We start from the raw sequence: 57671 nt of genomic DNA, 5'->3' as shown, positions 1-57671 counted from the left end.
AGCACCGCGCACTCGGCGACCGCGGGGTGGCGCCGCACCGCGGTCTCGACCTCGCCCAGTTCGATCCGGAACCCCCGCACCTTCACCTGGTGGTCGACCCGGCCCAGGATCCGCAGCCGGCCGTCGGCCGACCACAGGCCGCGGTCGCCGGTGCGGTACAGCCGTCCGCCCGGCGCGAACGGGTCGGGCAGGAAGCGCTCCGCGGTCAGCCCCGGCCGACCGTGGTAGCCGAGCGCCACCGCCGGTCCGCCGAGGTAGATCTCGCCCGGCACACCGGGCGGCGCCGGCCGCAGCCCCGAATCCAGTACGTGCGCCCGGTAGTTGGGCACCGGCCGGCCGATCGGGATGGGCGCCCCCGCGGCCTCGGCCGGTCCGCAGCGGTGCGTGGTGGCCCACACCGCGCACTCGGTGGGGCCGTAGTCGTTCAGCAGCACGGCGCCGGGACAGCCGCGCAGGTGCTCGGCGACCACGTCCGGTGCCAGCGGCTCCCCGCCGACGGCCACCAGCACCAGCCGGGACAGGGCCCGTTCGTCCGCGATCTGCAGGAGCACCTGGTAGTGCGAGGGCACGGCGTGCAGGTGGGTGATCCCGGCCCGGTCCAGCAGCGCCCGCAGTGCCAGCGGGTCGTGGGCCTCGGCCTCGGTGGGCAGCACCACGGCACCGCCGCTCGCCAGCGCCCAGTACAGGCCGCCCGCCGCGCCGTCGAAGCACAGCGGCGGCAGCACCAGGTCCCGCCCAGGTGCCGGGCCGGCGGCGTCGCGGGCGGCGGTCGAGACCACGAGGGCCCGGTGGTGCACGGCGATGCCCTTCGGCGTGCCGGTGGAGCCGGAGGTGTAGATGACGTAGGCGGTGTCGTCCGGGGTCACCGGCACCTCGGGGGCGTGCGTGGGCTCCGCCGCGGTCCCGGACGTCAGCAGGACCGGCACCGGCAAGGACAGGTCCGGCGGGCGGTGGGCGAGGAGGGCGCCGGCTCCGGAGTCGGTCACGATGTGGCGGATCCGGTCCGCCGGGTGGGCGGGCTCGATCGGCACGTACGCCGCACCGGACTTGAGGACGCCGAGCATCGCCACCACCGATTCCGCGCTGCGCTCCGCCAGCAGCGCGACCCGGTCGCCCGGGCCGATGCCCGCGGCGCGCAGCCGGTGGGCCAGGCGGTTGGCGGCCAAGTCCAGTGCGCGGTAGGTCAGTTCGGTGGCGCCGCACACCACCGCGACCGCGTCGGGCGTCCGTGCCGCGGAGTGCTCCACGAGGGTGTGCAGGCAGACGTCGGCGACGGGCCGGTCCGGGCCCCGGGACCAGCGGTCCAGGGCGGCCCGTTCGTCGCCGGTGGCCCCGGTGACGTCGTGGACGGGGGCGCCGTCGAGCAGGGCGTCGAGCACGGCGAGCAGCCGGCCGGCGAACGCCTCGACCGCCTCCTCCCCGAAGAGTCCGGTGTCGTAGTCGACGCGCAGCCGGTCGCCTTCCAGCAGGGCCAGCAGGTCGTGCCGGCCGGCGCCGTCGGCCACCCGGACCGGCACCGCGGTGCGGTCACCGAACCGCTCGGGCTCCGGTGGCCGGTCCGCCGCCACCGCGAGCGCCGCCCGGCCGAGCGGATCGACCGGCGTACCGGCCCCGGCCGCCGCCACCGCCCGGCGCAGGAGGTCCGCACCGGTCGCCGCCTCGTCCACCCGAAGGAGGACAGCCGACGGTACCGGGCCGTCCAGGAGCACGCCGGTCTCCGGCCCGCCCCCGTAGCGGACCAGCAGCAGCGCCAGCGCGCCGGCCAGCGCCGCCCCGGCGGGCACGCCGGTGGCCCGGAGCCGGGCCGCCACCGGTCCGGCCGCGCGGTACAGGGTCGCCGCGGTGCCCGAGGGCGTGTCGCCGGTGCGCAGCGCGGACGGCAATTCCGTCCGCGGCGCCGTCGGGGCGTCCGCGTCCCGCGCCGCCCCGGGGAACGGCGTGCCTGCCCCGAGCAGCCACCGCAGCACCGCGTCCGGCGGGAGCGGGCGCGCGGTGACCACGACCACGAGGAACCGGTCCGCGGCGAGCCGGGCCAGCAGCGCCCGGGCGTACCCGGGCTCGGCGCGGGCGGCGGCGGCCTCCTCGCGCACCAGCTGGCCCCGGACCGCCTCGTCCGCCCCGCCGGCCGTCAGGTCCTGCAGGGTGAGCCGCAGCGGCGCCCGGTCCGCGGCGAGGCGGGCCCGCAGCGCCCGGACGTCCACGTCGCCGTCGACCAGCCAGACACCGGCTGCCGGGCAGTTGTCCTCGGACACGGTTCCTCCTGTCGTGAGGGGTAGGGCGCACGGGCGGCGGCAGGGGCGCCCGGCCGCCGGCGGACGGGCCGGCGGGGGCGCCCCGGCCGTCAACGCAGGACGCGCTCCTGCGGCGCTCGGCGATGCGCCCGGGACTTGCGCAGGTCCCGGGTGACGACCGCCTTCTTCAGCCAGCGGTCGGTGCCGTCGAACCGGGCCCGGAAGGCGCTGCGGCCGTGGACCGCCTTGAAGTTGTCGACGACCAGCAGGTCACCGGCGCCCAGCACCACATCGGTCAGGTTCCGTTCCAGCTCCGCCTCCAGCGCGGTGAGCGCCTCGGCGGCCGCCGCGTCGCCCGGCAGCGGCGACATGAACGCCGGGTCGATCCGGAGGTACGGCTGCTCGGGGTGGCCGAACAGCACCGCACAGGGCTCCGGTTCGTCCCGCATCCGCTGGACCGGATGGGTCGCGCCGGAGCTGTCGTCGAGCGTCCGCGCGTTCTTCAGGTGCTCGTTGTCCGGGCGGATGAGGTACCGCGGCTCGGCCAGCACCGCGCGGTGCCGGGGCGCCAGGACCACGTCCTGGACACTGGCCACGACGGTGGGCACGGCCTCGTGGTTGCGCAGCCCGAGCAGCATCAGGTAGTCGCAGCGCAGCGGGTGGAAGCCGTCCTCGGTGTGCCAGGCCAGCTCCACCGTGCCGTGCCCGCTCTGCTCGTCCTCCTGCGCGGGGATCGGCAGCACGTTGTGCACCAGCCGACCGCCCTGCAGCGTCGACCAGCCGAAGACGTCGCCCAGGTGCGCCGAGGCCAGTACGAGGAACACCTCGTGCACCGCCGACTCCTCGCCGGCCGGCTGGTCGCGCCAGTCCAGCGGGGTCGGCCCGATCCGGTCGTCGTCCACGGCCAGGCCGCGGACGACCAGACTCGCCACCGCCTCGTCGGACCGGAACGCCTGGAGCTCCTTGACCAGGCGCGGCGGCAGCTGGTGCGCCAGGGTGGGCAGGTCGGCGAGCAGCGCCGGGGCGGTGCTCGACCCGTGCTCGCGCAGGACGGACCGGGTGAGGGCGTCCAGGGCGTCCCGGTCGGCGTCGTCGAGGTCCAGGTAGCGGATCACGGGTGTTCGCCCCCGGCCCGGTTCGGTGGAAGTGGTGCGGCGTTCACGCGTCCTCCCCTCGGGCCGGCCGGCCGCCGGTGCCCTGCGGGACGACGTCCTCGGGCGCGGGCAGGTAGCCGCCGTCGACGAGGAAGCGGAAGCAGGAGTGCGCCCACTGCTCGTTGACCGGTGGGCAGCTGATCCCCGAGCCCTCCAGGGCGGCGGTCAGCACCTTGCACTCGTCCATCGGGTTGACCCGCTTCTGGAGTTCCGGGTCGAGCGCCGCGTGCCGCATCGAGGCGACCCGCAGCAGCGGCGTCATCGGGAACAGCACGTGGTCCTCGTCGACGCCCAGCGCCTGTCGGCGGGCCTCCTCCTCGTCGACGACGTTGAGGTCGTAGCCGAACGAGCGCAGCCACTGGTAGCACTGCTGCATCGTGGTCGGCGCCGGGTTGGTGATGTTGAAGTTCTTGCCGAAGTTCTCCGCGCGCAGCGAGGTGTAGACGATGGCCTGCGCGGTGTAGTCCACCGGCACCGCGTTGATGACGTCGTTGTAGAGCGGCAGCACGCCCAGGTCGAGGAAGCCCCTGAGGTAGACGTAGAGGTAGTCGGTGTGGTGCGAGGCGCCGGTGTCGGTGTGGCCGGTGATCATCCACGGGCGCTGGACGGTGACCGGGATGCCGCGCTCCCGGGCGATGTACATGATCTTCTCGGCGATCCACTTGCTCCGCGGATAGCCGGTGGGGATCCGGATCGGCCGGTCGTCGAGGTCCTTCTCGGTGAACGGCCGCTCGGCGCCGGTGCCCATGAAGACGTCCACGCTGGAGACGAAGTGGACGGACTTCAGGGTCGTGGTGGTGGCCAGCCGCAGCACCTCCTTGGTGCCCTCGACGTTGGCCGGTCGGGCCGCCTCGTAGGGGTAGGTGAAGTTCACCACCGCGCCGCTGTGGTAGATCGCGTCGAGGTCGGCGGCCAGCGTCGCGAAGTCCTCGTCGTCCAGGCCCAGCCGGGGGCGGGCCAGGTCGCCCACCACCATCCGCAGCCGGGACCGGTAGGACTCGTCCCACGCCGCGTACGTGCGCAGGCTCTCCTCCATCCGCTCCCAGGCCGCGTCCTCGTTCTCGGCGCGCACCAGGCAGTGCACGGTGGCGTTCGTGCGCTGGACCAGTTCCACCGCGAGGAACGCGCCCAGGTAGCCGGTGCCGCCGGTGACCAGGACGTGCCGCGGCTCGAACCAGTGCGCGTGCGGCAGGTCGCCCGGGGCGATCTCTTCGGGCAGTCGCAACTCGTCGTGCAGTTCGGCCAGTTGCTGGGCGTACAGGACCTCGCTGTCGACGTTGTCGCGCTGCCGCCGGTCCTCCTCGATGGCCTGTGCGATACCGGCCACGGTCGGCACCCGGAAGATCTGCTCCACCGGCAGGGCCACGTCGTGCCGGCGGGACAGCTGCGCGGTCAGCCGGGCCACCAGCAGTGAATTGCCGCCCAGGGAGAAGAAGTCGGCGGTGGCGCTGACGTGGTGCACCCCGAGCAGCGAGCTGAAGGTCTCGGCGATTTCGGCTTCCAGCTGGGTGCTCGGCTCGACGTAGTCGCCGGGCGAGGCATCCTCGGGCGCGGGCAGCGCAGCGTTGTCGATCTTGCCGTTCCGGGTGAGCGGCATCCGCTCCAGCGTCACGAACGCGCTCGGCACCATGTAGTCCGGCACCTGACCGAGCACGTGCTTGACCAGCATCTCCTGGGTCAGCACCCGGCCGACGACCGGCACCACGTAGGCCACCAGCCGCGGTACGCCAGGCTGGTCCTCCCGCGCGGTCACCACCGCCTCGGCCACCAGCGGATGGCGCAGCAGGACGTTCTCGATCTCCGACAGCTCGATCCGGAAACCGCGGATCTTGACCTGGGTGTCGGCGCGGCCCAGGAACTCGACGGTGCCGTCCGCGCGGTACCGGGCCAGGTCGCCGGTGCGGTACAGGCGAGCCCCCGGCTCCCCGGAGAACGGGTCGGGCAGGAAGCTCCCGGCCGTCATCCCCGGCCGGTTGACATAGCCGCGCACCACGCCGGCGCCCCCGATGTACAGCTCGCCGGGGACCCCCGGCGGAACCCGGTGGAAGTGCTTGTCCAGCAGGTGGATCCGGGCGTTGGGGATCGGCCGGCCGATCGGCACCCGGCTGCCCTCGCCGTCCGCCGGGGACACCGTGTGCACCGACGCCCACACGGTCGCCTCGGTCGGCCCGTACTCGTTGAACAGCGCCACCCCCGGCGCGCGGCGGAAGTGCTCGGCGACCAGGCCCGGCGGCAGCAGCTCGCCCGCGAGCACGGTCGTCCGCACCGACGCGTACGCCTCCGGCTCCGTCTCCAGCAGCACCGCGTACTGCGACGGCACCCCGTCGACGTGGGTGACGGACTTGGCGCGGATCAGGTCGCCGAGCAGCCGCGGGTCCAGCACCTCGGCCTCGTTGGGCAGCACGACCGTGCCGCCGCGGCGGAGCGTCCAGTACAGGCCGCCGCCGGAGGCGTCGAAGGTGAGCGGGGCCAGGACCAGGTACCGCTCGGGCCGGCCCGGTGCCTCGCAGGCCGACCGGGCCAGGGTGGAGTGCACGATCTGGCGGTGCTCCACGGCCACGCCCTTGGGCCGGCCGGTGGAACCGGAGGTGTAGATGATGTAGGCGAGGTCGTCCGGGGCGACCCGCACCGGGGGCCGGCTGACCGGACGCTCCGGGTCCGCCGTGGGGATGGCGAGCTGCTCCAGGCCGGACAGCTTGCCGGACAGCCCGGCCAGGGGCTCCGGCCCGCCCACGACCAGCGAGACCCCGGCGTCCTCCGCGATGATCGCGATCCGGTCGGCCGGATAGGACGGGTCGAGCGGGACGTAGGCGGCGCCCGCCTTGAGCACGCCCAGCAGACCGACGACGGCGTGCACCGACCGGTCGCTCAGCACCCCGACCCGGCTCTCCGGGCCCGCCCCGCGCGCCGCCAGCTCCGCGGCGAGCGCCTCCGCGCGCAGGTCCAGCGAGGCGTAGCTCAGCTCCGCGGAGCTGGAGGACAGCGCGAGGACCTCCGGGTGGGCGGCCGCGGCCTGTTCGACCAGCGCGTGGAGGGTCGCCGGGCCGTCGTGCCCGGTGCGGGTGTCGTTCCAGGCGGTCAGGCGCGCCCGCTCCTCGTCGCTCAGCAGCGGGAGGTCGGCCAGCGGCCGGTCCGGTTCGGCGGTCGCCGCCTCCAGGAGCAGCAGCACCCGGTGCAGCAGCCGCTCGACGGTGTCGCGGTCGAACAGGCCGGTGTTGTACTGGGCGCGCAGCGCCAGCGCGCCGTCGCGCCGCACCGCGTACAGGTCGATGTCGTGCGGGGTCCAGGTGGTGCGCAGCTCCTGCGGGCGGGCGGTGGCACCGGGCAGTTCGCGCCGGCTCCACTGCTCCTCGAAGCCGAAGAAGACCTGGAACAGCGGGGTGTGGCTGAGGTCACGCAGCGGCTGGGCGGCCTCGACGATCTGCTCGAACGGCAGCCGCGCGTGCCCCAGCCCCTCGGCCAGCACCGTCTCGGCGCGCCGCACCAGCCCCGTCAGCGTTTCGCCGGTGTCGAGTGCGAACCGCAGCGGGAGGGTGTTCTCCAGCGGTCCGACCAGGTCGGCGGCGCCGTCCTGCCACGCCGGGGGCACCGGCACGCCGATCGCGAAGTCCAGCTGCTGGGCATAGCGGGACAGCACCGCCGCGTAACCGCTGAGCAGGACCCCGGACAGGGTGTGGCCGGCCCCGGCGGCGTAGGCGTCCAGCGCGGTGTGCAGGGCCTTGGGCACCGCGACGGTCACCGCGTCGGCGTCGATGGTCTTCACCGGCGGGCGCGGCCGGTCGGTGGGCAGCTCCAGCGTCGTCAGCGCCGCCATCCGGCCGCGCCAGTACGCGATGTCCTTCTCCGCGTCGTCGCCGGCGATCCAGGCGCGCTGGGCGGCCCCCAGCTCCTGGACGTCGGCGGGCCGGGCGGCGACCTCCCCGGGGGCGCCGAGCAGTTGGGCGTACCGGGTCAGGATCTCGTCGGTGAACAGCCGCACCGACGGCCGGTCCGCGACGAGCTGATGCACCGTCAGAACGAGGATGTGGTCCTCCTCGCCCAGCCGCAGCAGGCTCGCCCGCACCAGCGGACCCTGGGCCAGGTCGAACCGGGTGCGGGCCTCGGCCTCGGCGACCCGTGCCAGCTCCGCGTCCAGCCGCTCGGGGTCCAGTTCGACCACCGGCAGCCGCAGCGACGCCACCGGCTTGGTGGTGGCCAGCGGGTGGCCGTCCACCGTGCGGAAGGTGGTGCGCAGGACCTCGTGGTGCTGGACCGTCGCCGCCAGCGCCTGCTGGAGGGCGGCCGGATCGGTCCGGCCGGACAGCCGCACCGCGGTACTGGTCTGCCACGGCCGCTTCTCGTCGAGCTGGACCAGCAGCCACAGTCGGCGCTGCTCCAGGGTGAGGTTGCTGGTGACCGCGTTGGCCGAACCGTCCAGGAGACCGGCCAGGACGGCGCGCTTCTCGTCGGGCGTCAGGGAACTGATCTCGTGCTGCCTGCTCATGTGGTGGACTCCCGTCCTAGGCGTCGATGCGGTCAGGCAGAGCGTTCACGGACCGAACGGGGGCGCATGTCGGTCCAGACCTTCTCGATGTGCTTGAGGCACTCCTGCTTGGTCCCGGTCGGGCCGGCGGCGGACCAGCCCGCGGGCAGCGCCCGGTCCGCGAACCAGATCGAGTACTGGTCCTGCTCGTTGGTGACGACCTGGAAGACCGTGTCGGCGTCGTCGATGCCCATGGCTGGCTCCTCGTGGTTTCGGGTGGTCAGTTCAGATGGCGCAGCAACTGGTCGATCTCGTCGTCGGACATCCCGGCGAGCTCGGCGAGCCGCGCGTCGCCGGCGGTGGTCCGCTGGTCGCGGGCGCGCTCCAGCTTCTCGACGGCCGCCGCCAGCCCGGCCGGGGTCGGCAGCCGGAAGAAGTCGCGCAGCGGCACCTGCACGCCGAATTCGGCGCGGACCCGGCTGAGCAGCTTGGCGGCGAGCAGGGAGTGCCCGCCGAGTCCGAAGAAGTCGGCGTGCACCCCGGCCGTCCGGAGCGGTAGCGCGTCCTGGAAGAGCGTCAGCACCCGCCGCTCCACGCCGTTGCGCGGCGGCACTTCGTGCACCGCGCCCCGCGGCGCGGGCGGCGGCGCCGGCAGCGCCGCCCGGTCCATCCGCCCGGCGGCGTCCACCGGCAGTGCCGGCAGAACACCGCACACCGCGGGCACCTCGGGCCCGGGCAGCTCCGCCCCGGCGCGCCGCCGCACCTCCGCGGCGAAGGCCTCCCGCTCGCGCGCCGAGCCCGCCGGCACCGTACCGTCCGGGACCAACCAGGCGATCAGACGGCCGTCGTCGGCCACCACCGCCGCGTCCCGCACGCCGGGGAAACCGGTCAGCGCCGCCGCCACCGCCCGCGCGTCCACCAGATCGTCGCCGAGGAACAGCCGCCCCTCGGCCGGCCCGACGACCTCCAGCCCACCGTCCCCGGAACGCCGGCACAGCAGCCCGGTCGGTACGGCGGGGTGCGCGTCGCCGGCGACGTGCAGCTCACCCACCGTCCCGGGCGGTACGGGCCCGCCCAGCGCGTCGAGCAGATACCGCGTCGTACCGGCCAGGGGCGGCCCCAGGCGGCGGCCGGCGCCGTCCGCCGGCGGTGCCAGCGCGACCGGCGCGGCCAGCGGCGGGGGAGCGGCGCGCCCGACGAACACCTCGTGCCGGGTGCGCCCCAGCATCTCGACCAGGTCCGGGGCCGGTGCCCCGGCCACGCACACCAGCCGGGTCCCGGCCGGCGGCGCCCAGCCGTCGGTCAGCGCCCGCCGCCAGGTCGGCGCGTCGGCCAGCACGAACGCCGCCGGCGGCCCGCTCGGTGCTGCGTTGAGCCCGGACAGCATCAGACTGCGCGCCCGCACCAGCGGCATCAGCAGCTCCACCGGCGACGGCGGCGCGCTGCCCGCCAGCAGCAGGATGTCGTCCTCCACGGTCACCGCCAGTCGGTCCGCCACGGCCGTCAGCCCCGCCGTGAGCGCACGGTGCGACAGGACGGCGGCACCCTCCGGCCCCGGGCGCTCCAGCCGCCACGCCGGAGAGTCCGGACCGGGCGGGGGCCCCGGCTCCACCGGGTCGAACCGCGGGCCCGTCGTGATCAGCCAGCCGCCGGGCTCGTCCTCCGCCCGCCGGACGAACGCCCCCGCCCGGTCGTGCCGCCGGCCGTACGCCGGCACGGCCCCCACCTCGAACACCGCCAGGACCACCGCGATCAGCGCGGCGGACGCCACCGGCGGCGTGGCCACCACGACCCCCGGCCCGGCGATCCCCTCCGCCCGCAGCCGCCCGGCCAGATCACCCGCCCAGTCCCGCAGCTCACCGAGGGTCAGCACGGCGTCCGCCGCGGACAGCCCCACCTCGTCCCCGCCGCGGGAGGCCAGCAGCTCCAGCACGGTGCGGTCGGCGGACGGTGTGGCCGGACCGCGCTCGACCGCCCGCTCCCCGCCGCCGGCCGGCAGGGCCCCCACCGGCCGCTCCGGCTCCCGCAGGGCCGCCAACAGCACGGACCGGTGCAGCTCCACGATCCGGGCCGCGGTCGCCTCGGCGTAGAGCCCGCGGTCGTAGTCGAGCTGCAGCCGCAGCCCCGCACCGTCGGGCAGCACGGTCAGCCACAGGTCGAACTTGGCCGCCGCGCGGTCCAGTTCGACCTGTGCCATGGTCAGCCCCGGCAGCTCCGCACCGGCCGCGGGCGCCCCGGGCATCGAGAACATCACGTCGAACAGCGGATTGCGGTCCAGTGCGCGGGTCTGCCGCATCTCCTGCACCAGCCGGTCGAACGGCATCCGGTCGTGCGAGAACGCCCCCAGACAGACGTCCCGCACCGCTGCGACCGCCGCCGGGAACCCCTCCCGGAGCGGCAACCTGGCCCGCAGCACCAACGTGTTGGCGAAGAACCCGACCAACTCCTCGGCATCCGGATGGTGCCGCCCGGCCACCGGCGTGCCCACCGCTACGTCGGCCTGACCGGTGACCCTGGCCAGCGCCACCATGAAGCCGGACAGCAGCACCATGAACGGCGTCCCGCCGGTCCGTGCCGCCAGGTCCTCCAGCCCGGCCGCCTCCGCCGGCGTCAGCCGGGCCTCCACCCGGCCCCCGTCGCCACCCCGCCCCTGCTCGCGCGGCCGGTCCACCGGCAGCTCCAGCGGCACCGTGCCGGCCAGCGCGCCCCGCCAGTACGCCAGCAACTCGTCCAACTGCCCCTCGGCCAGCCGGCCCTCCAGCCAGCCGACGTAATCGGCGTACTGCACCGGGAGTTCCGGCAGTCCGGCGTCCCGGCCCCCGCACAGCGCCCCGTAGGCAGTGGCGAGATCGCGGTAGAACACGTCCATCGACCAGCTGTCGCACACCAGGTGATGGACCGTCACGAGCAGGGTGTGCCGCCGCGCCGCCTCCTTCACCAGCACCACCCGCACCAGCGGCGGCGCGTCCAGGGCGAACGGCAGCGCCGCCTGCTCCCGCGCCAGCCGCTGCACCCGCTTCGCCGCTTCCCCGGCGGGCAGCTCCGAGCAGTCCACCACCGGCAGCGGGACCAGGGCCTCCGGTAGGACGAGCTGCCGCGGATCGCCCTCCACCAGGCCCACCCCGGTCCGCAGGCTCTCGTGCCGGGCCACCACCGCGTTCACGGCCCGCTGCAGCAGCACCACGTCCAGCTCCCCGGACAGGCGGACCGCGCTGAGCACGTTGTAGGCGGCATTCGCGCGGGGATCGAGCTGGCAGACGAACCACAGGCTGCGCTGCGCCGGCGCCGCCGGCAGGACGAAGTAGTCGCTGTAGTCGCGGGACCCCCCGCTGCCGACCCCGCCCACATAGGAGGAACTGCTCATCGGGTCCGCGCCCCCTTACTCAGCAACGCCGTCAGCGTCGTCTCGACGAACACCACGACACCGCTCTCGTGGTCCTGTACGAAGAAGTGGCCGCCGGCGAACTCGCGCACCGCGCAGTCCACCGACGTCTGGCCGGCCCAGCCGGCGTCCCCGGCCCGCACCAGCGGATCCCGCGCCCCGCGCAGCACCCGCACGGGCACCGGGAGCGGCGGCCCCGGGCGATACCGGTAGGTCTCCGCCAGCGTCAGATCGGCCCGAGTGGTGGGCAGCATCAGCTCGATGACCTCGGCGTACTCCGGGAGGTCCGCCGGGCCCAGGCCGTCCCAGGCACGCAGCCGGCCCAGGAGCTCGTCCCGCGGCAGGTGGTGCACCTGCTCGCTGTCCCGGAACTGCGGGGCGTCCCGGCCCGCCACGAACAGTGCGACCGGCAGCGGCAGCCCCGACTCCCGCAACGCACGGGTCAGTTCGAACGCCACCAGGGCGCCCATGCTGTGCCCGTAGAACGCGTACGGACGCCCGGTCAGCGGTCCGGCCGCCGCGGCCAGCTCCGCGATCAGCGCGGCCATCTCGCGGTGCGGGCGCTCCCCGAGCCGGTCCTCGCGGCCGGGCAGCTGCACGGCGGTGACCTTCGTCCGTGCGGCGTGCCGGTGCCAGGTCCGGAACGCCGAGGAACCGCCCCCGGCATGCGGGAAACACACCACCTCGCACACCGGATCGGCCACCTCCCCGAATGACCTGAACCACTTCGCATTCATCCGGACCGGGCGCACGCGTACCTCCCTCGGGATGACGCACGGAAAACGCGGAAACGCGCTGGATCAACACCGCCGGGATGGGCTCACCGACCGGGTCGCAGCGCGGCGAACAATGCCTACCAGTTTCACCGGAGGCCGCGTCAAGAACCCCATAACAGCCTGAGAGGCGAGCGGTATGGATGTGAGAGCCGAACGAGAGAACCGCCCTTTAAATTGCTGCTGCGACAGGCCCGGCCGGCTTGCCCCCGCCGTCCTGCGATCCCGCTCCGAGCACCTGCCCCCGGCGCTGAAAAGGCCACGGTAAGGGAGTTAAGCCGATGTCGATCCCCGCTCCCCGCACCCTCGTGCACCTCCTCGTCGAGCACGCCACCACCCACGGTGCGCAGCCCGCCTACGAGTTCCTGCACGAGGACGGCCGCGTCGACACCCTGACCTACCACGAGCTGCTGACCCGGGCCGCCCGGGTCGCCCCGGCGCTCCGCCCCGACCCCGCCCGAGCCGAGCCCGCCCTGCTGCTCTACCCGCCCGGGCTGGACTTCGTGGTGGCCGTCTGGGCCTGCTTCCTCGCCGGTGTCCCCGCGGTCCCCGCCTACCCGCCGCTGTTCGGCTCCTCCGACCGCATCGCGGCCCGCTTCTCCCGCATCCTCGCCGACTCCCGCGCCACCACTCTGCTCGCCGACCCCGCCGTCCTCGGCCTGCTCACGGCTGGCCTCCCCGCCGAGCGCCTGCCCCGGGTGGTCACGCTCGACGACGCCCCCGGCGAGGGCGCGGCCGCCCGCCCCGCACCGCCCGCCGGCGACCCGCTCGACCGCCTCCCGGCCACCGCCCCCGCACCCGGGGACACCGCCCTGATCCAGTACACCTCCGGCAGCACCGGAGCGCCCAAAGGCGTCGTACTGCAACACCGCAATCTGCTCGCCAATATCAAGGCCATTACCGAGGTATTCCAGCTCGACGAATCCGCTCGGGTCGTCTCCTGGCTCCCGCCCTATCACGACATGGGGCTCATCGGATTCATCCTCACACCGGTCCACGGTCGATTCCCGGTCCGCCTCATGTCACCGGTGCATTTCCTCAAGAACCCGCTCGCCTGGCTGCGGCAGATCAGCGAACTGGGCATCACCCATACCGGCGGCCCGAATTTCGCCTACGACCTGTGCCTGCGCCGGGCCGGCACCGCCGACCTCACCGGGCTGGACCTGAGCACCTGGCGGCTGGCGTTCAACGGCGCCGAACCGGTCCGCCCGGCCACCCTCACCCGCTTCGCCGACCGCTTCGCCCCGCACGGCTTTCGCCCCCAGGCGTTCCTGCCCTGCTACGGCCTGGCCGAGGCCACCCTGATCGTCACCGGACGGCACTGGACCGGCCGCCGGGACGACACCGAGGCGGACGGCCGGATCGACTGCGGCCCGGTGATCGCCGGCCACGACCTCGTCGCCGTGGACCCCGCCACCTCGACCCCCGTCCCCGACGGCACCGAAGGCGAGCTGTGGGTCCGCGGCCCCAGCATCAGCAACGGCTACTGGAACAGCACCGGCACCTCCGACGGCGAACTCTTCGGCACCCTCGGTGGCCACCGGTACCTGCGCACCGGCGACCTCGGCCGGCTGCGCGAGGGCCACCTCGTCGTCACCGGCCGGCGCAAGGACGTCCTCATCCAGAACGGCGTCAACCACCACGCCCACGACCTGTGCGCTGCCGCCGTCGCGGACAATCCCGCGATCCGGCCCACCGCGGCGGCCTTCACCGGCCCCGACGAGGAGATCGTGCTGGCCGTCGAACTCGCCGGCCGGGACCGGGACACCGAACAGCTCGCCGCCGACCTCCGCGCCCGCGTGCTGACCGCCACCGGCGCCCGCGTGCACACCGTCGTGCTCTGCCCGCCCCGCACCATCCCGCGCACCACCAGCGGCAAGGTCCAGCACTCCCTGGCCCGCACCCGCTACCTGGCCGGCGAACTACGCGGCGAGCCCGTCGCCGTCGACCCGGCGGCGACCGCCCGGGCGGAGGCCGATCTGTTCGCCGCCTTCCTCTCCTCCGTCTTCGCCGCGGTCTGCCAGGTCCCGCGCTGCGGCCCCGACGACACCCTCGCCGCCCTCGGCGGGGACTCCCTGGGCGCCGCCGAGATCGCCGCCGTGGTCGAGGACGCGCTCACCCTGCCGGTCCCGGTCGAGGACGTCCTCCAGGCCCAGTCACCCCGCGAGCTGACCGCCCGCCTGTCCCAGCGGTGGGCCGAGGACGGCGTCCCGTCCGCCCGCGCCATGGCACGCGTCAAGGCACTGCTCCCCACCACCCGCGCCTGACGCCGCCCACCGCCAGGAACCTGGAGGACCCCGTGCCCGACAGCTCCCCGTTCCCCGCCGATCTCGGCCGAGCCCTGCTCGCGCGCTGGCGCGCCCGGCCGCAGCGGCCGGCGGACCCCGAGGTCACCCCGATCCAGCTCGGACTGCGGCTCTTCGAGGAGATCAACCCCGGCACGGCCGTCAACGTCCTCCGCTTCGACGCCGAGGTCTCCGGACCGCTCGACACCGGCCGGCTGGCGACCGCGCTCACCGCCCTGGCCGGACGCCACGCCCTCCTCCGCACCACCTTCCCCCATCACGAACGCACCGCCTGTGTCACCGCACCGCACGCCGAACCCGCCCTGACCACCACCGACTTGACCCACCTCGGCCCGGCCGCGGGACGCGCCCACGCCCGGGCCCAGGCGGACGCCCGGGCCGCCGAACCCATGGACCTGGCCACCGGCCCCCTCTGGCGGGTCGCGGTCTGGACCCTGGCCGACGGCACCGCGCGCCTGCAACTCCTCGCCCACCACCTCATCGCCGACGGCTGGTCCCTGGGCGTCTTCCTCGCCGAACTCAGCGCGCTCTACGCCGGAAACCCCCTGCCCCCCGCCACCCCCTTCCCCGCCCACACCGCCACTCCCTCCGCCGCGGACCTGGCCGCCTGGCGCCACCGACTGGCCGGCGCACCACCCCTCGCCCTGCCCACCGACCGGCCCCGCCCCGCCGCCCGCCGCTTCCGCTCGGCACAGACCCCCCTGACCCTTGGCCCCGACCTGCTCCAGCGCGTCCACGCCCTGGCCGAGGCGGAGCACCTCACCCCGTTCATGGTCCTGCTGACCGCCTTCCACCTCACCCTCGCCCGCACCGCAGGCCACGCCGACCTCACCATCGGCTCACCCATCGCCACCCGCGCCCGGCACCGCGCCCCCGGCGCGATCGGACCCCTGGCCACCCTGCTCGCCCTGCGCACCGACACCAGCCGGGCCCGCACGGTCCGCGACGCCCTGCACGCGGTCCGCGACACCTGCCTGGACGCCTACGGCCGCACCCACGTCCCCTTCGAGGCCGTGGTCGGGGAGACGGAACAGACCGGCGCCTCCCTCTTCGACGTCCTCCTCGTCCTCCAACCCCAGCCCCCCGAAATCCAGTTGGGCGACCTGCCCGTCCGCTCCCTGTCCATGGCACCCACCGGCATCCGCCACGATTGCGAGCTGTACCTCTGGCAGGGCGACACCGGATACACCGGATTCCTCGGCTACGACACCGACCTGTTCTCCGCCGCCACCGCCGCCCTGCTCGCCGAGCGCTTCACCACGACCTTGGCCGCCCTCACCGAGCACACCGGCCCGGGCCTCGACCGCACCCTGGCCGACCTCGACACCCTGCCCCCCGCGGAACGCGCCCGCCTCCACGAGCTGTCCGCACCCTCGTGGGAGCTGCCAGGCCCGGCGGTTCGGTTGTCGGAGTGGGTGGAGCGGCAGGTGGGTCGTTCGCCGGATGCGGTGGCGGTGCGTGCGGTGGACGGTGTGTTGTCGTATGGGGAGTTGGAGGCGCGTGCGAATGGTGTTGCCTGGCGTTTGCGGGGTGTTGGGGTGGGGCCTGGTGATGTGGTGGGGGTGTGCCTGCCGCGTTCGTTGGATCTGGTCGTTGCGTTGCTGGGCGTACTGAAGGCGGGGGCGGGTTATGTGCCTGTTGATCCGGGCTATCCCGCTGAGCGGGTGGCGTTCATGTTGGAGGATGCCGGCGCTTCGGTGGTGATTCGGGACGCGGCGGAGGTGGCCGCGGGCGGCGAGCGGGTGGATCGTCCGTCGGTGGTGGGTTCCGTTGGTGTTGATGACGTGGCGTATGTGATCTATACGTCGGGTTCGACGGGGCGGCCGAAGGGTGTGGTGATCGAGCATCGTCAGGTGTCGGCGATGTTGTCGTGGGCGGGCAGGGTCTTCTGTGGGGCACTGTCCCGCACGCTGGCGTCGACCTCGGTGTCGTTCGACCTGTCGGTGTTCGAGATTTTCGCGCCGTTGTCGGTGGGTGGGACGGTGGTTCTGGCGCCGGACAGTGCGTTGGATTTGTTGGAGAATCCTGACCGCTACGGTGATGTGACGTTGTTGAACACGGTGCCTTCGGTGGCGCGGGAGTTGTTCCTTGCGGATGCGATTCCGGCGTCTGTGCGGACGGTGAACCTGGCGGGTGAGCCGCTTTCGCCTGCCCTGGTGCGGGACTTGTACGCGCATCCGGCGGTGGAGGTGGTGAACAACCTTTACGGTCCGAGTGAGGACACGACGTACTCGACGCATGCGGTGACGGATCCGGTGGATGAGCGGACGCCGATCGGTGTGCCGGTGGATGGGACGTCGGTGTATGTGCTGGATGAGGGGTTGCGTTCTGTTCCTCTTGGTGCGGTGGGGGAGTTGTACCTCTCCGGGGCGGGGGTGACGCGTGGCTATCACGAGCGTCCGGGGCTGACCGCGGAGCGGTACTTGCCGGACCCGTTCGCCGCCTCCGGGCCGGGTCGGCGGATGTACCGGACGGGTGACCTGGTCCGGTGGCGCAGCGACGGGCAGTTGGACTATCTGGGGCGAGCCGACAGTCAGGTCAAGATCCGCGGCCATCGCATCGAGCTGGGTGAGGTCGAGAACGTGTTGCGGGGCGCGGAGCAGGTGGCGGATGCCGTGGTGGTGGCCCGCCCGGATGCGGCGGACGGGCTGCGCCTGGTGGCATACGTCATCCCAGCTGGCCTGGCCGCTCCGGCCGATCCGGCTGCCCTGACCGGCCCGACTGATCCGGCCGCCGGTATCGACCAGGCTGCGTTGACCGCGCACGCCCGTGCCTGGCTCCCCGGCCACATGGTCCCGAGCCTCTTCGTCGAGCTGCCGGCGTTCCCCCTCCTCCCCAACGGCAAGATCGACCGGGGTGCGCTCCCGGAGCCCGATGCCGGCGACGGTCAGGCTGATCGCCGTGCCCCCGCGACCGCCGCCGAGCAGCTGGTGGCCGATGCCTGGCGCGAGGTCCTGGACGTCACCGACATCGGCGCCGACGACAACTTCTTCCGCCTGGGCGGCCAATCCCTGCTCGCGACCCGGGTCGCCCACCGGCTCAGCGACGCCCTCCGCACTCACGTCCCCCTCCGACTGCTCTTCGAACACCCCACCGTCGCCGAACTCGCCAGGCACCTCCCGCGAGCGGACGCCCCCCAGTGCGACCACCGACCCATCCCCCCGGCGCCACGCGTGCCCAACCCGGACGGCACCGTCACCCTCCCCGCCTCCACCGGGCAGAAGCGACTGTGGCTTGAATGCGCCCTGGACCCGCGCGCCAACCTCGCCTACCACCTCAACGGTGCCGCACGAATCACCGGCCCCCTCGACGCGGGCCTCCTCGCCGAGGCCCTCCGGGAGGCCGCCCGCCGGCACGAGGTGCTGCGCACGACGCTGCAGGAGATGGACGGCGACATCGTCCAAGTCATCCATCCCACCTGGCAGGCGGACCCGGCCCCGGAAACCCTCCCCGTACCGCCGGACCCGGACAGGCACATCCCCGGTGCGGCAACCGAGGCCGAACTCCTCGCTCAGTGGCGGAAGTCGACCACCGATCTGGCCGAGGGCCCCCTGTTCCGCGCCCGCGTGGTCCGCACGGCCGACGACGCTCACCTGCTCCTGCTGTCCCTGCACCACGTCATCGCCGACGGTTGGACGCTCACCCTCCTGCTGGACGAACTCACCCGTCTCTACGCGGCGTTGGTGGCCTGCCGGCCCCTCCCCGAGGCCCCGACCCTCCAATACGCGGACTTCACCAACTGGCAGGACCCCACCCCCACCGACCAGGAGGGACTTGCGTACTGGCGCAGCCGTCTCGCGGACGCCCCCGTTCTGAACCTCCCCACCGACCACCCCCGACCGGCCGGCCGGACCCATAAGGGCGCCGCCGTCCCCCTCTCCCTCCCGACGGAAACCATCAGCCGCCTCGCCCGGAACACCGGCACCACCGAATTCGCCGTGGTCGCCACCGCCGTCACCGTCCTCCTGAGCGCCCTGTCCGGCAGCCACGACGTGACCATCGGCATTCCGACCAGCGGACGCACCCACTCGGACACCGCAGACATCCTGGGCTTCTTCACCAACACCCTGCCGCTCCGCCGCACGACCGCACCGGACACGACCCTCGACACGGCCCTGCGCGACACCCACGACGCTTTGGCCGCGGCCCACCGCCATGCCGAGACCCCCTTCGAGGAGATCGTGCGCCACGCCGCGCCGCCGCACGACCACGCACACATCCCACTGATCCACGTCATGCTCGCCCTGAACGAAGCCCCGCCGCGCACGCTCGAACTCCCCGGGCTCACGGTCTCCCGGCTCGACGTCCCCCCGGCGGAAACCCAGTTCGACCTCTCCCTCCACCTGGAACAGTCCGCCACCGCCCTCACCGGCTACCTCACCTACAGTCGCGACCTCTACGACGAACCGACCGCGCGACTCTTCGCCGAACGCCTCGCCGTCGTCGTCTCCGCCCTGGCCGACGCCCCCTACACGCCCCTCGCCGAGTTGGACGTGGCCGGCGCCCAGGAGCGCGAGCGTCGTGCGGAGTTGTCCATGTCGTCGTTGGCACTGCCTGGTCCGGCGGTTCGGTTGTCGGAGTGGGTGGAGCGGCAGGTGGGTCGTTCGCCGGGTGCGGTGGCGGTGCGTGCGGTGGACGGTGTGTTGTCGTATGGGGAGTTGGAGGCGCGTGCCAATGGTGTTGCCTGGCGCCTGCAAGGTGCCGGGGTGGGGCCTGGTGATGTGGTGGGGGTGTGTCTGCCGCGTTCGTTGGATTTGGTCGTTGCGTTGCTGGGGGTGTTGAAGGCGGGGGCGGGTTATGTGCCTGTTGATCCGGGCTATCCCGCTGAGCGGGTGGCGTTCATGTTGGAGGATGCCGGCGCTTCGGTGGTGATCCGGGACGTGGCGGAGGTGGCCGCGGCCGGCGAGCGGGTGGATCGTCCGCCCGCCGTGGGCTGCGCGGACGATGTGGCGTATGTGATCTATACGTCGGGTTCGACGGGGCGGCCGAAGGGGGTGGTGATCGAGCATCGTCAGGTGTCGGCGATGTTGTCGTGGGCGGGTCGTGCGTTCCCCGGCGGTGTGTTGGGTCCGTTGGCGTGCACGCTGGCGTCGACTTCGGTGTCGTTCGACCTGTCGGTGTTCGAGATTTTCGCGCCGTTGTCGGTGGGTGGGACGGTGGTTCTGGCGCCGGACAGTGCGTTGGATTTGTTGGAGAATCCTGACCGCTACGGTGATGTGACGTTGTTGAATACGGTGCCTTCGGTGGCGCGGGAGTTGTTGCTTGCGGGCGCGATTCCGGCGTCCGTGCGGACGGTCAACCTGGCCGGCGAGCCGCTCTCGCCCGCCCTGGTGCGGGACTTGTACGCGCATCCGGCCGTGAAGGTAGTCAACAACCTCTACGGTCCGAGTGAGGACACGACGTACTCGACGCACGCCGTCACGGACGTCTCCGACGAGCGGACGCCGATCGGTGTGCCGGTGGATGGGACGTCGGTGTATGTGCTGGATGAGGGGTTGCGTCCTGTTCCTCTTGGTGCGGTGGGGGAGTTGTATCTCTCCGGGGCGGGTGTGACGCGTGGTTATCACGAGCGTCCGGGGCTGACCGCGGAGCGGTACTTGCCGGACCCGTTCGCCGCCGAGGCTTCAGGTCAACGCATGTACCGGACGGGTGACCTGGTGCGCTGGCGCAGCGATGGCAAGTTGGATTACCTGGGGCGAGCCGACAGTCAGGTCAAGATCCGCGGCCATCGCATCGAGCTGGGTGAGATCGAGAACGCGTTGCGGGGCGCGGAGCAGGTGGCGGATGCCGTGGTGGTGGCCCGCCCGGATGCGTCGGACGGGCTGCGTCTGGTGGCATACGTCATCCCGGCCGATCCAGCCGATGCGACCGATCCGGCCGACCCGCCCGCCGGTATCGACCGCGGCGCGCTGACCGCGCACGCCCGTGCCTGGCTCCCCGGCCACATGGTCCCCACCGCCTTCGTCCAGCTGGCCGCATTCCCGCTCCTCCCCAACGGCAAGATCGACCGGGGTGCGCTCCCAGAGCCCGATGCCTGCGCGGGCCAGACTGATCGCCGTGCCCCCGCAACCGCCGCCGAGCAGCTGGTGGCCGATGCCTGGCGCGAGGTCCTGGACGTCACCGACATAGGCGCCGACGACAACTTCTTCGCCGTCGGCGGGCACTCGCTCCTGGCCGTCCGCCTGGCGCACCGCCTGGCCGCGGCGACCGGTGCGGCCGTCCCAGTCCGCCTGGTCTTCGACCATCCCACTGTCGCCGCACTCGCCAGGCACCTCCCGACGGGCCAGCTCCCCGCGAACGACCGCCAGGCGGCCGACGCCATCCCCGTCCTCGACCGTACCCCGGCCCCGGACGGCACCGTGGTGCTCCCCGCCTCCACCGGCCAGGAGCGCCTGTGGGTCCTGTGCCGCTTGGACGAGCAGGCCAACCTGGCCTACCACCTCCGCGGCGCCGCCCAACTCGACGGCCCCCTGGACCCGGCCGCCCTGCGCACCGCCTTGCGGTGGACCGCGCAACGTCACGAGGCCCTACGCACCTCGCTGCGCGAGGTGGACGGCGACGTGTGCCAGATCGTGTCGCCCGACCCGGACGTGCCGCTGACGGAGGTGGCGACCCCTGACTGGGAAGCGCTGGTCGCCGAGGAGGCGTACCGCGCGTTCGACCTCAGCGCCGGACCGCTGTGGCACGTCACCCTGGTCCGCACCGCACCGGACCACCACGTGCTGATCATGAGCCTGCATCATGCCGTCGCCGACGGCTGGTCCCTCGACCTCGTGCTTCGGGAGATCGCGGAGTACTACGGCGCGCTGACCCGGTCCCCCGCCGTTCCCGCCGCCCGCCCGGCGATCCCGGCTGCCGGTCCCGTCCCGGCGGCCGTCCAGTACGCGGACTTCGCGCACTGGCAACGCACCACCGCGTGCACGGACCTGGACTTCTGGCGCGCCCATCTCGCCGGGGCCGGCTCCCCGGCCCTCCCCACCGACCGCCCCCGCCCCCCGCGGCAGACCTACCGCGGCGACACCGTGCCGCTCGACCTGCCGGCCGACGCGCTCCACATCGCGGCCCGGGCCGCCGGCACCACCGCCTTCACCGTCCTGGCCACCGCGCTGACCCTCGTGCTCGCCAAGCTCACCGGCCACCACGACATCACCCTCGGCAGCCCGGCCGCCGGCCGTGACCACCCCGCCACCACCGACGTCGTGGGGTTCGTGGTCGACACCCTGCCGCTGCGGCTGCGTACGGCACCCACCATGACGCTGGCCGAGGCGCTGCGCCAGGCACACGACGTGGTGGACGACATCCGCAGGCACCAACGCGTTCCCTTCGAGGCACTGGTGCGCGAACTGCGCCCGGAACGCGACCGGAGCCGCAGCCCACTGTTCCAGGTCCTCCTCGCCCTCAACGGCACTCCTCCTCCCTACCGGCTGCCGGGCCTGTGCGTACGTCCGGTCGCCGTGCCGCCGCGCACCGCCCAGTACGACCTGGTCGTCCAGGCCGAGGAACGCGACGGTTCCGTGACCGGCCATCTCGCCTTCAACACAGACCTCTTCGACCCCACTACCGCACGGCTGATCGCCCACCGGCTGGCCAGCGTGATCGATGCTCTGGCCGCCGAACCCGACACCCGTGTCGCCGAGTTGGACGTGGCCGGCGCCCAGGAGCGCGAGCGGCGTACAGAGCTGTCCACGTCGTCGTCGGCACTGCCTGGTCCGGCGGTTCGGTTGTCGGAGTGGGTGGAGCGGCAGGTGGGTCGTTCGCCGGGTGCGGTGGCGGTGCGTGCGGTGGATGGTGTGTTGTCGTATGGGGAGTTGGAGGCGCGTGCCAATGGTGTTGCCTGGCGTCTGCGGGGTGCTGGGGTGGGGCCTGGTGATGTGGTGGGGGTGTGCCTGCCGCGTTCGTTGGATCTGGTCGTTGCGTTGCTGGGGGTGTTGAAGGCGGGGGCGGGTTACGTTCCGTTGGATCCGGGTTATCCGGCGGGGCGGATCGCCTTCATGGTGGAGGATTCGGGTGCTTCGGTGGTCCTTCGGGAGGTGGCGTCCAGTGCCGCTGACCGGGTGGATCGTCCGCCCGCCGTGGGCTGCGCGGACGATGTGGCGTATGTGATCTATACGTCGGGTTCGACGGGGCGGCCGAAGGGTGTGGTGATCGAGCATCGTCAGGTGTCGGCGATGTTGTCGTGGGCGGGCAGGGTTTTCTGTGGGGCATTGTCCCGCACGCTGGCGTCGACCTCGGTGTCGTTCGACCTGTCCGTGTTCGAGATTTTCGCGCCGTTGTCGGTGGGTGGGACGGTGGTCCTGGCGCCGGACAGTGCGTTGGATTTGTTGGAGAATCCTGACCGCTACGGTGATGTGACGCTGCTGAACACGGTGCCTTCGGTGGCGCGGGAGTTGTTGCTTGCGGACGCGATTCCGGCGTCCGTGCGGACGGTCAACCTGGCCGGCGAGCCGCTCTCGCCCGCCCTGGTGCGGGACTTGTACGCGCATCCGGCGGTGGAGGTGGTGAACAACCTTTACGGTCCGAGTGAGGACACGACGTACTCGACGCACGCCGTCACGGACGTCTCCGACGAGCGGACGCCGATCGGTGTGCCGGTGGATGGGACGTCGGTGTATGTGCTGGATGAGGGGTTGCGTCCTGTTCCTCTTGGTGCGGTGGGGGAGTTGTACCTCTCGGGCGCGGGGGTGACGCGTGGCTATCACGACCGCCCGGGGCTGACCGCGGAGCGGTACTTGCCGGACCCCCTCGCCACCGAGGCTTCAGGTCAACGCATGTACCGGACGGGCGACCTGGTGCGCTGGCGCAGCGATGGCAAGTTGGATTACCTGGGGCGAGCCGACAGTCAGGTCAAGATCCGCGGCCATCGCATCGAGCTGGGTGAGATCGAGAACGCGTTGCGGGGCGCGGAGCAGGTGGCGGATGCCGTGGTGGTGGCCCGCCCGGATGCGTCGGACGGGCTGCGCCTGGTGGCATACGTCATCCCAGCCGGCCCGGCCGATCCGGCGGATCCGGCGGATCCAGCCGATGCGACCGCCCCGGCCGACCCGCCCGCCGGCATCGACCGCCGCGCGCTGGCCGCGCACGCCCGTGCCTGGCTCCCCGGCCACATGGTCCCCACCGTATTCCTCGAACTCCCCGTATTTCCCCTCCTCCCCAATGGGAAGATCGACCGCGCCTCCCTCCCCGAACCGCATCGTCGCGGTGACGACGCCCCACCGAGCCGGCCGCCGGCCACCCCCACCGAGAAATTGGTGGCCGATATCTGGTGCGAGGTGCTGGGGTTGCCCGAAATCGGCGCCGAGGATGATTTCTTCGGGCTCGGCGGACATTCCCTGCTCGCCAGCCGCGTGATGAGCCGGCTCTCGGCCCGTACCGGGACGGATGTTCCGCTCCGCCTCATCTTCGACCACCCCACCGTCGCCGCGCTCGCCAGACGGCTGCCCGATCAGGCCGCCTGGTCGGCTGCGGCCGCCATACCCCGCATCCGCCGGGTCAGGGGCCGTGCGGACCAGGCCGGATAGCCCGGGCGGGCGGCGCGTGCCGTCCCGTTTCCCCCGACAGAACCCTCCACAGCGTCAGGAGAATGCGATGAAGCAGCAGGAGACAGAGATACGCGACGTCGCGGGGGCCGCTGCCCCCGGACATGCCCCGGCCCCCGCGCAAAAGGTCGCGCCGGCCGGTACGGACGGGTGGTCGGGGACGCGCTCGCCGCAGGCCACCATGCTGGGCTTCGCCGGCTTCCTGATCGGGTCCCTCTCGCTGGCCTTCTATTTGAAGGACATCAGCATTCCGGCGAATTCCCTGGTTTCCTCGCTGCCCATCATGGTATTCAGTAGCAGTGTCCTGTTGCTGATGGCCGCGGGCTGGTCGATGCGACTGGGAGACGGTGTATTCGCCGCGGTGTACGGCCTGTTCGGGACGTTCTGGCTCAGCTTCTCGGTGCTCAGCATCGCGCTGAACAACAACTGGATGGGCGAGTTCGAGAACGTCGAGCAGCGCCAGGCAACGGCCAACTTCGTCCTGGTGTGGGCGATCGTGATCGTCCTGCTGACGCTCACCACTCTCCGGCTGCCCCGGGCGTTCACCATCCTGTTCGTGGTGGTCGACGTGACCCTGCTCGTCCTGTTCGGCTCCATCAACCAGGCGATCGACCAGACCATCAACCACCCCACCAAGCCGGGCGACCCCTGGCTGATCTACGTGGGCATCACCAGCATGTTCCTGTTCATCGCGATCGGCATGTACATCTTCGCCAGCGCCATGCACGGCGCGACCGGCGCCAAGCGCCTCCCCTTGGGCGCCCCGCTCCTCAAGTCCAAGTGAGGCGAGGGGATGTGGAGGCGGCGGAGTGCTCCGGGGTGCTCCTGCGGTCCGGACCACAGGCGCCGGCCCCCAGGCACCCGCTCCGGCCCGGACGCCCCGTCCCGGTCCTTGGCGCTCAGCGCCCCCACGACGCAAACGCGCAGGAGGCCCGATGACCGACTACCTGCACCACGTCGCCACCACCCCGTTCCCCATGGCCCGCCCGGAAGACCTGCCCACCACGGCGGCCGAGATCCGGGCTGCCGCCCGGCGGACCGGTCTGGCCGCACACACCGCCGGGCTGTTCGAGCCCGCGGCGCGGACCGGCCTGCCTCGCCTGGTCGCCGCCACCCAGACGGCCCGGGACTGCCTGGGCCCCGTCCCCAGTACCCCGGTCCGCGACGATCCGCAGGAGTCCCGGCCCAACCGGGACAACGACCTGGCGTTCGGCATCGAGCGCCGCCACGGTGACCCGCTCGCCCTTCTCGCCGCCGCGCTCCTGCACGCCGCCCACGGCGCCCTGGAACTCGCCGACGAGCAGGGGACCGGTCTGGACGGCACCGAGTGGCGCGACCTGATGGGCGGTTTCGACGTCCTGCTGCGCTGGGCAGCCGAGCCGTGCGTGGTGTCCGAGCCGCCGGCTGTCCCCGAGCCCACCGGCACCGGCGCTCGCAAGCCGCTCGACGGCCTGCGGCGTTGGGTCCGCGGCCACCACGTGTTCATGGCGTTCGCCCAGGGCTGCACGCTCGCCCTGACGAGCCTGACGGCGGCGGCCGGCGACGGCGACGAGGAGACGGCGGCCGCCGCGGCGGCCACCGCGACCAGGGTGATGTGGGCCTCGCGCGCCGCGTTGCGGTTCGCCGGGGACGCCACCGAGGACCAGTACCAGGAGGAGATCAGGCCGACGCTGATGCCGCCTGTCGCCCCGCCGCAGATGAGCGGTCTGCGCTGGCGCGACCACGAGGCCCTGGTCCGCGCGTTGGGCTCGTCGCGGGCCGCCTGGTCCTGGCTGGCCGCCCGTCGGCCCGCCGCGCTGGCGGACTTCCGGGCGGCCCTGGACGCCACCTACGACGCGCACAAGGGCGTCTGCCGGCACTTCGTCGGCGACCAGTCACCCAGTCTGCTCGCCACCACCCGTTCGCACCGGCCCGCCGTCGGCGTCATCGAGCAGTTCCACCGCATCCGGGCCGGCGCACTGCCCGGCCCTCCGGAATCCCCGGCGCCGCGGGCCTGAAACCCGGCCCCGGGCCCCACCCACGCCCGGTCCGAACCACCGACCGGTTGACGCGTACCGACCCGCATCAGAAAGGCAGCCACTCATGACCGCAACCTCCCCGACCGGCAACGGCGACGTTCCCGCGCTGGACATGGACGGACTGTCCCGCATCCTCTTCGGGCACGCCGCCTTCCAGTACCTCAACGCCGCCTGCGAACTGGGCCTGCCCGACCTGATCGCCGAGAAGGACGCCCTGACCAGGGAGGAGATCCGCGACGTGCTCGGCTTGCAGGACCGCGCGGCCGACATCCTCCTGCTCGGCTGCACCTCGTTGGGCATCGTCGTCAAGGAGGGCGGGCGGTACGGCCTGGCGCAGGTCGTACGGGACCTCATGGAGGAAGGCGACTGGCAGCGCTTCAAGGACACCGTCGCCTTCGAGCAGTACATCGTCTACGAGGGCCAGTTGGACTTCACCGACTCGCTGCGGGAGAACCGCAACGTCGGCCTGCGCCGGGTGCGTGGCGCTGGCCGCGACCTCTACCACCGGCTCTCCGAGAACCCCCACCTGGAGCAGGTCTTCTACCGCTACATGCGGTCCTGGTCCGAGCTGGCCAACAAGCACCTGGTCAAGGAACTGGACCTCACCGGCCGCAGCCACCTGCTGGACTGCGGCGGCGGCGACGCGGTCAACGCCATCGCCCTGGCCAAGGCCAACCCCGGCCTCCAGGTCACGGTCTTCGAGATACCGGCGTCCGGCGCCATCGCCGAGAAGAAGGTCGCCCAGGCCGGCGTCGGCGACCAGGTGTCCGTGGTGACCGGCGACATGTTCCAGGACCCGCTGCCGACCGGCTGCGACGTGGTGATGTTCGCCCATCAGCTCGTCATCTGGACGCTGGAGGAGAACACCGCGCTGATGCGCCGCGCCTACGAGGCCCTGCCGGCGGGCGGCCAGCTGGTGATCTTCAACTCGATGTCCAACGACGAGGGTGACGGGCCGGTCGTCGCCGCGCTCGACAGCGTCTACTTCGCCGCGCTGCCCGCCGAGGGCGGCATGATCTACTCCTGGGCGCAGCACGAGGAGTGCATCCACGCCGCCGGATTCCGCACCGTCAAGCGCATCCCGTTCCCGGGCTGGACACCGCACGGCGTCATCGTCGCGACCAAGTAGCCGGGCCCCCGGCGACCGGCGCTCCGTGGCGGTCCGCCGCGGCGCGGCCCTCGTGCCGCCCGCGGCTCCGGCGGCCCATCGCCCACCCTTCCCACCCCCCTCGGACACCAGGAGGTGCCGGCATGCTCGACGAGACCCTGCGCGAGAACGCCGCCCGGATGCGCATGCTCCTCTACGGCCAGCTCGTGTCGAAGACGCTCTGCACCGCGGTGCGGCTCGGGGTGCCCGAGGCGCTGGCCGGAGACCGCCGCACCGCCGGGGAACTCGCCGCCGAGTTGGCGGCCCACCCCCAGGCACTGCGCCGGCTACTGCGCGCCCTCGTCCCCTTCGACGTGTTCACCGAAGACAGCGACGGCACGTTCGGGCTGACGCCCCTGGGCCGCACACTGCTGGCCGGCACACCCGGCACGGCCCGGCCCACCGCCCTGCTCCTGGCCGGGGAGGTCGGCCGGACGTGGTCCGGGCTGGAGGACACCCTCCGCACCGGTCGTTCGGCCTTCCGCCGCCTCCACGGCACCGACCTCTTCGACTACCTCGAGCAGCAGCCCGAACGGCGGGAGGTCTTCGATACCTCTCAAGAGGCCGGGCTACGCATGGAATTGGACGAGATTTTCCAGTCCATTACCTTCCACGGCTACCCGCGGATCGTTGATGTCGGCGGCGGCAACGGCCATTTGATGTGCGAACTGCTGCACCGCACGCCGGGTAGCACCGGCGTGGTGCTGGACCTCCATGGCACCGTTCCGCTCGCCGAGAAGCGCATCATCGAGGAGGGCCTGACCGACCGGTGCACGGCCGTGGCGGGCGACTTCTTCACCCGCGTCACGCCAGGCGCGGACCTCTACATCCTCAGTCACGTCCTGCACGACTGGGGCGACGAACAGGCGGTCGCCATCCTGCGCACCTGCGCGACCGCCCTGCCCGAACACGGTCGCGTCATGGTGATTGACCTGGTCACCGATGCCTCCCGGCCCCCCGGCGACCCCCGCGGCCCGCACCGCCTGCCGGCCCTGATGGACCTCTACATGCTTTCCCTCTTCGGCGCGGCGGGCGGTCAGGAGCGCACCGGCGCGGAGTTCGCCGCCCTGCTGGGGCGGGCCGGCCTGGAACCGGAGGAGACCACCGTCCTCCCCAGCGGCATGGCCGTCATCACCGCGCGAAAGAGCACCCGATGACCCCCGGAACCGGCCCCCGCCCCAGGCACCCGGAGCCGCCCCCGGGCGGCCAGTCCGAAAACCACCGCTCAGGGATCACGGCCGGCTCGGTGGACATGCCATCTTTCCCCGACTGACTAGGCTCACCGCCATGATTGACGACACAACAGATGCTCCCGCACGGCGCGCCGGGAAGCGCGAATGGACCGCTCTAGCCGTCCTCGCGCTGCCCGCGATGCTCATCACTCTCGACAACACGGTCCTGCACCTGGCGGTCCCGCACCTGAGTGCCAGTCTCGATCCCAGCGGCCTCCAGTTGCTGTGGATCGTCGATGTCTACAGCTTCCTGATCGCCGGCCTGCTGATCGTCGCAGGCACGCTCGGCGACCGGGTCGGGCGCCGCCGGCTGCTGCTGTTCGGCGCCGCCGGGTTCGGTGCGGCGTCCCTGCTCACCGCGTTCGCCACCAGCGCGGAGATGCTCATCGTCAGCCGCGCGTTACTGGGCATCGCCGGGGCGACCCTGATGCCCTCCTCCATGTCGCTGGTCAGCAACATGTTCCACGACGCGCGGCAGCGGTCGGTGGCCTTCAGCATCTGGATCGCCTGCTTCATGGTTGGCGGGGCCATCGGCCCCCTCGTCGGCGGCGTGATGCTGGAACACTTCTGGTGGGGTTCGGTCTTCCTGCTCAGCGTCCCGGCGATGGTCCTCCTGCTCGTGCTGGGCCCGGTCCTGCTCCCGGAGTACCGGGACCCCAAGCCCGGCCGCATCGACCTGGTCAGCGTGGGCCTGCTGGTCGCCGCCCTGCTGTCGGCGGTTTACGGCCTCAAGAAGCTCGCCAACGACGGCGCCGCCGTACTGCCCCTGGTGATACTCGTGGCCGGCCTGGCCCTCAGCGCGGTGTTCGCCATCCGCCAGCGGCGGCTGACCCATCCACTGATCGACCTGCGGCTCTTCCGCGTGCGCACCTTCTCCACCTCGCTCGCCACCATGGGCCTGGCCCTCTTCGTGATGTCGGGCTCGCAGTTCTTCATGGCCCAGTACCTCCAGATGGTGGTCGGCCTCTCCCCGCTGCACGCCGGTCTGTGCTCGCTGCCCGGCAGCATCGGCGGGGTGACGGGCTCCCTGCTCGCACCGGTGGCGCTGCGGAAGATGCGCGCCCCCTACGTGATGGCCGTCGGACTGGTCATCGCCGTCATCGGCTTCGGTGTCCTCACCCAGGTGGACAACGGCAACGGGCTGGTGGTGGTGATGGTCGCCCTGGGCCTGCTGAACTTCGGCGTGGCGCCCACCATCGCCCTCGGCACCGACATGATGATCGCCTCCGCCCCGCCGGAGAAGGCCGGGGCGGTCTCCGCGATCTCCGAGACCTGCCATGAACTCGGCCTGGGCATGGGCATCGCCGTGCTGGGCAGCATCGGCACCGCGGTCTACCGCGGAGAGGTGTCCGACAACGTCCCCAAGGGACTCTCGAACGGCGCGGTCAAGGCAATCCGCGACACCATCGGCTCTGCCGTCGACGAGGCGACCCGCCTGCCGGAACGGCTCGGCAGCGCTGCCTTGGACGCCGCCCGCGAAGCATTCACCCACGGCCTGCTGTACGTCAGCGTCATCTGCACGGCCCTGACGGTCCTGATCGTGCTCATGGTGACCTTGCTGCTCCGCCGCGACCCGGAGAAGCCCGGTGCGGCCGTGTCCGGCACCGACCAGTCACGTGAACTGCCGGACCCGCAGAGCGCCTGAACCCCGCGGTGCCGCCAGCCGGCCCGTCACCGCCCTGCCGCGCATCACCCCGGACCGGGGACGACCGATGCGCGGCAGCGTCCGTGGAGGCTCAGCAGATGCCCTGCGCGAAGCGGAAGAAGTGGTGCGGATCGTAGCGCCGTTTGACTGCCTGGAGCCGCGGATAGTTCTCCGCGTAGTACGCCTGCTTCCAGTTCGCCAGCGCGGGATCGATGAAGTTCTGGTACGACTCGCCGTTGGAGTACGAGGCGATGGTGGCGAGACCCTGGGCCACCCACGCGGCGGCGGCCTGCCGGTCCTCGTCGGATGCCTGGTCTCCGGCCAGGCCGATGGAGTACCCGACGAAGAACTGGGTGTCGCGGTGGACGTACGCGGTGTCCGTACGGGCCGGCACATTGGCCTGTCCGCCCAGCGCCATGATGTTGAGGTAGCGGACCTGTCCGGCGCGCCGGTCGGCCAGGTGTGCGGTGGCCGCGGCCGACGCGGCGCTGTGCGACAGGGGCCGGGAGAACAGATGGTTGCGGTCCAGGACGAAGGTCTCCCGGGGGATGCGTGCCTCGGGTGACTGACCGATCCGGTGGCACTCCTGGTCCGTGTAGCCGCCGCAACCGAAGTTCTGCATCATCGCCTGGACGTAAGGGAGTTCACCGCTCACCGACTTGGATTTCGGCGGACGCCCGGCCGCCGCCACCAACGCGCCCAGTGCCTTGTCGAGCCGCTCCGCACGACCCAGGAAGCTGCCCGTGACGATGACCTGGGGCACCGCCCCCGGCTGCGCGTCATCGACCATCACCCCGAGCGAACAGGCTAGATCCCCGTCCTCGTGCAGCACCCAGTCCTGCCAGGCCACCACCAGCGGCAGGAAATCGTCCCACCGCCACTCCAGGGAGAAATTGATCATCGTGGGCACGCTCGTCCGCACCACCTCGAACGCGGTGACCACCCCGAAGTTGCCGCCCCCGCCGCCGCGCAGGGCCCAGAACAGCTCCGGCTCGGACTCCGCCGACGCGCGCACCGTCCGCCCGTCGGCGAGCACCACCTCGGCTGACACCAGCCGGTCCGACCCCATCCCGAATTTGCGTGTCTGCAGACCGACGCCGCCCCCGAGCAGATATCCGCCGGGGCAGACGGTGGGGCACAGGCCCGTCACGATCTGCGCGCCGTACGGGGCAAGGGCCGTCATGGCGTCGATCGCCTGCGCGCCCGGCCCCAGGCTCACCCGGTCCCCGCTGAGCCGCACGGACTTGATCCGCGAGACATCGATGACCAGCCCGTCGTGGGACGACGAGTATCCGCCATAGCTGTGCCCGCCGCTGCGCACCGCCGTCGGGAGTGCCTCGTCCTGTGCGAACTTCAGGCAGAGCGCGACGTCCTTGGCGGAGGTGCAGTAGGCCACGGCGCGCGGACGTATGGTGTCGAACTGTGCGACCTCCAGTTGCTTGGCCTGTTCGAACCCGGCGTCGCCGGGCAGCACCAACTGGCCGGCGAGGGCACGGCGCAGCCGGTCCCAGGCAGTGGTTTCGCCGCCGGTGCGGCCCACCGCGTAGGCCGCACCCGATCCGAGCAGCCCGGCGGCCGCGGCGCCGGTTCCCAGTCGCAGTAACGATCGTCGTTTCACCATAGGTGACCTCCTGAACGACCCCATCCCGTGGGGATCAGTATGGGTGCCGGGCAGGCAGCGGACACCTCAATCTGTCAACAATCCAACAGAGTCAGGCGAGTTGGGCGCATCGTCCCAGGCGTCACCGGCCTGCCCGGCGCTTCGGCACTACCAGGCGCGCATGTTCGGAATGAGACTTGACCGGCTGCCCGTGGCTGCTTGAATACTCCGTGGTGAACCGGGACGGTTCAGGAGAAACGGGGGGCGAACGGTTCGGCCCGGAGCGCTCTGCGCCGGGCTGCCCGGCGAGTTGTTCCCGACAGCCTCCGCGGACTGACCCTGTACCGGACCGTTCTACGGGGGCGAGGATGGGGGAGCTGCGGTGCGACGCGATCAGCCGGACGTGCGATTGATCCGGTGGCCTGCCGAGTCCTTCAAGCGCCGGCGCTGCGCGGCGGAGGGCGGTCTGCGCCTGCTCATCGTCGACGGCGGCGCCCCGCCCCCGCTCTGCGCGGACGTGCGGGAGGACTGGGTTCGTGTCCCGGTCAGCAGGGAAGACCTCGACGCGCGGGTGGCCGCGCTGCGCGCCAGGTCGTACGCGTACACCGTGCCGCGCATCGACCCGAGCGGCGCTCTGAGATTCGGCGAACGGGTGGTTGCCGTCTCGCCGGTGGAGACCGCGCTCCTCGGCCTCCTCACCACCGCCTTCCGTTCCCTGGTCCCGCGGGAGGAGCTCCTCGACTGCTTGGCGGAGCATCGAGCGCGCAACACCCGCAACGCGCTCGATCTGCACATCACCAGGCTGCGACGCCGCATCCGCCCGGTCGGCCTGGCGATGCAGACCGTCCGGGGCCATGGCTACATCCTCGCCCCCGCCCAGGCCCCGGGCCCGTGACCCGCTACGCATCCGCGCGGTAGCGAGCCTCACCCGGCCAAGGCAACGTGACGAGCCACTAATCGTTGTACTCGCCCTTCACCGGCGCGGTGTTGTTCTCCTGGTTCGTTTCGACCTTGGGGGCGGAGGTCGCGGTGACCGTGCCCTGGGCGCCGTCGACCCGCTCGTCGATCCGGACGAGCATGCTCGGCGCGTCGCCGGTCATGGCCGGGGCGCACTCGGCCACCCCGTCGACCGACCCGCAGAAGCTCATCTCACTCGCCTACCCACCGTGGATCTGGTCGGTGGCGAAGGCCAGTGTTCCGTTGGCGGAGTCGGCCTCCTCGCAGGCGGACGGGGCGAAGTCGTCGCCGCTGCCGTCCACGGGGCGGAGTTTCAGCGGCGCGCCCATCCCCGACGGGGCCGATTCGGGCAACTGCGCCTGCGGGTGGAGCGCGTCGCGTCGGTCGTGGGCCCGGTACACGTGGTGGGTGAGGACGCCCTGCATCGCGTCCCCGCCGGCCACGGCCGTGAGCGGCTTGTCGGTCTCGTACGCCGTGCCGGCGGGCAGCGGTCCGGGGAAGGTGCACTCCGCCTTGGTCGCTGCAACCGGCGCGTCGGAGCGGCGGTTGCGGTACTGCGGGCGCAGCGTGGCTGCCTGGGCCTTCACCGTGACGACGAGGTCGTCGCCGATGGCGGTGTCGCCCTGGTTGCCGAAGGCGTGAGTCAGCGGCAGCTCGGATCCCTGTCGCACGCCGGCCCGGTCCTCATCCTGACGTAGCGTCAATCATGGGGTGTCGACGACGAGTCGGGTGGTGTGCCGGATGGTGGAGGGCGTTGGCGCTGGTCACCGCCATGTGCAGGGCACCGGCCGGCCCCTTCGGCGCATCCGGCAGCACGTCCGGCGTGAACGGCTCGAACGTCGCCTCGTACTCCTCCAGCGTCGGAATCCGGATCTTGTTACACCTGGCCCGGCGCGATGCCCACGGGCGCAAGTTGATGGCTTCGTGCCATTTCTTCAAGCGAGCGCGAAACGGCCGACGACTTCTCAGTCATGCTCCGCGTCGTCTGTCGTGTGGGGAAGCAGGGGGAAGAGCCGGGTGATCAGGGCCACCGGTCGAGCTCTGTCGGGCCGGGCGAGGGGGCGTTGTTCGCGGTCCTGATAGGGCGCAAGCGCCCGGCGGATCACGTCCGCGACCCGGCTCATCTCTTCGGGCGTCAGGTAGGCGACGGCACTGAAGGCTTCGTCGTGGCGCCATTCGGACGGCGCCCCATCTCGCTGGGTCAGCCATCGTTGCCAGCTCTCGTCCTCCAGCCCCCGGGCCAAGTCACCGAACTGAGTCGCCGTGGGCCCGCCGGCAGCAGGGGTGTCCTGCTTCAGACGCCAGGGGCGTGCGCGGCCCCCGCTGTGGGGGGCTTCTTCGATGTATCCGTGACGTGCGAGCTGCCGCAGGTGAAATGAGCAGAGACCAGAGCTGTAGCCCAGCCGGGAGGCGGCTTCGGTCGCCGTGACGGCGCCGACTTCGGCGAGCAGGCTCAGCAGGGCTGTGCGGACCTCGTGCTTGCGCAGTTCTTCGCCGCTGCTGGCTGTCTGGCCGTTCGGGGTGTTGAGGTCATCTTCAGTCACTTTGCAAAGTCTGCTACTTTGCAAAGAACTTGGCAAGCGATAGTCCTTGCTGAAGGCATCGGCTGCGGTGACCTCCGCGGCAGCTGTGGCGTGCGCAAAAGGGGAGACAACTATGTCGGCTCGTCACGAGCGGTCGCGACCCGTCGACAGGCGAGTCCGCGTGCAAGGCCGCCCCGTCGACAGCTATCCGGTTCTGCCACCGGAGGTGGAACGGGGTTCGGTTCGCAGGGTCACGGTGGTGGGTGAAGAGATCCTGAGCCGTCCGTGCCAGGAGGTGACCGAGTTCGGCACCCCCGAGTTGTCGAGCCTGATCGACGACATGTTCCTGACGATGCATGTCGCCGACGGTGCCGGCCTGGCTGCCAACCAGGTGGACGTCGACCTACGGCTGTTCGTGTACGACTGCCCGGACGACGATGGGATCCGGCATGTTGGCCACATCATCAACCCGGTTCTGGACCTGCCCGATCCGGGTGGCCGCCGACTCGTTGACGACTTCGAGGGCTGCCTGTCCGTGCCCGGTGCGGGCATGGCGGTTCCCCGCACCGATCGTGCCATCGCTCGCGGGCTCGACAAGGACGGCAACCCCCTCGTCATCGAAGGAACGGGCTACTTCGCTCGGTGTCTGCAACACGAGACCGACCACCTCTTCGGTCACACCTATCTCGACCGGCTCTCCAAGCGAGATCGCAAAGACGCGCTTCGGCAGATGGCAGAGCGCCGTGAGGGCGTCTTTGCCCAACGCGCGATCAAGGCCGCCCGCCTGGGCCAATGAGACGCTTGGTGGCAGCGGCCGCCTATTTACCACGCATCCTGCGGCCTCGTTCCGCACGTTCGATCAGGGGTCGGCCCAGGTCCCCTTCGAACTGGTTGATCTGGGTTGTCAGAGCCCAATCCCCCCTACGAGCAGGCGGCTTGTCCTGCCAGTCTCAGATTCATGTCGGATATGCCATCGATTGCCATCGCCGGTGAGATGTGGCCACGAAATCTGAGAGCCTGCACCTGCACACCGCTCCGAGGATGATCCGGGCTTCGGCGGTGGCGACGGTGAGTTCATCGCCGGTGAGCCGGGACCAGGGCGTGGTCCGTGCGCCGGCGGTGGCCAGGAACTCACGGCGAGGCTCGTGTTAGTGGAGGGCCAGGGCCAGGGGTCAGGAGGCCGGGCATGGTCGCCCGCGTGCTGTGCCCCTTGTGGGCGCGGCGCCGCGGGCGTTGTGCTCCCGGCGCCGGGGCATGTCTCCAGAGGCGCTCGCCTGGCCCGGCATCCGCCCGGCGGCGTCTGCACGGTGCGGGCCGCCCACCGGCCGGGTGTTAGCCAGGAGTTAGCAGGACGACAGCGCAGGGCTGGGATACTGGCTGACGTCCGGGGGCGAGAAGGTCGGCAACGGACACTGAACTGCGCCGGGCACCACGTCCGCAGCTACCGAGGAGCACACCATGCACCGCATCTCCGTCCTCAGGGCCGTTACCGCCACCGCCGTCGGACTGGCCGCCACCGTCGCGCTCACAGCGTGCCAGGCGAGCGGCTCCTCGGACTCGAACGGCAAGGGAGGTTCCTCCTCGGCCGCGGCGCCGTCCGCGGACTCGTCCAACGGATCGTCGGCCAACTCCTCCAGCGGGTCCGGGCCGTCGGCCGGGAAGGGCTCGCCCGCCTCCTCGACGTCCTCGAAGGCGTCGACGTGCCGCACCTCGAATCTGCGCATCACGGCGAAGAACCAGGGTGAGGCCCGCGAGGGTCTCGGCTCGATCCTCATCACGTTCACGAACACCGGCAGCAGCTGTCGGATGGCCGGGTTCCCGGGCGTCGACCTGAAGACCAACTACGGCACACAGTCGGTGGACCGCAACAAGCAGGAAGTGGGGATCCCGTTCACCCTCAAGGCGGGGAAGCGGGCCACCGCCAACGTCGTGTATCCGATCAACAACACCGGCGGCTCGGGCGTCCGCGGCACCGCCCTCGTGGTAACCCCTCCGAATGAGACGCACCACGTCACCGTCCCGGTCGGAATCAGCCTGCCGGTGAGCGACTCCGACAAGGGGAAGCTGGAAGTCACCCCGGTCTTCGAAGAGCACTGACAGACCGCGCGGTAAGACCGCCTGCGGCGCCGCCCCGGGGACGGGTGCGATCGCCATTTGGCGAGGCGGCGGTGGCAGGTGAGGGTTGCGGTGATGCCGACGAAGGCGAGTAAGTGCCCGGGCCTGCGTTCGTAGCGACGGGGGAGACGTCGGCAGGCGGCGCGGGCGGTGGCCGAGGAATGCGGTGACCCGGCGCCCGCGCCCCACCGGCGGATGCGCCGTCAGACGCCGACGAAGAGTTGAGGGAGCGCCGCCACCGCCTCAAGGTCGGTGACGAAGGTTCAACGGCGCGCGGCGGCGGGTGCGGGCAGGCTCCGCGATGTGCCCAAAGGGGCACAGGGGAGGCGCTGCTGACGGCTGACTCCCTGCGGGAAGGGCTGTCGGGACCAACGGTGGGAAACCTCCCACGGATCCCGACAAGGCAAGCGCAGCGTTCCCGGATCCCGTCGTCGGGCCCGTGCCACCATTGAGACCCCGCCATCCTGATTCTTGCTGGTGAGAGGGGCTGGTGTGCTGTCGCGGTGAGGTCCCTGTGCAGATCCGGGCGGAGATCGCTAGCACGTGATCGTCCGCCATGGGCAGTCTCTGGCGTTCTCGGGCCGGGGCAGCGGTCCGTTTCGTAGCCTCCCGGCGGGAGGGATTCGCATGACGGATGTGCTGACATGGACAGTCCAGCAACGGCTTGAGCTGGAGGAACGGGCTGAGCTGCTCCGCAGGGAACTGGCCGGAGTTGAGTCGCAGTTGACCCGGCTGGATGCCGCGGAGGTGGTGTTCGGGCAGTGGGCCGAGGCGACCGACTGCGGGCGGCGGTCGTTGGGCGTCGTGCCGCCGGAACCGGTGAGGGTGGTGGCCGGTCCGGGTGCGGGTGGGATGCGGTTGGTGCCGGACCGGGCTGAGGGTCTGGGGGTGGAGGTCCTGACCTCGGAGTATCGGCGGATCATGGAGATCGTGGCCGACGCGGACGGGCCGGTGATGATCAAGGGCGTTGCGAGGGTGCTGGGTCGTGAGCTCACGCCGGGGAAGGTCGAGCCGGTCCGAGGGCAGTTGCGCAAACTTGCCGACCGGGGCTGGCTGACCCGCACCGGAGCGGGCCGATACCTGCCTCGCTGACCGGCCGGCACGACGGCGGACCGGCTGATTCCTGCCGTAACACGAGGGTCCCCGGCGGGTGTTGGTGAATCTGTGACGAAAAACCAGCCCGCCGAGGGTTCTCAGCATGCTGTCTACCAGGTTCAGCCCTGGCCGACCTCGGCTTCGTCGGCCTGGACGATGACCCCGACGACCACCCCGTGATCATCACCGGCCGCAAGCCCACGAAGAGCCACAAACTCACCGCCGCCAAGAAGGAAGCGAACCGCCTGCTCAGCCGCGAACGCGCCGCAGTCGAACACGGCTTCGCCAACCTCAAGAACTGGCGCTTCCTCACCAAGGTCCGCATGAACACCCGTCACGCGACCACCCTCCTGAGGGCTCTCCTCCTCCTCGCGAACACCGGAGTCCAGAGGTGACCGACGACCTCCCCGCAACGATCACGCCCTCGACCAGGGCGAGTACGTCACTCCCGCCCCACATCAGCCCCCTGACCTGCGAAATCAGGATGAAAAGTCCTCGATGAGAAGCGTCCGCGTTACCCTGCCGGGTATGAGTGAACAAGACTTCGCGGTGGCGGCGTGGGAGCGTATCGAGGGGTGGCTTGTCGAGCGCGCTCCGGCGTCGGCGGCGCTGTTGCGTCCACCGGCCAGCGATGCGGACGTTGATGCCGTGCAAGAGGCGATCGGGGTCGTGTTTCCACCTGATTTACGGGCGTGGTACAAGCTGCACGACGGTATAGATGAACCGGGGACCGGCAAGAGTTGGTGGCCTGCCGGGTTTTTGCCGGGCGCTCAGGGCTGGTACCCGCTGGAGACGTTGCGGGATGCCTATACGGTGCAGATCCGGGACCAGGAGCGCGAGCCGGGACGTATTCCATTCTCCTGTGTGGTGGGCGATATGTGGCACGGACTCTATGTCGACGCCCGGCCGGGGGAGCCGTCTTACGGAAGTCTTGGCCGGTGGTTCGTGGACCGTGAGCCGGAGCTTCTAGCGGATCCGGTTGCGGGGTGGCCGCTTCACGCGTGGCTTTCCCGGATCGCGGATGCGCTTGAGCAGGGCCGCTGCCTCGTCGGTCCAGATGGGGATCCTGATGAGGACACCTGGCCGGCGCTGACCGAATGCGGCGGCCTGGTGTGGGTGGCCCCTGATGAGGAGCCTCACTCGCCGCCGGGACGAGTCCTTCTGGGCGGCGGTCCCCTGCCGTAGGGAATGCGAGACGGCCCGGCGAGATGATGCTCTCGCCGGGCCGTCTCGCGTTCCCTACGCCTTGGGGACCGTGCAGGTCACCGTCGCCTTGCTGGCGTCGCAGTGTCCGAATTCGGGGAAGGACACCCAGTAGGGGTCCTTGTCGAGGAGCCGGTACTTACCGGAGAAGCCGGAGCTGAACGCGCCGCCCATCGAGGTGGAGTTGATCCACCCGGACATGGCGGACCGGCCGCAGACCTCGTTCCAGGCGGGGCCTGTGAGGCGCTCGTCGTCATAGAGGCGCCATTCGCCCTGGGTGACGCGGGTGGCGTAGGTCTGTACGCAGGCGTCGCCCGAGGCGACCGGGTTCATGCCGCCGACGACGCCGCCGGGCATACCGCCGGAGTTGTAGCTGGAGGCGTAGGCGAACTCGTCGCACGACGGCTTGTCGCCGGCGCTTATCTCCGGGACGGTCGTGGTCCGCGGGTTTCCGTACTTGGACGCCCAGCTTGTTCCATCGCTGTTCTTCGGGCAGATGACGTCACGGTTCTTGTTCGGGTCGCGGCCGGGGGCGTTCTTGTCCGCCGAGGGGAGGAAGAAGATCGGCTTGTTCGCGGACCGGCTGCCGGGGTGGTTGGACAGCTTGGACTGGATCAGCCATGCGTGCGCGACCGCCTGCGGCGTCTTCTTGAAGTTCATCACCCAGGTGGGGACGTACTTGTGGAACGCGCAGCCCGGGGTGGTGGAGGAGATCGTGTCGCAGCGGATCTGCGCGTCGGCGGTCTCCCAGCGCGAAGCGGCCGGGTTCGCCACGGGCGAGTAGGCGGTGATCTTCGTGGACAGGTCGAGGGTGTCGGCCTTGTTCACAGCGTTCCAAGTGTGGTCGTTCTTCCCGATGGCCGTGTGAGAGAACGGGTCAGCTCCCAGCCACTCCAGGGCGCCGTCCCACGACTGCGGACCGTTCGAGCAGCGGTCTGGCATCATGCAGTCGAAGCGAACGTCCAGCGTCACCGATATGAACTTGGCATCGACCTGGATCGGGACAAGGACGAGTTGCTGAGTGAACGTCGCCGAGGTTCCCGACAACTTCACTTCCTGGCCGACGGCCCAGGATGCGTTCAGGATCTCACCGGTAGGCTTGCCGTCCTTGACGACGATTCCCTCGTACTCGTAGGTGAATCCGCTGATGCACGCCTCGTAGCGCTTGATGTCCAGGTTGCGTGTGTCGCACCAGTCGACCAGGTGCGGAAGCCCTGCCGTGACCCCGAACCCTTCCTTTGTGAGGGCGTCGCGAGTCTTCTTGCTGTTGTCCGGGACCAGACGCGAACACGGCTGGATGTTCGTTTCCTTGTTCACCTCGCCGCAGCTCCAGCCGTCCTTCTCGCTGTAGCCCTGCGGCCTGGTGACATTCTCGGGTGCGCTGTACCCGGTGGGCGGCACCTCCGGCGGGACCGGGTACACGTTGGGCTTGCCGATGGGCTGCGGTTCCTGGAAGTCGTCCTCGTTCAGCACTGGGGCGTTCTTGTCAGGCTCGGGGAGCTTGATGTCGACCGCGCGGCCACGGGTCTTGAACTTGCCCCACGCGGACCACTCCGTTTCGTACAGGCTCCCGTCGTAGGCGGATGTACGGAACGCGTAGGTGGTGCCCGGCTTCAGGTTCCCATCCGGGACGGTGACCTTCGCTGTGCCACCGGAGTTGACGTAGCCCGAGACGAGGACGCCGTACGGTTCGTCCTTGATCATGATCTGTTTGTCGGGGTTGCCGAAAGCGTCCGTCGTGTAGACGGCGAAGGTCAGGTTGGCCTTGTCACCGTCCGGGTCTGTCACGGTATTGCTCAAGGTGGGCATGGTCCGATTGACCTGCCACACCCCGCCCGACTGCGTGGACGGCGGCCCGGCCACCAGATTCTTCCCCGACACGGGCCGCCCTCCGGCCAGCGCGAGACTGGTCGTCTCCGGTCCGTGGACCTTCGGCGGCGCTGCCAGCGGATCAGGTTCCTTCGGTAAGCCGGCAGCGGAAGCGGGTCCCACCCCGGCCAGAACGGTAAGGACGGCGCCGACTGCCATGCAGCGCAGCGCCGTCGTTATGCGTCTTCGTCGCAACGATCCTCCTTGAAGGGAACGAACGTTCGACGCAAGCCAATCACGTGCAACTCCCGTGGAATAGGGAGAAGATCTCCATTCTGTACACGCAGCGCTTGTGCAGTCACACAACTCGCCATTTGATCGACCAGAGGGCGGGTCCATGCTTCGGCTCTGGCCCGTAATCGGTGGTAACGCGGACGCTTCATCATTGGGGCATGGACGACCACAACGACGGTGGCTCGACGCGGCCACCCGCGGCTACGCACAATGACGTCAGCGGCCGGGTATCCGGATCGGTGGTGCAGGCCGGCTCGATCACCGGCGGTGTGAACATCACCACCGGGCCCGCACCCCGGCGGCGCCGGTGGGGTACGCGGGGCTCGTCGCCGCGCGGTGGGCCGTCCGATCTGGACGAGTGGGCCGAGGGCCTTGCCGAAGGCGTCAGGACGTTGTGGGAGAGGGAAGAGGAGCAGCGGCGTGTCCACGACCCGGTGGCGTTACCGGTGCGCTGGCACGCGGCTGCCGCGCTGGCCGATCACCCCGCCAACATCCGTCGTCTTCAGGCCGGTGACACCGGCGAACCTTTGGCGCTGGCCGGGCGCATCGAGGAACTGAGTGAGGTCTACCGGTCGGTCCCCTCCGGCCGGCTGGTCATCCTCGGCCCCGCCGGCGCCGGGAAGACCGTGCTGGTCGGCCGCCTGGCGCTGGACCTGCTGGAGAAGCGCCGGCCGGGCCGGCGGGTGCCGGTCGTCGTCAACGCCGGGACCTGGGACCCCACGACCAGATCGCTGAACGTCTGGCTGGCCGAGCAACTCACCCGTGACCACCCCGGCTTGGCCGCCTCCGCCCGGCGCGGCGGACCGACCCGGGCCCGCGCGCTGATCGAGGCCGGCCGGGTGCTGCCCATCCTGGACGGCTTCGACGAGATCCATACCGGGCTGCACAAGGATGCACTGCACGCGCTCAACGCCACGCCGGACACCCCGATGGTGATCACAAGCCGGGCACCGGAATTCAGCGCGGCGGTACACGAGGTGGACGTGCTGACCGCGGCCGCCGTCGTGGAAATCGACGATCTGACGGTCGAGGATCTGGCCGGCTACCTGCCCCGCACCGTGGCCGGGCGCCGCACCGGAGTCTGGGACCCGGTCCTGGAGAAGATGGACACCGCCCCGCACGAGCCGGGCCCAGCCGCGCTGCGCCGCGTGCTGGCCAACCCACTGATGGTCTTCCTGGCCCGCACCGTCTACAGCGACAACCCCCGCCAGGAGCCCACCGAGCTGCTCGACACCGGCCGATTCCACACCGGGACGGCCCTACAGGACCATCTGCTGAACGAGTTCCTGCCCGCCGTCTACCAGTCCGGCCGGTCGGAGCACCCGCCGCGCTGGCCCGAAGACCGCGCACGCCGCTATCTCACCCACATCGCCGGCCACCTCCGCCAGGCAGGCACGGTCGATCTGGCCTGGTGGCAGCTGCGTGACACCATCCCGCGGTGGAAACGCACCCTCGTCCTCGCCGTGGTGGACGGGCTCCTGGTAGCTCTGGCGCTCGGGCTCACGTTTGAGCGCACCAAGCAGGTGCCGGACTTCTTCGCGGGGCAGGTGGACATGCAATGGCGGGTGCGCCCGCTTGCGATAGGGGCGCTGGACGGGCTTCTGGTGATGCTGGGGAGTGGGGTCGCGGTCGTTCTGCTGGCCGGGCTCGGCAGATGGCTCGGTATCAGACGTCTGCGTAGGTTCACCCTTGCGCTCGGGGTCGGGCTCGGGACCGCAGTCACAAGCGGGCTCGCCTTCACGCTTGTGAACAGGCTCGTGGAGGATGGGAGAGGGAGCTATTTGGTAGAGGCGAGCGCGGACCAGCTCACCGCTGGGCTCCTGGAGGATCTTCCCGGTGGGCTCAGGGTGGGCCTGGAGCTCGGGCTCACGGCCGGACTTGTGGCCGGACTCGCCGGATTGCGCAGCGCGGGTCCTCAACCGGCCGGCACGCGCCTTCAGATCCGTGGCCGGGTCCGGTTCCTCTCCGGCCGGTTCGCGGCGGGGATGCTCGTCGGGCTCCTGCTGGGGTTCGTGAACGGGTTCGTCAACGGGATCTTCGGGTTCGGGGGCGGCGCTGTTGCGGCCGCGAACGGGCTCTCGTTCGGGACGACGGATGTGCTCGGAGAGGCGTTCGTGATCTTGTCGGGGGTGGGGCTCGTGCTTGCGGTCGTGGCCGCGCTCGCGTTCGGGCTTGAGGCCCCCGCCCATCCGGCCGATGTGGTCGGTGCGGAGGCGTCGCTGGCCCGGGACCGGCGAAACACCCTCCGCAAAGCGCTCTTGGTAGGACTGGCGGTCGGCCCGGTGGTCACTCTCGTGTACAGCCTCCCGTTCGGGCTCGCGGCCGCGGTGCTGGCGGGATTCGTGAGTGTGCGTGCCACCAGCGCCTGGGTTCACTGGCTGGTGCTGGTACGCGGATGGCTACCGGTCGCCGGCCACCTGCCGTGGCGCGTCCAGGCGTTCCTCACCGACGCCTACCGCCGCGGCGTGCTACGGCAGACCGGGGCGGTCTACCAATTCCGCCATGCCCGCCTTCAACAGCACCTCCTCACCGCAAGCCGCGAACCGCTGAGCCCGGACGCCGCCACCAGGCAGCCTGGCCCCCGGTGAAAGCGCAGCCGGCCAGGCCCAGGGCATCGGCCGTGCAGTCCTGGGGCGACGTCGCGTTTCCGAGTTCGTTGACGGTTGGGATCTCGGCGACGGTGACGCGAGGGCGGCCGTCATCTACCAACGGATTGACGGTCATTTCGTAGATGTGTTGGTTGGTGTGGCTGCTGCCTCCCCCGTGTGCCCGCAATGCTCATCCGTGTGGTTGCTCCAGTCGGTGGCCGGGTCGGTTGTTGGGTGAGGGGAATTGCGTTGGGAGCCAGTGGGTGGAGGCTGCGGCTCGGGCTGTGAGGTGGGTGATGTAGGCGTTGCGGACGTCGGTCGGGGTGGGGAAGCCTGGTTCGTCGGTGAGCCAGGCGTCGGGGACGGTGGAGACGACCTCGTGGAGTAGTTCTGTGGTGATGCGTGGGGTGAACTCGGCGTCGGCTGTGGCCATTTCGGGTTGGTGGGAGGCGAGTGCGTGGTGGCGGAGGTCGTAGGGCTTGGTGGTCGTGTCGGGTGCGGTGTGCCAGCGGTGGTGGAAGACGAGGGCGGCGCCGTGGTCGATGAGCCAGAGGTGGGGGCGTTGGTGGCCGGAGGATGGCCAGGTCATGAGGTTGGGGCTGTGGGTGGTGCGGTCGACGTTTGCGGTGAAGGCGTCGAGCCAGATGATGCGGGCGGCTTCCGTGGGGTCGACGTCGACGGCGTTCGGTGCGTTGGGGTCGAAGTCGACGGCTCCGGGGAGGTGGTCCATGCCGAGGTTGAGTCCGGCGCTGGCGTGCAGGAGGTCTTGGACCTCTTGGTGCGGTTCGTCGGCGGCGACCGCGGGGTCGAAGTCGACCAGGACCAGTTCTGGTACCCGCAGTCCCAGGCGCCTGGCCAGTTCGCCCACGATGATCTCGGCCACCAGTGCCCTGCGCCCCTGCGCCGAGCCCGTGAACTTCACCACGGAGTTGTCCAGGCACCGCCCTTGACCTGCGGTGTTGCGGCAAAGTAGGTCGCTGACCTGCTCGAATGCTTCTTTCGCCGTCTTTCAGGCTCGTGCTGCCTCATGCAGTCGATCCTCCCCACGCGCTCCCCAGCGGCTGTGATTCTCCCCAGATTCTCCCCAGGAAGCTCCGTGATCACGGCCGGAATTGAGGTGTGGGAGCCATCATCGTCGTAGGCACGCTCGGTTATCACTGTCAGGTGTAGGGGCGCAGTGGTCTCTACGGGCGAACACTCCTCCGGGATGGACGGTCGCACCAGCACACTGACCATGTGACCAGCAGGTTCTTCGTCTGTTGGTGGTACAGCACTCGTAGCGGTTCTGACCTGCTGGGATGGTGGTTGCGACTGTCATTGGTGGAGCGTTGGTCCGGGCAGGGTCCGGATCTTGGCGTCGGCTACCTGATCGTCGGCCCATTTGACTGTGGAGGCGCGGGAGCGGGAAGCGCAGTGGAGACGACGCACCGTGGGGCGGGTCGGTGGGAGGCCCCGAGTGGCCTGGGGACAACCGAACGCGCCTGAGCGTGGCGGACCGGTCGATGCTGGATGCGATGCCTCTTCGGCTTCCATTGGTACGGGGTTCGAGGTGGGGATGCGGGTGCGGCGGACTGGCCTGCATCTACGCAGGTCAGGGGTGGTGTGAGGTGATTCTGGGGCGAGTGCATGTGTCGCCGCTTGTCGCCGCCTCTGCCAGGTTTCGATGCTGACTCAACGCTGACTTCAATGATGGTGCATCAGGCAAATTCGATGGGCCATCAGGAGCGACGCTGGTTCGGACCCTCGATGGGCATGCACGGTTCGGTTCACGGCTTGAGTGCGACGCTGGGCGATGAGTCAGTCCCCTCAAGGTGGCCCAGGTGAGAACGGTGTTTATGTGTTGTGCCCCGCGGGCATCCTGCGTGGTCCTGGCTGGAAACGGATGGTGTGGCGTGAGTGCGACGTGTTACGGCGTGGGATCTTCATGGGTGAATCTGACAGAGATTCGTGAGTTTTCCAATCGCCCGAACGCGTTACGTTGCCTGAGGGGTTGAGTCCTTTTTGTGCGGTGTCCCGTTTGAATTCGGGAAGTGGGGGAGTTCCGTGTCCAAGGTGACCCCGATGCTGTTGGTGACGTAGGCGATCAGGTGGTAGTGGCCGACGACGAATGTAAATTCGATCATTTGTTGGTCGCTGTACTGCCTGGCTAGAGCATCCCACGTTTCGTTGCTGATGCGATTGTTGTGGTGAATCTGGTCGACGGCTTGGAGTAGGGATGCCTCGAAGTGGTTCCAGTGCGGATCGTCCGGGCCGTTGATGATCGCGGTGAATTCGTGACTGGTCAGACCGGAGTCGCGGCCGAACCGGAGGTGGTGGCTCCATACGTAGTCGGACTCTGTGAGTGTCGCGGTTCGCAAGATGGCCAGTTCGCGGTCGCGAGGCGGAAGTTCTCCCTCGAACAGGAGGAAGATGCTGAGGGGATAGTGGGCGACTGTGAGATTCGGATGCTGGGCGAGAGTGCGGAGGAGATTGATTCCGCTGCGTTGTTGTGGGTCGGGAATGCCGGGCAGGAGTTGGGCGATCTTTGAAGGTAGGAGTTCGACGGGCAGTGCGGCGATTCTCGGCTCAGTCATTCGTCTCCTTCTTGTGGAATTTGCGTTCGCGGATAGATGTCATTGGGGCGCTCGTGAGGAATTCTTCGATGCTGTCGAGGAATGCGTCTGGGTGTGTGCGGTGAACGTCGTGGTCGGCTCCAGGGACGTGCATTCTCATGCTCGTTTCCGGCAGATGTTCCGGGATGCGGTGCCAGCTGGTCGTATCGATCACGCTGCGGACGTTCGGATCGGAGCGCATGAGCAGCAGCGGCGGGCGGACGGCCGAGAGGAGAGGGACGAGGTCGGTGTGTTCGGCGGCGTCGGTGGTGTAGCTGCGGACCACAGTGGGTGTGGTGTGGTGCAGCCCGTGGCATAGGGCACGCAGATCGTTCCGGTCCCGACCGGGGAAGATGATGCTGCAGAGCGCGCTCAGTTCGTCGAGCGGCCGACCGGCCAGTTCGGCGGCGGCGTCGGCGCTCGCGGTCACCTGGGGCGTGGCGAAGGTGGGGGGCGGCTCCGCCAGGACGAGTGCTGTGGCAACCGGGGCGGGTCGGCGCGTGCGGAAGGCGGCTGCCTGTACGAGTGCGACAGCAGCGCCCCAGGAGTGGCCGACGATCACCGGCTGGTGCAAGGACAGGGTGTTGATGAACTCCGTGACGTCGTCGGCGGCGCGCCAGAGCTGGTAGGTGCCGAAGGGCGGTTTGGGACTCAGCCCGTGGCCGCGAAGATCCATGGCGTATACGGGCCGGGTGCGGGCGAGCGCGGGAGCGATGCGGTGCCAGACCTCGGTGCTGGCGGCGCCACCGTGCAACAGCAGCGCGGGGGGCTGGGCGGTGCGTGTGCTGGGCCAGTGGCGGTAGTGGAAGGGGCCTGCGGACAGCTGGACGAAAGCGCCGCGAACCGCGGATGCACCCGTTGTCATGCGTGCTGTCCCTCCGGTGGACGGGGTGACGCCGGGACGCTCACGACGCTGTACCGGTGTCGGCAGCGGCCCAGGCCGCTTGGGGGTCGGCCTGGAGCCGTTCGGCCAGTGCCGCGATGTTCGGGCTGGTCCAGATGACGGTCCGAGGCAGGGACACCCCGAGGCTGCGCTCGATGCGGCTTCGCAACTCGAGCGACATGAGGGAGTCCAGGCCCAGGGCGGCGAGGTTGTTCGTGGGACCGACGGCATCGGCGGGAATGCGCAGGATGGCGGCGATGTGCTCAGCGAGGTGCTGCTCCAGCAGGCGGCGCCGGGCGCCTTCGCCGCCCGCATCCCGCAGTTGGCTGAGGACGACCTGCGTGGAGTCGTGTGTGTCGGTGGTCTGTTGGTGGGTGAGGACGTCGGTGAGGAAGGCGCTTTCCATCGAGCCGGAGTAGTTCTCTACCCAGCGGTTGAGGTCCTGAGGGGTGTAGCCGGTGCGGTGGCGGGCATGGCGCAGGATCGTTTCCAGGGCGTTGATGCCTTCGGTGGGGGCGATCGCGTCGTAGCCGCGCTGTTCCAGAACGACGCCACGGCCGTACCGGCTCCAGGGCCCCCAGTTGACGCTGGTGGCCTTGAGACCTTGGGAACGTCGCCAGGCGCAGAATTCGTCGAGCGCGGCGTTGGCCGCGGCGTAGGGGCCTTGACCTGGGGAGCCGTAGAGGGCGGTGATGGACGAGAACCCGACCCACCAATCAACGTGTTCGCCCGCCGTTGCCTCGTGGAGACGCCAGGCACCGGCCACCTTGGGGCGCCAGACCTGCTCCAGGACTTGGGGAGTGAAGTTGGCGATGGTGACGTCTTCGACGACGCCCGCGGCGTGCACGACGCCGCGCAGCGGGTGGCCGGCGGCGGTGGCCTGGGCCACGAGGGTTTCGGCGAGGCCCGGTTCAGCGATGTCGCCGGCTACGTGGCTGATGCGGGTACCGGCGGCCTGCAGCTCGTCAATGACGCTCTGCGCGTGAGGGGTAGGGGATGACCTGCTGCACAGGGCGATGCTGGCCGCGCCGTTGTCACTGAGCCAGCGGGCGACGAGGAGACCCAGTCCGCCGAGCCCGCCGGTGATGGCGTAGCTGCCGTCCGTGCGGACGACGGGGACTTGCTCGGGTGGATGGATGGCTTTGACGGTGCCGTCAACCGGCCAGGTGAGGACTGGTTGGCAGGGGAGACCAGGGATCTCTTGGGGCTGGCACGCCGCTGCGGAATCGGTGACGGGGTGAGTGACGTAGGGGAGGGTGGGGATCTCTCCGCGGGCCAGGGCTGCTGCCAGTTCCGTGATCAGTTGGGTGATCAGCGAGGGACGGGAATCGCGCAGCATGGTCAGGTCCACGTTGTGGAAGGACGTGTTGCGGGCGAGCGGAGGCAGGGCGATGTGGTTCCGGGCGTGGGGGCGGGACCGGTCGAGGTCGACGAAGTGACCTCCGGAGGCAACCAGATGGACACTGGCTGTCCGGGCTGGTCCGGTGCGGGAATTGAGGACCACGTCGACACCGTGGCCAGAGGTCGCCTGGCGAACCCCGGCGGCGAAGGCGGAAGAGGTTGGGTCGAAGACGTGGGCGATGCCCAGCGAGCGCAGGTGGCCATGCTCGGCGTCGGTGTCGACCGTGCCCAGGATCGTCGCGCCGCGGGAACGAGCGATGGCGACGGCGGCCAGGCCGACCGCGCTGGCGGCAGGGTGGATCAGCACGCTCTGCCCGGGCCGGAGGTTGGCCAGGTGACGAAGGGAGTACCAGGCAGTGAGGAAGGCTGTGGGCAGTGTCGCTGCGGCGTGGAGGTCCATGGTGTCGGGTACGGGCAGCAGGTGGTCGGCACGTAGCACCGTGTGTGAGGCCGATCCGTCCGTCATGGCGGTCACGCGGCGACCCAGCCATGCCGCGTCCACGCCGGCGCCGATCGCGGTGACGGTACCCGCGCCGTCCACGCCGACTGGCTGCCCGGCAGGGTCCCCGACGGGCAGGACACCGGAGGCGGCCGATCCGCTCGCGGCCACGGCGACTTCCACCTCGCCCGCACCCGGTGCCTGGCGGTCGCGATGGACGAAGGGGATGGAGTCGAGGTCGTCGGAGCGGCGCTGTCGTAGCGCGAACCGGTCGATGCCGACCCGGCAGTCGCGGTGGTGCTGCTCGTCTTCTTGCAGGGGGCTCCGGGCCAGGCGAGCGACGTAGCGAAGCCCGGCCCGCCAGGCGACTTGATCGTCGCCACGGGCGCCACCCAGCAGGTCGGCGACGAGCTGGGCCGCGCCGGTTCCCTGCCCGAGGTCGATCAGGGTCGGACACAGTTCACCGTGCTCGTAGGACAGCACTCTCAACAACCCCTGGATCCCGGTGTGGGACAGGTCCACCGCATCACCGGCACGGACGTCCTGCCCGCCGCGCGTGACAGCCCACAGGCGTGGTCGGGCCGTGGCCTCGTGCCGAGCGAGTTCCTTGACGAGCAACGCCAGACGCCGCACCCGCTGTTCGGCAAGCGCCAGACCGTGCGGACCTGCCGACCCCGCACTTCCTGGAAGGACAACGACGCCTGCCAGTTCCGGGTCGGCCAGCAACTGTGCTGTGGTGTCACCGACCGTCGTGATGTCCGGCGGCAGAGTGGCGGTTGTGACGGAACCTCCGTGCGCCAGGAGGAGGGAGACGACCTGGTCTGCGAAGGTGTCCGAGGCCGTCTCGGTGAGCAGGAGCCAGTGGCCCGGAGGCGAGGGGGCGCGGTCGGCCAACGGCCGAGGCTGCCAGCGGATTGTCAACAGGCAGTCATTGAGGTGTTGTTCGGGGTCGTGCTTGTCGACCCTCCTCAAGACGATGTCGTCGGCTTCGGCCAGCACTTGCCCTGCTTCGTCCAGCAGCCGGAGTCGACCGGTGCACTGGTCGCTGTCGGACGACGTCAACGTGGCCAGGCAGTACCGGCCTTGGAAGGGATCATCGTGGATGCTGAGCGAGCCGACGCGCACGGGGACGATCAGCCGACCACCACCGACCTGCCCCCACACCGCTGCCATGGCCTGCAGACAGCAGTCGAGCTGGATGGGATGCCAGTTCACGCCCTGAGTACCGGTGAAAGCGCTGTCGCTCAACTCCAGACGTGCCATGGCACTCGGCTGCGCGCCGTTGCTCAGACGCACTTCCGCCAGGCCCCTGAAGGCGGCGCCGTGCACGATGCCGCCGGCATGCATACGGTCGTAGTAGGCGGAAACATCGACGACCTCGCTATGGGCGGCCGCCTGCTCGACCATGTCGAATGCCTCCGGCCGAGGGGCGCGCCCATGGTGCAAAACGGCGGTGGTGCGCACCGTTCGGTTGCCGTCGCCGTCAAGGGACGCCAGCTCCCAACGATGGCGGCCCGGCCCGTCGGGAGTGGCGGTGGCAACCAGCCGATCCTCGGCGGCCACCGGAACGGGCCGCACGAACTCGACGTCACTCAGACGTACTTCGGCCGCGGGTGCGTCGTAGACCTCGCGGGTGGCGGCACACGCCATCTCGCAGAGTGCCGCGCCGGCCAGCACGGCCACGCCTTCGATCGTGTGGTCGGCCAGCCATGGCAGGGCAGTGAGGGCCAGGTGTGGCTGCCACCAGTGCCGTTCGTCTCCCGGGTCCAAGCCGTGCACATGCGCGCCCAGCAGCGGATGGTCGTCCGCCGAGGCCGCCCCCGACACCCGTACGACGGGCCGGTCCACCAGGTGGGAGCGACGTTCCCATGAAGTGGCCGGGACGTCCACCAAGTCGCCCTCGCCGTAGGCGCGGGTCCAATCGATGGCACAACCCGCGCAGAACGCCGCCGCCAACTGCTGCGCGAAGACCCTCCCCTCGTCCTCGCCACGCAACAGGGTGGGCAGCACGAGCGGCCGGCCCTGACCGGCCTCGTGCACGGTCTCGGCGATCGGTGCGGCCAGCACCGGGTGCGGGGCGACCTCGATGAACAGCCGGTGCCCGTCGTGTACGGCGGCGGCGACAGCGTCCTGGAACCGCACGGTGCGGCGTACGTTCTCCACCCAGTAGTCCGCGTTCGCCGAAACTGGCAGCCGGGGTTCGGCCTGGACCGTGGAATAGAAGGGGATGGAGGCGGGCCCGGGCCGGAGGTCCGCCAGTGAGCGGCGGATGTCCTCCAGGGTCGGGTCGACCTGGGCAGAGTGCGAGGCGACATCGACCGCCACCAGGGTGGCCTTCACGCCTGTCGCGGCCCAGCGTTCCATCAAGGTGGTCACCTGCGTCGCGTCACCGGCGATCACGGTGTTGGACGGCGCGTTGACCACCGCGACCGTGACATCCGCAGCGCCGGCGGCAGCCAGTTCGTCCTCCACCTCGGCCTTGCTGAGACGGATCGAGGCCATGAGTCCCCGTCCCGCGACTCTGCCCATCAGACGTGATCGACGGCATACCACCCGTGCACCGTCCTGTGGACTGAGCATGCCGGCCACGACAGCTGCGGCGGCCTCGCCCATAGAGTGCCCGATCACCGCCGCCGGCTCCACTCCACTACCGCGCCACATGGCAGCCAGCGCGACTTGCATCGCGTAGAGCACCGGCTGCACCCGCGCGAACCCCGTGACCACCCGAGGGGCAGCCAAGATCTTGGAGAGAACCAGGCCGGACTCCTGCAGGACCACCGGCTCCAACTGCCGGATCATGTCCGTGAACGCCTCATCCCGCCCCAGCAGCCCGGCGCCCATACGCGCCCACTGCGAGCCCTGCCCCGAGAACACCCACACCGGCCCGGCACTCACCCCGGGCGCCACCGTCCCCGTACGCGTCGTGTCCGCCTCCTGGCCCGACACATGAGCCCGCAACGTCGACCGCAACTCCGCACGGGACGAGGCCGCAACGGCCAACCGCACAGCGGCATGCGAACGTCGCACCGCCAACGTATGGGCAACGTCCGGCAACTGCGCCGTCGCACCGTCGGCGTCGAGCCAGCCGGCCAGGCGCGCCGCAGCCAGGCGTAGCGCTCCGCGTGATCCGGCGGAGAGCACTACGACGTACGGCCGTCCACCGGTCGTCGGCCGCTTCCGTTGAGATCCGTGCATCGACGTTCCGTGCGGACGGCCGACGGACCGCACACGAACGCACGGCGCCTGCTCGACGACGACATGAGCGTTGGTACCGCCCAACCCATACGACGAGACTCCCGCGATCCTCGGCCCGCCCTCGACCGGCCAATCGATCAACCGGGTCGGCAGCAGCATCCGGGTGTCCTCTGCCCTGATCTGCGGATTCCACTCAGCGAAGTGCAACGATGCGGGGACCTTGCCGCGCCCGACGCTCAACACGGCCTTCAACAGGCCGGCCAGCCCGGAGACAGGCTCCAGGTGCCCGATGTTCGTCTTGATCGACCCCAGCGCGCACCGCCCCGGGCCACGGCCGTAGACCGCCGACGTCGAGGCGAACTCCACTGGATCGCCCGCCGGAGTGCCCGGACCGTGCGCCTCGACCATCCCAACCGCTGCCGCCGCCACCCCCGCAACGCGCAATGCCTGCCGAAACACAGCTTCCTGCCCTCGCGGAGAGGGAACCGTCATCCGGGTGCCCTGCCCGTTCTGGTTCACCGCTGATCCCCGGAGCACCGCAAGGACCCGGTCGCCGTCCCGATGGGCGTCGGCCAGCCGTTTCAGGAGGATGGCAACGCCGCCCTCACCCCGGACGAATCCGTCCGCCGCCGCGTCGAAGGCGCGGCACTGCCCGGACGGTGAGAGCAACCCCCATCCCGCGTGCGTCAACATCGTCTCGGGGGAGCTCAGCAACTGCGCGCCACCGACCAGTGCGAGGTCCGACTCACGGGTCAGCAGGCTCTGACAGGCGACGTGTACGGCGACGAGGCCGGAGGAACACGCGGTGTCCAACGCCATCGCGGGCCCCCGCAGATCCAGTAGGAACGCGATCCTGCCCGCGGCCGTGCCGTGGACCCCGACCATGCTCCAGTAGTCGTTGAGGGTATCCGGTGGGCGAAGCCCGCGCAGCGCGTAGTCGACGCCGTACATGGCCGTATACACGCCGGTCCTGGAGCCGCGCAGCGCCTCCAGCGGAATCCCGGAGTGCTCACAAGCCTCCTGCGCCACCTCCAGCAGCAAGCGGTGCTCCGGGGCCATCCACGCCGCCTCCGCCACGCTGACGCCAAAAGCAGCCGGGTCGAACTCCCCGACTCCCCGTTCCAGGAAGCAGCCCCACCGCATGCCTGCGGCGACCTTCGGCCTCACCCCGGCAACCGCGTCGGCTGACCAACGATCCGGCGGCACCACGCCGACCGTATCCCGGCCCTCGATCAACAAACGCCACAGGGCGTCCGCCGAGTCCACACCACCAGGCAACCGGCACCCCGCTCCGATCACGGCGATCGGCTCAGCATGATCCCGCGAGGCAAGGGGATACGTAGACGACGACCGGACCACGACACACTCCAGTAATGCTTGGGGCGATCACGTTTGGGAGAAGAAGGAGACGGACCGTCGAGAGGCACGCGGGGACGATTCCAGGGAGGCCCGCCTGCCTACTCCGCGACTACGCGCGAGCGGGATATACACGCCATGAGCTGAATAGCTCAGTACCGTGAATTATCAGCCCCCGAAGACCTGTTGGTACGGGCCAAAGCGGCCTTCCACCCGTATTGATGCTTCTTGAGCCACCAGGGTTTGAGCGCCCTTCAAGCGGCAGATGGCTCTCGCCTGCGGAAGCTGCGTGCGCTTCCTGGCGGCGTTGCCTTGGGACACGGCGCGGTGCTCGATGAGGGCAGTCGCTCAGCAGGCACGGCGAGCAGGCGGTGTGCCTCACACGAGTGACACGAAGGGTGCGGCCCCGCGCCTACGGGAAGGCTTCGAAGGCTTCCAAACCCTCCACCTACAACACGAGTTGAGTCCCACTCGGTACTGCCGGGCGGCGACTTCGATCATGCCCAGTTCCTCGGACGCAGGCCGGTGAAGGCGTACACCCTCCAGGCTCCTACACGCTGCCGACCCCCGTGCCGCCCTGCCTACCGGCGGCGGCGCAGAACGCACCACCTCGCCGGGCCACCACACGATCTTCAGCGCCTGGCAGGACCGAGCAGAAGAAGCGGTCCAAGCAGCCAGGCACGCAGCGCAACACCGCCGGCCGCTCCACCCCGTGCGACCCGACGGCCTTCCCCTGGGAGAAAACAGTGATCCGCCCGCTTCCCTCCACTGTAGGCACACTCACATCGCCCATCGACCTCCGTCCCTACGGCGCACACTTCCAGGCCGATCCGTATCCCTTCTACGCCCAGCTTCTCCAACAGTCCCCTGCCCATTACGTCATTGGGCCCGACTCCGTACCCACGTGGATGATCCTGGGCTACCCCGAGGCCAAAGCCGCCCTGGCCCACCCCGCCCTGCTCGTGGACTGGGCCTACGCCAGCCCGCAATGGCGCGCCATGGTCCTCGGCGACCCCGAAACAACCCAACCACCTCAAGGACGTTCCGTCGCAACCTCCGACAACCTCGACCACAAGCGCCTACGACAACCGCTCGTCCAAGCGTTCACCATCCGACGCATCCAGGCACTGGCCCCCGTCATCGAGCAGCGCACCCAACAGCTCATTGATCGCCTGCCCGCCCGCACGCCCTTCGACCTGGTCGACGACTTCGCCGCCCCGCTGACCATCTCCGTCATCTGCGCCATTCTGGGGATCTCCGACCTGGACCAGAACCAGTTCCGGTGCTTGGCCGACCGACTGTCCTACCCGGCAAGCCTGAATGACGCCCATGCCGCACGTCACGAGATCACCCCACTTCTGCGTCGGCTCGTCGAGGCCAAGCACGACCAGCCCGGCGACGACCTCCTCAGCCACCTCCTGCAGATCAATCGCGATACCGCCGACCCGCAAGCCACACTGACCGACACCGAACTCACGGGCGCCACGTTTACCCTGCTCAACGCCGGCCATCAGACGAGCATCCACCTCATCACCAACACCCTCTTCTGCCTGCTCACCCACCCCGAGCAACTCGCCTCGCTCCGAGCCGACTCCGACCTGCTGGCCTCAGCCCTTGAAGAGACCCTTCGCTACGAAGGCCCCATCGGAGGATCGCTCCGACGGTTCGCCGCCGAAGACCTGACCATCGGCGACACCTGCATCCCCGGCGACGGCAGTCAAGTCCTGATCGTGCTGTCCAGCGCACACCGCGACCCCCGTCAGTTCCCCGATCCCCACCGCTTCGACATCCGGCGCCGGAACGCCGACCTCCTGGCCTTCGGCCATGGCCCCCACTACTGCCTCGGCGCGGCGCTGGGTCGGCTGGAGGCGCGCATCGCCATCGGCTCACTACTCGATCGTCTGCCGGGACTCTCCCTGGCCCACCCAGGAAGCGACCCGGGCTGGCGTCCCGGGCCGATCTTCCGCGGCTTGGCCAACCTGCCCCTCGTCCACACCTGACTGAGCATGTCGCGCCTGCTCCATCGGAATACCGGATACCAGGTGTTGCAGCGGACTTTGCACTCGGGGGCCACAAGTGACACCGGGCCTCGACATCGATCACTGCGACGGTTGGGACCACGGCGCCCCACACGGTTCCGAGAGCCGGACCGATGCTCGGTGTGACACCGCCGATGCTGACTTTGCGCTGGCTTGCTGACCCCAATACCGCCTCTGACCTGTGGTGATGCCGTGCCATCTCGCTTCGGCTTCCACTTCCACCGGCCCATCCAGGCACTCGCCAACAGCCCCATGGTCTGCTCGGGGTGCTGCTCGGTCTTCCGACGCGACGAACTGGTGGCCTTCGGCGGGTTCCCCGAGCGCACCATCGTCGAAGACATGGATTACATCTGCATGCCTCAAGGCGAGTGACCCTACGTTCTCTGCTGGTGGGACTGCAAATGACCAGGTCAGAGGCCATTTTTGTGGTGGTTCAGTGTTGTGCGTGTTCAGCCAGGTGGAACCGGGTCTGGCAGGGTCGATGCTGACTGGATGCTGAGATTTCTGATGGTAAGTCAGGTTCGGTGCCGCAGTTCAGTTCCTGCTTGAGGTATCCGTGTCCGCTGTCGGGGCGCTTGCGCGCCGAGGCCGCCCGTGGAATCAGTTCCGCACCGTCTCGCTGGTGGTGGCTTCGAGGCTGTCGCGCTGGCTCGGACACGACGGTGAATAGTGAAAGCGCCCGCATCGCCCTTGCCGGCGCCCGAGTCTGCTTCGAACTGTGCGTTGCGTCTTTGGCTGTGAAGATCGAGGCATGGCCCGTCTTCGGATGCCTCCGCTCACCAAGTAGCCTCAATGCTTCGACGGTCAGCCCCGTCTCCTCCAGGGTCTCCCGCACCGCTGCCTGCTCCGCAGGCTCACCGGCCTCAACTTTGCTCGCCGGGAACTGCCACACCAGATCCCCCTCGGTGACCCGCCGCTGCACCAGCAGCACATGGCTACCCCGCACGATCACGGCCGCCGACACTGGCCTCTCAGTCGCACCCACCTCCTTTGCAGCCCTGAGCCCTGCATTCCCTCGGTGCGGCACGCCCTAACGGCAAGGTTGTGCGGGACGTGGGAGGCGATGAGTCCTGCAGACGTCCTCTTTAACTTCCCTTGACAGGTTGTTGAGTCGTAGGCCAGCATGCACGAATTGTGCGCGCCGGAACGTTACGGGTCGCGGTGGGGGGGAATCGGCGGCTTGACCGTGATGTGCGCCCAACCGAAGCATGCCCGACACCTTTTGGTGCGCGGCATGTCTGAATGGTTGGGGGTTATCTATGAGATCGCATGTCAAGTTAAGACGGCCGGTTACCGTGACGTTGGCGGCTTCAGTCGCGGTAGCCGCTTTGTACGGCGGACCATTGGCCGGCATCGCACAGGCCGCCGGTGAGGGCCTGGGGTCCCTCGTAGAGGATTATGCGTACCCGGATCGAGACAAGCTGTTGGCCGAAAAGGGGCTGAAGCTACTCTCCGGAGACGGCAACATCACGCTGGCCGACTGCACCACAGGCAATGACCTGGTGCAAATACGAAGCCGCGATGCCGGACTGGTGTGCTTCCAGGTCACCGGCCCAGTGGGCTATCTGTCCATGGAGATTGAAAAGACCTACCTGGCGAAGTCCGAAGACCGTGCTGGTGTGACGGCCACAGTCAGCATCGAAGACGCGGCAACCAAGGAGACGAAGGTCCAGAAGGTCGACCTCGAACCTGGTCAGTGGAAAGCAGTGGGCGAAGGGGGCGACCCGAAGCTCACATCCACGCTGCTGGAACTGAGTGTCGGTCAGGGCAAGCCGGGAGCAGCTTTGTCGGGTGATGCAGCTCGGCCGTGGCTGGCGCGCCTGACGGTGAACGACCCGGGGCACGACGGCGGGCGGAGCTGCAGCGGAACCCTGGTCGACAGCTCCTGGCTGCTCACCGCGGCCAGTTGCTTCGTCGACGATCCCAGCACCGCAGTGCCCGTGGTGACGAAGACGACACCCAAGGCCGTGGCGCTCCTCGCCGGAAACGCGCCGGTGAACATCAAGTACCTGGTGCCCCGCGGAGACAGGGACATGGTGCTGGCTCGACTGGCCACCCCGATCACCAACGTCGCCCCGGCAGCTCTCGCTGGGAGCGCACTCCCGGACGGGACTGCGCTGAGCGCCGCCGGATACGGCCGAACCGACACCACCTGGGTGCCGTCCAGCCCGCACAACAGCGACGTGACCCAGAGCAATACCACTGCCACCACCTTGGAAGTGGCAGGTGGCCGCATCTGCAAGGGCGATGCCGGCGGCCCGATCACCGACGGCAGCGGACGCATCACGGCAGTACAGAGCCGCGCCAGCCATGCCGGCTGTCTGGGGCAGGCAGGAGACAGCACTACCGCAACCGCCGCCCGCATCGACAACATCACGACCTGGCTCGCGAACAACAGCTTCACCGGCAAATCACGGATGACGCTCGATGAGGGTGTGGGTTCGGGGCGTGTGTCGGGTGGTGTGCCGGAGGAGTTCGTTGCGGAGCTGGCTGGTGGCGCTGAGCTGGGTGCTGCGGGCAAGGTCGGTTCGGCGCTGAAGCTGAACGGGACGTCGGCGTATGCGGCGACGGCGGGGCCGGTGGTGGACACCACGAAGTCGTTCTCGGTGTCGGCTTGGGTCAAGCTCGACAACAAGGACCGCAACCACACCTTCTTGTCGCAGGCTGGTGATCGTGCCAGCGGTTTGCAGCTGTATT

At 70.3% G+C, this 57671-nt stretch carries 32 protein-coding genes and 2 pseudogenes (1 of these 34 running past the window's edge); 17 read left to right on the top strand and 17 right to left on the bottom strand.

The window, feature by feature from the left end; all coding sequences use genetic code 11:
• From ABD385_RS12615 to ABD385_RS12590, 6 genes are all read right to left on the bottom strand, one after another.
• A protein-coding gene (locus tag ABD385_RS12615; protein ID WP_344575262.1) for an amino acid adenylation domain-containing protein crosses the window boundary here: on the bottom strand, positions 1–2252 show its 5' portion. Its footprint begins 223 nt before the window's first position; only the first 2252 of its 2475 coding nucleotides appear in the window; the start codon lies at positions 2250–2252; its stop codon lies off the left edge, out of view.
• A gap of 89 nt (positions 2253–2341) precedes the next feature.
• The gene (gene gntD, locus ABD385_RS12610) at positions 2342–3346 is read right to left on the bottom strand and encodes a guanitoxin biosynthesis L-enduracididine beta-hydroxylase GntD (RefSeq protein WP_344575261.1); all 1005 of its coding nucleotides are present in this window, start codon (positions 3344–3346) and stop codon (positions 2342–2344) included.
• Positions 3347–3389: 43 nt separating this feature from the next.
• Positions 3390–7868, bottom strand: a complete 4479-nt coding sequence (locus ABD385_RS12605) for a non-ribosomal peptide synthetase family protein (RefSeq protein WP_344575260.1) — start codon at positions 7866–7868, stop codon at positions 3390–3392.
• Between the two features lie 32 nt (positions 7869–7900).
• Positions 7901–8101, bottom strand: coding sequence for an MbtH family protein (locus ABD385_RS12600; RefSeq protein WP_344575259.1), 201 nt, complete (start codon positions 8099–8101; stop codon positions 7901–7903).
• A 26-nt stretch (positions 8102–8127) separates the two neighbouring features.
• Positions 8128–11211, bottom strand: coding sequence for a condensation domain-containing protein (locus ABD385_RS12595; RefSeq protein WP_344575258.1), 3084 nt, complete (start codon positions 11209–11211; stop codon positions 8128–8130).
• The gene (locus ABD385_RS12590) at positions 11208–11933 is read right to left on the bottom strand and encodes a thioesterase II family protein (RefSeq protein WP_344575257.1); all 726 of its coding nucleotides are present in this window, start codon (positions 11931–11933) and stop codon (positions 11208–11210) included. Before ABD385_RS12590 ends, ABD385_RS12595 begins: the two co-directional genes overlap by 4 nt.
• A gap of 350 nt (positions 11934–12283) precedes the next feature.
• Between ABD385_RS12590 and ABD385_RS12585 the strand changes: the two genes are divergently transcribed.
• From ABD385_RS12585 to ABD385_RS12555, 7 genes are all read left to right on the top strand, one after another.
• Positions 12284–14269: an AMP-binding protein gene (locus ABD385_RS12585; RefSeq protein ID WP_344575256.1), complete on the top strand. Its 1986-nt coding sequence runs from the start codon at positions 12284–12286 to the stop codon at positions 14267–14269.
• Positions 14270–14301: 32 nt separating this feature from the next.
• Positions 14302–23826: a non-ribosomal peptide synthetase gene (locus ABD385_RS12580; protein ID WP_344575255.1), complete on the top strand. Its 9525-nt coding sequence runs from the start codon at positions 14302–14304 to the stop codon at positions 23824–23826.
• A gap of 67 nt (positions 23827–23893) precedes the next feature.
• Complete coding sequence (locus ABD385_RS12575; protein WP_344575254.1) at positions 23894–24628, top strand: GPR1/FUN34/YaaH family transporter; 735 nt, start codon at positions 23894–23896, stop codon at positions 24626–24628.
• A 151-nt stretch (positions 24629–24779) separates the two neighbouring features.
• Positions 24780–25841, top strand: coding sequence for a hypothetical protein (locus ABD385_RS12570; RefSeq protein ID WP_344575253.1), 1062 nt, complete (start codon positions 24780–24782; stop codon positions 25839–25841).
• 85 nt (positions 25842–25926) lie between these two features.
• The gene (locus tag ABD385_RS12565; protein WP_344575252.1) at positions 25927–26991 is read left to right on the top strand and encodes a methyltransferase; all 1065 of its coding nucleotides are present in this window, start codon (positions 25927–25929) and stop codon (positions 26989–26991) included.
• 122 nt (positions 26992–27113) lie between these two features.
• Complete coding sequence (locus ABD385_RS12560) at positions 27114–28166, top strand: methyltransferase (protein WP_344575251.1); 1053 nt, start codon at positions 27114–27116, stop codon at positions 28164–28166.
• A gap of 130 nt (positions 28167–28296) precedes the next feature.
• Entirely contained in the window at positions 28297–29886 is a 1590-nt protein-coding gene (locus tag ABD385_RS12555) for an MFS transporter (protein WP_344575250.1), read from the top strand.
• Positions 29887–29977: 91 nt separating this feature from the next.
• On the opposite strand, the gene ABD385_RS12550 is transcribed toward ABD385_RS12555, so the two are convergent.
• Positions 29978–31507 (bottom strand): FAD-binding oxidoreductase, encoded by a 1530-nt coding sequence (locus tag ABD385_RS12550; RefSeq protein ID WP_344575249.1) that lies wholly within the window; start codon positions 31505–31507, stop codon positions 29978–29980.
• A 361-nt stretch (positions 31508–31868) separates the two neighbouring features.
• On the opposite strand from ABD385_RS12550, the gene ABD385_RS12545 reads away from it, so the two are divergent.
• Positions 31869–32381 (top strand): helix-turn-helix domain-containing protein, encoded by a 513-nt coding sequence (locus ABD385_RS12545; protein WP_344575248.1) that lies wholly within the window; start codon positions 31869–31871, stop codon positions 32379–32381.
• A gap of 58 nt (positions 32382–32439) precedes the next feature.
• Here ABD385_RS12545 and ABD385_RS12540 read toward each other — a convergent pair whose 3' ends face one another.
• From ABD385_RS12540 to ABD385_RS12530, 3 genes are all read right to left on the bottom strand, one after another.
• Positions 32440–32634, bottom strand: coding sequence for a hypothetical protein (locus tag ABD385_RS12540; protein ID WP_344575247.1), 195 nt, complete (start codon positions 32632–32634; stop codon positions 32440–32442).
• A gap of 9 nt (positions 32635–32643) precedes the next feature.
• The gene (locus tag ABD385_RS12535; protein ID WP_344575246.1) at positions 32644–33114 is read right to left on the bottom strand and encodes a hypothetical protein; all 471 of its coding nucleotides are present in this window, start codon (positions 33112–33114) and stop codon (positions 32644–32646) included.
• 294 nt (positions 33115–33408) lie between these two features.
• Positions 33409–33987 (bottom strand): winged helix-turn-helix domain-containing protein, encoded by a 579-nt coding sequence (locus tag ABD385_RS12530; RefSeq protein ID WP_344575245.1) that lies wholly within the window; start codon positions 33985–33987, stop codon positions 33409–33411.
• A gap of 112 nt (positions 33988–34099) precedes the next feature.
• Here ABD385_RS12530 and def point away from each other — a divergent pair, with 112 nt between their 5' ends.
• On the top strand, positions 34100–34762 hold the full coding sequence (gene def / locus ABD385_RS12525) for a peptide deformylase (protein ID WP_344575244.1): 663 nt from the start codon (positions 34100–34102) through the stop codon (positions 34760–34762).
• A 547-nt stretch (positions 34763–35309) separates the two neighbouring features.
• On the opposite strand, the gene ABD385_RS12520 is transcribed toward def, so the two are convergent.
• Positions 35310–35690, bottom strand: coding sequence for a hypothetical protein (locus tag ABD385_RS12520; RefSeq protein ID WP_344575391.1), 381 nt, complete (start codon positions 35688–35690; stop codon positions 35310–35312).
• On the opposite strand from ABD385_RS12520, the gene ABD385_RS12515 reads away from it, so the two are divergent.
• The 4 genes from ABD385_RS12515 to ABD385_RS12495 all read left to right on the top strand — a co-directional run bounded on the left by ABD385_RS12515 (position 35683) and on the right by ABD385_RS12495 (position 38361).
• On the top strand, positions 35683–36063 hold the full coding sequence (locus ABD385_RS12515; protein ID WP_344575386.1) for a DUF4232 domain-containing protein: 381 nt from the start codon (positions 35683–35685) through the stop codon (positions 36061–36063). The two genes, ABD385_RS12520 and ABD385_RS12515, sit on opposite strands and share 8 nt — an antisense overlap.
• 645 nt (positions 36064–36708) lie before the next feature.
• Positions 36709–37173 (top strand): hypothetical protein, encoded by a 465-nt coding sequence (locus ABD385_RS12505; RefSeq protein WP_344575243.1) that lies wholly within the window; start codon positions 36709–36711, stop codon positions 37171–37173.
• A 68-nt stretch (positions 37174–37241) separates the two neighbouring features.
• On the top strand, positions 37242–37571 hold the full coding sequence (locus ABD385_RS12500; protein WP_344575385.1) for a transposase family protein: 330 nt from the start codon (positions 37242–37244) through the stop codon (positions 37569–37571).
• 133 nt (positions 37572–37704) lie between these two features.
• Positions 37705–38361 (top strand): SMI1/KNR4 family protein, encoded by a 657-nt coding sequence (locus ABD385_RS12495; protein ID WP_344575242.1) that lies wholly within the window; start codon positions 37705–37707, stop codon positions 38359–38361.
• Positions 38362–38415: 54 nt separating this feature from the next.
• Here ABD385_RS12495 and ABD385_RS12490 read toward each other — a convergent pair whose 3' ends face one another.
• Positions 38416–40407: a hypothetical protein gene (locus ABD385_RS12490; protein WP_344575241.1), complete on the bottom strand. Its 1992-nt coding sequence runs from the start codon at positions 40405–40407 to the stop codon at positions 38416–38418.
• 233 nt (positions 40408–40640) lie between these two features.
• Here ABD385_RS12490 and ABD385_RS12485 point away from each other — a divergent pair, with 233 nt between their 5' ends.
• Positions 40641–43070 carry an NACHT domain-containing protein gene (locus tag ABD385_RS12485; RefSeq protein WP_344575240.1) on the top strand — a complete coding sequence of 810 codons (2430 nt, stop codon included), beginning with the start codon at positions 40641–40643 and terminating at the stop codon, positions 43068–43070.
• A gap of 190 nt (positions 43071–43260) precedes the next feature.
• Here ABD385_RS12485 and ABD385_RS12480 read toward each other — a convergent pair.
• The 4 genes and pseudogenes from ABD385_RS12480 to ABD385_RS12465 all read right to left on the bottom strand — a co-directional run.
• Positions 43261–44007, bottom strand: a pseudogene (locus ABD385_RS12480) (HipA family kinase); the annotation flags it as partial.
• A gap of 1036 nt (positions 44008–45043) precedes the next feature.
• Complete coding sequence (locus ABD385_RS12475) at positions 45044–45643, bottom strand: carboxymuconolactone decarboxylase family protein (RefSeq protein WP_344575238.1); 600 nt, start codon at positions 45641–45643, stop codon at positions 45044–45046.
• Positions 45636–46526 (bottom strand): alpha/beta fold hydrolase, encoded by an 891-nt coding sequence (locus ABD385_RS12470; protein WP_344575237.1) that lies wholly within the window; start codon positions 46524–46526, stop codon positions 45636–45638. Before ABD385_RS12470 ends, ABD385_RS12475 begins: the two co-directional genes overlap by 8 nt.
• A gap of 40 nt (positions 46527–46566) precedes the next feature.
• Complete coding sequence (locus tag ABD385_RS12465; RefSeq protein WP_425585389.1) at positions 46567–52845, bottom strand: SDR family NAD(P)-dependent oxidoreductase; 6279 nt, start codon at positions 52843–52845, stop codon at positions 46567–46569.
• Positions 52846–53843: 998 nt separating this feature from the next.
• Here ABD385_RS12465 and ABD385_RS12460 point away from each other — a divergent pair.
• Both ABD385_RS12460 and ABD385_RS12455 read left to right on the top strand, forming a co-directional pair.
• Positions 53844–54935 (top strand): cytochrome P450 family protein, encoded by a 1092-nt coding sequence (locus ABD385_RS12460; RefSeq protein ID WP_344575235.1) that lies wholly within the window; start codon positions 53844–53846, stop codon positions 54933–54935.
• Positions 54936–55166: 231 nt separating this feature from the next.
• Complete coding sequence (locus tag ABD385_RS12455) at positions 55167–55346, top strand: glycosyltransferase family protein (protein ID WP_344575234.1); 180 nt, start codon at positions 55167–55169, stop codon at positions 55344–55346.
• Positions 55347–55707: 361 nt separating this feature from the next.
• Here the strand turns inward: ABD385_RS12455 and ABD385_RS12450 are convergent.
• Positions 55708–55959, bottom strand: a pseudogene (locus ABD385_RS12450) (NUDIX hydrolase); the annotation flags it as partial.
• Positions 55960–56317: 358 nt separating this feature from the next.
• Between ABD385_RS12450 and ABD385_RS12445 the strand changes: the two are divergent.
• On the top strand, positions 56318–57671 hold a 1354-nt coding region (locus ABD385_RS12445), incomplete at its 3' end, for a trypsin-like serine protease (RefSeq protein WP_344575233.1).

The organism is Streptomyces lunalinharesii (assembly GCF_039532155.1).
GTDB lineage: Bacteria > Actinomycetota > Actinomycetes > Streptomycetales > Streptomycetaceae > Streptomyces > Streptomyces lunalinharesii.
This window is presented reverse-complemented; position numbering and strand designations above follow the sequence as displayed.

What these genes read in the sequence shown, in the direction of transcription:
- ABD385_RS12605 (WP_344575260.1), bottom strand. Translation starts at nt 7,868, where the DNA reads ATGAGCAGGCAGCACGAGATCAGTTCCCTGACGCCCGACGAGAAGCGC.
- ABD385_RS12600 (WP_344575259.1), bottom strand. Translation starts at nt 8,101, where the DNA reads ATGGGCATCGACGACGCCGACACGGTCTTCCAGGTCGTCACCAACGAG.
- ABD385_RS12595 (WP_344575258.1), bottom strand. Translation starts at nt 11,211, where the DNA reads ATGAGCAGTTCCTCCTATGTGGGCGGGGTCGGCAGCGGGGGGTCCCGC.
- ABD385_RS12585 (WP_344575256.1), top strand. Translation starts at nt 12,284, where the DNA reads ATGTCGATCCCCGCTCCCCGCACCCTCGTGCACCTCCTCGTCGAGCAC.
- ABD385_RS12575 (WP_344575254.1), top strand. Translation starts at nt 23,894, where the DNA reads ATGAAGCAGCAGGAGACAGAGATACGCGACGTCGCGGGGGCCGCTGCC.
- ABD385_RS12570 (WP_344575253.1), top strand. Translation starts at nt 24,780, where the DNA reads ATGACCGACTACCTGCACCACGTCGCCACCACCCCGTTCCCCATGGCC.
- ABD385_RS12565 (WP_344575252.1), top strand. Translation starts at nt 25,927, where the DNA reads ATGACCGCAACCTCCCCGACCGGCAACGGCGACGTTCCCGCGCTGGAC.
- ABD385_RS12560 (WP_344575251.1), top strand. Translation starts at nt 27,114, where the DNA reads ATGCTCGACGAGACCCTGCGCGAGAACGCCGCCCGGATGCGCATGCTC.
- ABD385_RS12555 (WP_344575250.1), top strand. Translation starts at nt 28,297, where the DNA reads ATGATTGACGACACAACAGATGCTCCCGCACGGCGCGCCGGGAAGCGC.
- ABD385_RS12550 (WP_344575249.1), bottom strand. Translation starts at nt 31,507, where the DNA reads ATGGTGAAACGACGATCGTTACTGCGACTGGGAACCGGCGCCGCGGCC.
- ABD385_RS12540 (WP_344575247.1), bottom strand. Translation starts at nt 32,634, where the DNA reads ATGAGCTTCTGCGGGTCGGTCGACGGGGTGGCCGAGTGCGCCCCGGCC.
- def (WP_344575244.1), top strand. Translation starts at nt 34,100, where the DNA reads ATGTCGGCTCGTCACGAGCGGTCGCGACCCGTCGACAGGCGAGTCCGC.
- ABD385_RS12520 (WP_344575391.1), bottom strand. Translation starts at nt 35,690, where the DNA reads ATGCGCAGATTCGAGGTGCGGCACGTCGACGCCTTCGAGGACGTCGAG.
- ABD385_RS12505 (WP_344575243.1), top strand. Translation starts at nt 36,709, where the DNA reads ATGACGGATGTGCTGACATGGACAGTCCAGCAACGGCTTGAGCTGGAG.
- ABD385_RS12495 (WP_344575242.1), top strand. Translation starts at nt 37,705, where the DNA reads ATGAGTGAACAAGACTTCGCGGTGGCGGCGTGGGAGCGTATCGAGGGG.
- ABD385_RS12490 (WP_344575241.1), bottom strand. Translation starts at nt 40,407, where the DNA reads ATGGCAGTCGGCGCCGTCCTTACCGTTCTGGCCGGGGTGGGACCCGCT.
- ABD385_RS12485 (WP_344575240.1), top strand. Translation starts at nt 40,641, where the DNA reads ATGGACGACCACAACGACGGTGGCTCGACGCGGCCACCCGCGGCTACG.
- ABD385_RS12475 (WP_344575238.1), bottom strand. Translation starts at nt 45,643, where the DNA reads ATGACTGAGCCGAGAATCGCCGCACTGCCCGTCGAACTCCTACCTTCA.
- ABD385_RS12470 (WP_344575237.1), bottom strand. Translation starts at nt 46,526, where the DNA reads ATGACAACGGGTGCATCCGCGGTTCGCGGCGCTTTCGTCCAGCTGTCC.
- ABD385_RS12460 (WP_344575235.1), top strand. Translation starts at nt 53,844, where the DNA reads ATGATCCTGGGCTACCCCGAGGCCAAAGCCGCCCTGGCCCACCCCGCC.